This is a genomic window from Microcoleus sp. B3-D7, from assembly GCF_036705305.1.
Classification (GTDB): domain Bacteria; phylum Cyanobacteriota; class Cyanobacteriia; order Cyanobacteriales; family Microcoleaceae; genus Microcoleus.
Genome location: NZ_JAUBUE010000001.1, coordinates 1 through 57,671, shown reverse-complemented (window position 1 = coordinate 57,671; position 57,671 = coordinate 1). Strand labels below are relative to the sequence as shown.

Annotated in this window: 37 protein-coding genes (1 of these 37 running past the window's edge); 13 read left to right on the top strand and 24 right to left on the bottom strand. The window is 46.8% G+C overall.

Going from position 1 to position 57,671, the window contains the following annotated elements; genetic code table 11:
- Positions 1-5,492 carry the 3' portion of an AAA family ATPase gene (locus QUB25_RS00185; RefSeq protein ID WP_333181404.1) on the top strand. 217 nt of this gene lie to the left of the window's left edge, so the window shows 5,492 of its 5,709 coding nt (coding positions 218-5,709); the start codon falls outside the window, past its left edge; its stop codon occupies positions 5,490-5,492.
- 304 nt (positions 5,493-5,796) lie between these two features.
- Here the strand turns inward: QUB25_RS00185 and QUB25_RS00180 are convergent, their stop codons facing one another.
- The 7 genes from QUB25_RS00180 to QUB25_RS00150 form a co-directional block, all read right to left on the bottom strand.
- Entirely contained in the window at positions 5,797-6,384 is a 588-nt protein-coding gene (locus tag QUB25_RS00180) for a hypothetical protein (RefSeq protein WP_333181402.1), read from the bottom strand.
- A gap of 651 nt (positions 6,385-7,035) precedes the next feature.
- A complete protein-coding gene (locus QUB25_RS00175) occupies positions 7,036-7,515 on the bottom strand; it encodes a GNAT family N-acetyltransferase (protein ID WP_333181400.1) in 480 nt (159 codons plus the stop codon).
- A 196-nt stretch (positions 7,516-7,711) separates the two neighbouring features.
- Complete coding sequence (gene ndhD1 / locus QUB25_RS00170) at positions 7,712-9,298, bottom strand: photosynthetic/respiratory NAD(P)H-quinone oxidoreductase subunit D1 (protein ID WP_445251916.1); 1,587 nt, start codon at positions 9,296-9,298, stop codon at positions 7,712-7,714.
- Positions 9,299-9,858: 560 nt separating this feature from the next.
- On the bottom strand, positions 9,859-11,904 hold the full coding sequence (locus QUB25_RS00165) for an NAD(P)H-quinone oxidoreductase subunit 5 (RefSeq protein WP_333181398.1): 2,046 nt from the start codon (positions 11,902-11,904) through the stop codon (positions 9,859-9,861).
- 224 nt (positions 11,905-12,128) lie between these two features.
- Positions 12,129-13,577, bottom strand: coding sequence for a Tic22 family protein (locus QUB25_RS00160; RefSeq protein ID WP_333181397.1), 1,449 nt, complete (start codon positions 13,575-13,577; stop codon positions 12,129-12,131).
- 115 nt (positions 13,578-13,692) lie between these two features.
- Positions 13,693-14,070, bottom strand: coding sequence for a thioredoxin family protein (locus QUB25_RS00155; protein WP_333181395.1), 378 nt, complete (start codon positions 14,068-14,070; stop codon positions 13,693-13,695).
- A 45-nt stretch (positions 14,071-14,115) separates the two neighbouring features.
- A complete protein-coding gene (locus tag QUB25_RS00150) occupies positions 14,116-14,829 on the bottom strand; it encodes an NnrU family protein (protein WP_333181393.1) in 714 nt (237 codons plus the stop codon).
- 243 nt (positions 14,830-15,072) lie between these two features.
- On the opposite strand from QUB25_RS00150, the gene QUB25_RS00145 reads away from it, so the two are divergent.
- The 3 genes from QUB25_RS00145 (at position 15,073) to QUB25_RS00135 (ending at position 19,424) form a co-directional block, all read left to right on the top strand.
- Positions 15,073-16,077 carry a LysR family transcriptional regulator gene (locus QUB25_RS00145; protein ID WP_006635623.1) on the top strand — a complete coding sequence of 335 codons (1,005 nt, stop codon included), beginning with the start codon at positions 15,073-15,075 and terminating at the stop codon, positions 16,075-16,077.
- A 139-nt stretch (positions 16,078-16,216) separates the two neighbouring features.
- The gene (locus tag QUB25_RS00140) at positions 16,217-17,662 is read left to right on the top strand and encodes a serine/threonine-protein kinase (protein WP_333181390.1); all 1,446 of its coding nucleotides are present in this window, start codon (positions 16,217-16,219) and stop codon (positions 17,660-17,662) included.
- Between the two features lie 88 nt (positions 17,663-17,750).
- Complete coding sequence (locus tag QUB25_RS00135; RefSeq protein WP_333181388.1) at positions 17,751-19,424, top strand: asparagine synthase-related protein; 1,674 nt, start codon at positions 17,751-17,753, stop codon at positions 19,422-19,424.
- Positions 19,425-19,946: 522 nt separating this feature from the next.
- On the opposite strand, the gene QUB25_RS00130 is transcribed toward QUB25_RS00135, so the two are convergent.
- On the bottom strand, positions 19,947-20,951 hold the full coding sequence (locus QUB25_RS00130; protein ID WP_333181801.1) for a zinc-dependent alcohol dehydrogenase family protein: 1,005 nt from the start codon (positions 20,949-20,951) through the stop codon (positions 19,947-19,949).
- Positions 20,952-21,681: 730 nt separating this feature from the next.
- Here QUB25_RS00130 and QUB25_RS00125 point away from each other — a divergent pair.
- A complete protein-coding gene (locus QUB25_RS00125) occupies positions 21,682-22,128 on the top strand; it encodes a hypothetical protein (protein WP_333181386.1) in 447 nt (148 codons plus the stop codon).
- A 320-nt stretch (positions 22,129-22,448) separates the two neighbouring features.
- Positions 22,449-25,994, top strand: coding sequence for an EAL domain-containing protein (locus tag QUB25_RS00120; protein WP_333181384.1), 3,546 nt, complete (start codon positions 22,449-22,451; stop codon positions 25,992-25,994).
- A gap of 43 nt (positions 25,995-26,037) precedes the next feature.
- On the opposite strand, the gene QUB25_RS00115 is transcribed toward QUB25_RS00120, so the two are convergent.
- The 6 genes from QUB25_RS00115 to QUB25_RS00090 all read right to left on the bottom strand — a co-directional run bounded on the left by QUB25_RS00115 (position 26,038) and on the right by QUB25_RS00090 (position 29,267).
- A complete protein-coding gene (locus tag QUB25_RS00115) occupies positions 26,038-26,196 on the bottom strand; it encodes a four helix bundle protein (protein ID WP_333181382.1) in 159 nt (52 codons plus the stop codon).
- Positions 26,156-26,404: a four helix bundle protein gene (locus QUB25_RS00110; protein ID WP_333181380.1), complete on the bottom strand. Its 249-nt coding sequence runs from the start codon at positions 26,402-26,404 to the stop codon at positions 26,156-26,158. The genes QUB25_RS00115 and QUB25_RS00110 overlap by 41 nt, the downstream gene beginning before the upstream one ends.
- 111 nt (positions 26,405-26,515) lie before the next feature.
- Positions 26,516-27,034 (bottom strand): acetolactate synthase small subunit, encoded by a 519-nt coding sequence (ilvN, locus tag QUB25_RS00105; RefSeq protein ID WP_041622928.1) that lies wholly within the window; start codon positions 27,032-27,034, stop codon positions 26,516-26,518.
- A 438-nt stretch (positions 27,035-27,472) separates the two neighbouring features.
- Complete coding sequence (locus tag QUB25_RS00100) at positions 27,473-28,285, bottom strand: carbon-nitrogen hydrolase family protein (protein WP_333063453.1); 813 nt, start codon at positions 28,283-28,285, stop codon at positions 27,473-27,475.
- 247 nt (positions 28,286-28,532) lie between these two features.
- On the bottom strand, positions 28,533-28,661 hold the full coding sequence (psaJ, locus tag QUB25_RS00095; protein ID WP_333037175.1) for a photosystem I reaction center subunit IX: 129 nt from the start codon (positions 28,659-28,661) through the stop codon (positions 28,533-28,535).
- Positions 28,662-28,778: 117 nt separating this feature from the next.
- Positions 28,779-29,267 carry a Photosystem I reaction center subunit III gene (locus QUB25_RS00090; protein ID WP_333037176.1) on the bottom strand — a complete coding sequence of 163 codons (489 nt, stop codon included), beginning with the start codon at positions 29,265-29,267 and terminating at the stop codon, positions 28,779-28,781.
- A gap of 330 nt (positions 29,268-29,597) precedes the next feature.
- On the opposite strand from QUB25_RS00090, the gene tsaD reads away from it, so the two are divergent.
- Together tsaD and QUB25_RS00080 are read left to right on the top strand one after the other, a co-directional pair.
- The gene (tsaD, locus tag QUB25_RS00085; protein ID WP_333063452.1) at positions 29,598-30,671 is read left to right on the top strand and encodes a tRNA (adenosine(37)-N6)-threonylcarbamoyltransferase complex transferase subunit TsaD; all 1,074 of its coding nucleotides are present in this window, start codon (positions 29,598-29,600) and stop codon (positions 30,669-30,671) included.
- Positions 30,672-30,724: 53 nt separating this feature from the next.
- Positions 30,725-31,213 (top strand): N-acetyltransferase family protein, encoded by a 489-nt coding sequence (locus QUB25_RS00080; RefSeq protein ID WP_333181376.1) that lies wholly within the window; start codon positions 30,725-30,727, stop codon positions 31,211-31,213.
- A 348-nt stretch (positions 31,214-31,561) separates the two neighbouring features.
- On the opposite strand, the gene QUB25_RS00075 is transcribed toward QUB25_RS00080, so the two are convergent.
- From QUB25_RS00075 to QUB25_RS00035, 9 genes are all read right to left on the bottom strand, one after another.
- Positions 31,562-32,302 (bottom strand): HAD family hydrolase, encoded by a 741-nt coding sequence (locus QUB25_RS00075; protein WP_333181374.1) that lies wholly within the window; start codon positions 32,300-32,302, stop codon positions 31,562-31,564.
- Between the two features lie 241 nt (positions 32,303-32,543).
- Entirely contained in the window at positions 32,544-36,704 is a 4,161-nt protein-coding gene (locus QUB25_RS00070) for a chemotaxis protein CheB (RefSeq protein WP_333181371.1), read from the bottom strand.
- 405 nt (positions 36,705-37,109) lie between these two features.
- A complete protein-coding gene (locus QUB25_RS00065) occupies positions 37,110-41,330 on the bottom strand; it encodes a chemotaxis protein CheB (protein ID WP_333181369.1) in 4,221 nt (1,406 codons plus the stop codon).
- Positions 41,331-41,563: 233 nt separating this feature from the next.
- Positions 41,564-42,973 carry an adenylate/guanylate cyclase domain-containing protein gene (locus QUB25_RS00060; RefSeq protein WP_333181368.1) on the bottom strand — a complete coding sequence of 470 codons (1,410 nt, stop codon included), beginning with the start codon at positions 42,971-42,973 and terminating at the stop codon, positions 41,564-41,566.
- A gap of 528 nt (positions 42,974-43,501) precedes the next feature.
- Entirely contained in the window at positions 43,502-44,605 is a 1,104-nt protein-coding gene (locus QUB25_RS00055; RefSeq protein WP_333064823.1) for a 30S ribosomal protein S1, read from the bottom strand.
- 266 nt (positions 44,606-44,871) lie between these two features.
- Positions 44,872-45,429, bottom strand: a complete 558-nt coding sequence (nrdR, locus tag QUB25_RS00050) for a transcriptional regulator NrdR (protein WP_333064824.1) — start codon at positions 45,427-45,429, stop codon at positions 44,872-44,874.
- A 216-nt stretch (positions 45,430-45,645) separates the two neighbouring features.
- A complete protein-coding gene (locus QUB25_RS00045) occupies positions 45,646-45,741 on the bottom strand; it encodes a photosystem II reaction center protein T (protein ID WP_006635641.1) in 96 nt (31 codons plus the stop codon).
- A 143-nt stretch (positions 45,742-45,884) separates the two neighbouring features.
- Complete coding sequence (psbB, locus tag QUB25_RS00040) at positions 45,885-47,414, bottom strand: photosystem II chlorophyll-binding protein CP47 (protein ID WP_333064826.1); 1,530 nt, start codon at positions 47,412-47,414, stop codon at positions 45,885-45,887.
- Positions 47,415-47,612: 198 nt separating this feature from the next.
- A complete protein-coding gene (locus QUB25_RS00035; RefSeq protein WP_039887994.1) occupies positions 47,613-47,942 on the bottom strand; it encodes a hypothetical protein in 330 nt (109 codons plus the stop codon).
- 215 nt (positions 47,943-48,157) lie between these two features.
- On the opposite strand from QUB25_RS00035, the gene QUB25_RS00030 reads away from it, so the two are divergent.
- On the top strand, positions 48,158-48,511 hold the full coding sequence (locus tag QUB25_RS00030; protein WP_333181366.1) for an XRE family transcriptional regulator: 354 nt from the start codon (positions 48,158-48,160) through the stop codon (positions 48,509-48,511).
- Between the two features lie 76 nt (positions 48,512-48,587).
- Positions 48,588-50,504, top strand: coding sequence for a tRNA uridine-5-carboxymethylaminomethyl(34) synthesis enzyme MnmG (gene mnmG, locus QUB25_RS00025; RefSeq protein WP_333181364.1), 1,917 nt, complete (start codon positions 48,588-48,590; stop codon positions 50,502-50,504).
- A 680-nt stretch (positions 50,505-51,184) separates the two neighbouring features.
- On the opposite strand, the gene glgP is transcribed toward mnmG, so the two are convergent.
- Positions 51,185-53,743: an alpha-glucan family phosphorylase gene (glgP, locus tag QUB25_RS00020; RefSeq protein WP_333064828.1), complete on the bottom strand. Its 2,559-nt coding sequence runs from the start codon at positions 53,741-53,743 to the stop codon at positions 51,185-51,187.
- Positions 53,744-54,676: 933 nt separating this feature from the next.
- Here glgP and QUB25_RS00015 point away from each other — a divergent pair.
- The 3 genes from QUB25_RS00015 to QUB25_RS00005 all read left to right on the top strand — a co-directional run.
- Positions 54,677-55,792 (top strand): AraC family transcriptional regulator, encoded by a 1,116-nt coding sequence (locus QUB25_RS00015; RefSeq protein ID WP_333181363.1) that lies wholly within the window; start codon positions 54,677-54,679, stop codon positions 55,790-55,792.
- Positions 55,793-55,953: 161 nt separating this feature from the next.
- On the top strand, positions 55,954-57,438 hold the full coding sequence (locus QUB25_RS00010) for a TonB-dependent receptor plug domain-containing protein (protein WP_333181361.1): 1,485 nt from the start codon (positions 55,954-55,956) through the stop codon (positions 57,436-57,438).
- Positions 57,432-57,671: transposase family protein (locus QUB25_RS00005; protein ID WP_333181359.1), on the top strand; the 240-nt coding region annotated here is incomplete at its 3' end. The genes QUB25_RS00010 and QUB25_RS00005, both read left to right, overlap by 7 nt.

The following is a 57,671-nucleotide window of genomic DNA, read 5'->3' as shown; positions in this document are numbered from 1 at the left end:
CTTTACAAAAGCATAATAACGGTCTGGCGCTGATATTAGAAGATTTTGGGGGAAAATCTCTGAAAAACCTAATCGCAGCTAAACACCTTGAAATAAGCGAATTTCTAAGTCTGGCAATTCATTTGGCAGAGATCCTAGCTCAACTGCATGAAAATAACATTATCCATAAAGATATTAAACCGCAGAATATCATTATCAATTCCAAAACAGATAAAATTAAAATCATAGATTTTAGCATTTCCACGTACCTAGAGCGAGAAAATCAGAGCCTCAGCAATCCCAACTTGCTAGAAGGCACCCCCGCCTATATGTCTCCAGAGCAAACCGGGCGGATGAATCGCTCAATAGACTACCGCACCGACTTTTACTCATTAGGTGTCACCTTTTATGAAATTCTGACGGGAAAGCTGCCGCATCAAGCCACCGACCTCCTGGAATTAATTCACTGCCATATCGCTAAAAGACCAGTGCCACCCCATGAGCAAATCGGTGAGATTCCCGAAGCGATTTCTGACATCGTAATGAAATTATTAGCCAAAACCGCTGAAGACAGATACCAAAGCGCCCTGGGCCTAAAAGCTGACCTAGAAATGTGCCGTCATCAACTGCAAACGCATGGAAAAATTGGCAACTTTCCCATCGGTAAGAGGGATAAATTTGGACAATTTCTTATCCCGCAAAAACTCTATGGCCGCGAGCAAGAAGTAACCACTTTGATGGAAGCCTTTGAGCGAGTCTCCGGCGGAAACAGCGAACTGATGCTAGTGAGCGGTTACTCAGGAATTGGCAAATCTTCCTTAGTGAATGAAGTTCAAAAACCGATTGTCAGGCAGCGCGGGTATTTTATCTCCGGTAAATTTGACCAATTAAAGCGAAATATTCCTTATGCTTCTTTGATTCAAGCTTTCGCCGGCTTGATGCGGCATCTGTTAACAGAAAGTTCGGAAAAACTAGCGATTTGGAAACAGCAACTTTTAGAAGCCTTAGGCTCCAATGGCCAAGTCATAGTAGATGTCATTCCCGAAGTCGAACTGATTGTCGGGCCTCAAGGAGCGGTTCCCCAATTGGGATTATCTGAATCCGAGAATCGCTTTAATCGCGTGTTTAAAGAATTCATTCATGTATTTACTAAACCCTCACACCCGCTCGTCGTCTTTTTGGATGACTTACAGTGGGCAGATTCGGCATCGCTCAAGTTGATTCATCTGCTTATTTGTGACCCGGACAGCCAATATTTACTGCTGATGGGAGCCTATCGAGATAACGAAGTCAGTCCGACGCATCCGTTGATGCTGACGTTGGATGAGATTCAAAAGAATGGGGCGGTTGTAAATAATATCACCCTCCGTCCTTTGGATATTGGCAACGTCAGCTTGCTGGTAGCAGATACCCTGAATGAGTCTTCCGCTCTGAGAAACCGGGTTTCTGAATTGTCCGAGCTACTTTTCAATAAAACCCAGGGAAATCCTTTCTTCTTGGCTCAGATGTTCGCTACTATGCATCAAGAAAAGCTATTGACCTTTGATTTCAGTGCTGGGTGCTGGCATTGGTCATTGAACCAAATTCAAGCGGTAGGCATCACAGATTATAATGTCGTCGAACTGATTTCCAGAAATATTCAAAAACTCCCGGAAGAGACCCAGGATGTCTTAAAGTTAGCAGCCTGTATTGGAGACAAATTTAATTTAGACGTTCTGGCTATTGTCAATGAAAAATCTCAATCGGAAACGGCGGCTGATTTGTGGCAAGCACTTCAGGCTGGCTTGGTTTTGCCCCTGAGCGAAGCCTACAAAATCCCTCTCGTTTTTACCTCCGATGAAATGAGCATGGAAGTAAATGAGAGAATAGCTCCAGATTCTCCTCTGCTATCATCCTCACCTGCCCCTTTGCCTTACAGCTATCACGCGCCTATCGCTTACAAATTTCTCCATGATCGGGTGCAGCAAGCGGCGTATTCTCTTATTCCGGAATTTCAGAAACAACAGACCCATTTAAAAATTGGTGAACTGCTACTTGAGCATACTCCAGCAGACGAGATTGAAGAAAATATTTTTGAGATTGTCAATCAGTTAAATGTTGGGGCTGACTTCATCACCGATCAGCCCAAAAAAGATCGTCTAGCCCGATTAAATTTAATAGCTGGTCGAAAAGCCAAAGCAGCGTCAGCTTATGAAGCTGCTGTCACGCAACTAAGAGTAGGGTTAGAACTCTTGGCAGAAAACAGTTGGCAGAGTAACTACGATCTGACACTAGCACTCTATGTAGAAGCGGTGGAAGCAGAATATATTAATACCAATTACGAAAAGTCAGCAATTCTTGCTGAAGTTGTTCTGCAACAAGCTAGCACTCTGCTCGAAAAAGTGAAAGTATACGAGCTACAAATCCAGTATTATATGGCCCAAAATCAGATGTTAAAAGCCATTGATACTGGGCTGCAAGTGCTGGATATGCTGGGTGTTTCCTTGTCAAATGACGAGGGTAACGGGGATTTTCTGGTTGAGTTGCCAGATATCGCCGACTTAGACAATATCCCAGAGATGACAGACCCTTACAAAATAGCGGCTTTAAGTATACTGACTTCTCTTATTTCTCCTGTTGTTACTGCTAATCCCGCAATTTTGACCCCACTTGCAGTGACTTTGGTTAAAATCTGCATGGAGTATGGTCATTCGCCTTTTGCTGCTTTTGCGTATGCTTTTTATAGTGTAATACTGTGTTCGGTAATAGGGGATATAGATGCCGCATATCAGTCGGGTAACTTGGGATTAACGTTGTTGAATAAATTTAATGCTAACTCGCTTAAATGTAAAGTTAATCAATTATTTTATGGCTTGGTTATACACTGGAAAGAGCCAGCTCAAAAAGCTTTAGTCCCCTTACGGTCAGCGTTTCAAAGTGGAGTGGAAACTGGAGATATAGAATATGCCGGTTATTGTGTTACTGTCTATTGTGCGAGCATATTTTTAACGGGCGAACGATTAGACATTGTAGAAGAGGAACAAGAGCAATATCTTGATTTAGCGCTCAAACTAAAACAAGATTATTCTATCTATTACATCCAGATATTTCACCAATTGACGCTAAATCTTCAAAATGAATCTGAGACCCACTGTCTGTTGGCAGGCAAAAGTTTTAATGAAACACAAATGTTGCCTGTTTTTATTGAAACTAACAATAGAATTTTGCTGTTTATTACTTATCTAGCCAAGACAATTCTATTATATCTATTTAAAGAACCAAAGAATGCCGTTGCCAATGCCAGTTTAGCCGCCGAACACGCAGTCAGCGTGATTGGAATGGTAGTTTCTGCTCCTCACAACTTCTATTATTCCCTCGCTCTACTCGCTGTTTATCCTCAAGCTTCACACGCCGAACAACAGCAATACATCAGCTTAGTTGAAGCTAATCAAGAAAAAATGCAGAAATGGGCATTTCATGCCCCGTCTAACTTCCAGCATAAGTACGAATTAGTGGAGGCGGAGAAAGCGCGGGTATTGGGTAAAATTGGCAAAGCGATGGAGTATTATGACGCTAGCATTCAAGGAGCCAGAGAACAGGGATACATTCAGGAAGAAGCCCTAGCTAATGAACGGGCTGCCGAGTTTTATTTCTCTCGCGGTCGGGAGAAGATAGCGGAGATTTATTTGACGGATGCTTACTATGGCTATATTCGCTGGGGAGCAAAAGCAAAAGTGCAGGATTTATCAGAAGAATATCCTGAATTCTTCTCGCGAATACTGACTAAAGAAACCCCCAGCTTCGACGTATCACGGACGACGTGTTCGACGACTACGGGGAGTTTTGCAGCACTGGATTTCGCCTCTGTGATGAAATCTTCTCAAGCTATTTCTGGCGAAATTGTTCTGGAAAGTCTCCTTTCTAAGTTATTGAAAATTGCGATTGAGAATGCTGGGGCTGAAAAAAGCTACTTAATTTTAGAAAAAGATGGTCAACTGGTGGTAGAAGGGACGGCCAGCATAGGTAATAATGAGGTAGTGGTGCTGCAATCCACACCAATAGAAACGAGTCATAAATTGCCCTTTTCTCTCCTCAATTATGTGGCTAGAACTCAGAATAATGTGGTTTTAAATGATGCGAGTCAGGAGGGAATTTTTACCAGGGATAGCTATATAGTTAACGCCCAACCAAAGTCAGTTTTATGTATGCCGATCGTCCATAAAGGAAAGCTCATTGGTCTGCTTTACTTGGAAAATAATCTGACAAGGAGTGCGTTTACTCCCGATCGCCTAGAAGTTTTAACCGCGATCTGTTCTCAAGCGGCGATTTCCCTGGAAAATGCCCGACTCTATGCCAATTTGTCTGAGGCGACTGACAACCTGAAACAAGCCAACGAGCAATTAGAAGATTACAGCCGGACTTTAGAACATAAAGTGGAAAAGAGGACGCAGGAATTAAAGGAAAAAAATCTGCTCCTGAGCCAGGAAATTCGCGATCGCGTGCAGATAGAGCAAGCTCTGCGAATATCAGAAGCGCAATTAAAAAAACAAGCCGAACAACTAGAGCTTTCTTTCCAAGAACTCAAGCGCACCCAGACCCAGCTAATTCAGACTGAGAAAATGTCCTCGCTGGGACAGATGGTTGCCGGGGTGGCCCACGAAATCAATAACCCGATTAACTTCATATATGGCAACCTAACTCACGTCAGGACTTACTGTGAAGACATACTAGGACTGGTGAAACTCTATCAAGAACAATACCCCCATCCCACAGCAGCGATTGTTGAGGATATTGAGGCAATCGAATTAGATTTCTTGATGGAAGACTTACCCAAAGTGCTGGATTCGATGAAGGTGGGGGCAGACCGAATTCGCGAAATAGTCCTCTCCCTGCGAAACTTCTCGCGACTGGATGAAGCGGAAATGAAAGAGGTGGATATCCATGAGGGCCTCGATAACACCCTACTGATTTTGCAGCACCGACTGCAAGCCAAATTAGACCAGCCTGCTATTCAAATAATTAAAGAGTACGGCCCGCTGCCGCTGGTGGAGTGCTATGCGGGCCAACTGAACCAGGTGTTTGTAAATTTACTGGCGAATGCGATTGACACTCTTCATGACCAAAGGGGGGCGCGCACGATCGCAATTCGCACCTCAGTGGGGTATGGGGAAGAAGAAAAATCCCCGATTTCCAATCCCCCCCTTGCGAAAAGCTCTACATCTTCTTCGGCTGAGGTGGATTCCTCCAAGCTCGGCGCGACCCGCAAAGCTCCCCAATTTGTTGTGATTCGCATTTGCGACAATGGCCCCGGTATGACAGAGGAAGTGAACCGGCGGCTGTTCGACCCGTTCTTCACGACGAAACCTGTAGGGAAGGGCACCGGTCTGGGGCTGTCAATCAGCTACCAGATTGTGGTAGAAAAACATCGCGGACAGTTGAAGTGTGTTTCTCATCCCGGCCAGGGAGCAGAGTTCATTATTCAGATTCCTATTAAACAGGAGTATCAAAAATTGGCTTTGCAAAGCCAAACCTGATGAGTAGTTGTTATTGGTATTTCCATTCGTCTTTCTACAGGACTAAGTTGGAGGTATAGAATGCGATCGCCAAATTAGATTTCAAACTCTGAATCTAGCAGTCACACTTCACTCTCCAAGCATTGGCCGTACCTACAATCTGTAGAAGTTCCAATTAGAACCTCCTATGATTAGCCTTTTTTTGATTACAACCTGTAGCTTATATCGCATACTTAGCGGTCTAACGGCAAAATGCAGCGGCGGCAGATAATCTCGAACTAAAGACTAGGGGCTTTAGACCGTCCACTGCCATGCAGTGTTACGCTTAGGCGTTAGATTGGTTAGATTGTATACTTTGAAGAAAATCTGGTGATTTAGACAAATCCTTAAAGGCTTCCACACTCTCTCTTAGGAACACTATTATCCACCTCAGTTCTTCAAGTTGAGCTAATAGTCGGGGATTTTGTTCATCTAAAAGGGTAATTAAATTGTGGTAATCTTCTACAGAACTGGTATCAAGAAACGCTAGGTTTTGATGAATTAATTTGTTTCGCTCAGCTACCATGCTGGCAAGTTTGCGTTTTTCTACTTTTAAGAAATCTGGATTGTCATAAGTAACCTTAAATGATAGAGAAATCCCTGCATCAGAAAAGTCTGGTGTAGGCTCAGGTTCACTAGCATATTCCAAAATATTTTTATTAAATTCCTGAACTAACTTACCTAATGTTTGTTTTCGGAGTCTAGTTTCATTCCTACGTAACTGAGCTGAATTTGTTTTTCCAGTCCCCTCTAATTGCCTCACTGAAAGCAAGTATTTGAATGCTGCTTCGATTTTTGAAAAATTAACTATGTTTCTCCCCAGTTTTCTTAATGCTTCAGCTCTAATTGCTTCAATATCTACTGACTCATTCATAAGGCCTAATTAACAAATTAGCGGACACTTACAGAACTTACATATATTCTTGCAAAAACAACAGATTGGCGGATGCTTTCAGTTCTAATAAACTTTAGCTTAATTACCGTCACAACCATTAACTACTAGACAACTTATACCTTAATCAAAAGGGAATTAGATACTCCCAAGAAAAGGTTAGTAAGAACGGGTGGCAAGAACAGCCCTACAGAAGAGTGAAGCCTAACTATGTATTCAACGTTAGAGATGCTGCATAACACCCAAGATTTCCAAAATAATCCGTTAGATCTGCTGGATAACATCTCAATTTTAAGGGATTAAGCAGAAACCTTGCAGGTTAAGTCTGGGTTCTTGGGTGCTATCCGTCACCTTTGCTGGATACCAGGCCCTATATCGATCTTATCCAGCATTAACCTAATGTCCTAACCTACCGCTCTGATGTGCCTTGAGCGCTTAGTGGAGGCTCTGCCTTCGCGGAGTATGCCCGGGCGGAGTAGGAACGAGTACGATCGCCCCTCGCTGTAGGTTGGATTAAGCTTGTCACGTCCTTACTTGTGAATCAGGGTAACGTGAAACCAAACATGACTCGATTGAGCGATCGCGATTAACTAGCTATAGAACAAAGTAAACCTTGAGACTTAACATCTGCAGTTAGAGCTTCTTGAAGTATCTGGCGACTGGAAATAGCTCGAAGCCAACCTTTTCATAGGTGTGACGGGCTCTTTCATGACCAGGATCGCCCCCAGTCTCAACCATAGCAATAGACATCCCAGCATCTTTCATCCAACCCAGAGCGAATTCTATCAAAGCGGTGCCAATCCCTTGACCTTGAAAGTCTGGATCGACAGCAACCATGTAGATTTCACCCATGCTGTCCTCTGAGTGTAGTTTCACGGCTACAAAGCCCACAGTAGAACCGGCATCGATCGCAACCCATACATTCGTGTCTTCCGCAGCACAGACATCTTCCACAGCTTTTTGCTGGCTAACACGCCAATGATTGGGATAGAATGCTTGGTAAACATCAGCGTTCATCGCCTTCTGAATCGAATCAAAGACTGGGGTCCATGCCCGAAGCGAAAGACGAATAACAGCATCAAGGTGGCGAGGGTCGTAGGGTTCAATTTGCATTCCCACATGAACTCCTGTTAACTCAGAAAGCTGGCGTTGCTGAATAGAGGTATGAATTCAAGATTTCCCAATTGCTATAAGCCCGCTTGAGGGTGAGTTTTGTAACTTCAAGGGAAAAGGTGATTCATACCGTGAATCAGCAACGCCCGCTATTTTTACATTAGTTTGGGGGTTTTCTTCCTAAATCCAATTCAAATCACAACTTGCTCGGCTCGATCGCCGGAGCACGCAGAGACACAGTTTTATCCGCAGCAGCCTTAGCCACAAGCGACGGTACAGAATCGCGCAATCTTGCAGTCAACTTTACAGTAGTCGCATCGTAAACCTGAGTCAGCATCTTCGGATACAAACCAATGCCAATAATCGGCACTAACAGAGCCGCAATAATAAACACTTCTCGCGGTTCCGCATCCACCAACTCTTCGTGTTCCGACAATTCCTTATTTTCAGGGCCGTAGAAGATTTCACGCAGCATCGACAGCAGGTAAATCGGAGTCAAAATTACCCCGACAGCAGCTAGAAATACCACACAAACTTTAAACACAGGATTGTAAGCATCGCTGGTTGCAAAACCTACAAACACCATCAATTCTGCTACAAAACCGCTCATTCCCGGCAAAGCCAAAGAAGCCATAGAACAAGCAGTCCACATCGCGAAAACCTTACGCATTTTCTGCCCCACACCGCCCATTTCATCGAGCATGAGGGTGTGAGTACGATCGTAAGTGCATCCTACCATAAAGAACAAACTCGCCCCAATTAAACCGTGGGAAACCATTTGCAGCATTGCACCGCTAATTCCCAAATCGGTAAACGAAGCTATCCCAATCAGCACAAACCCCATGTGCGAAATCGAAGAATAAGCAATTTTCCGCTTCAAATTTCGCTGAGCAAAAGAAGTTAAGGCGGCGTAAACAATATTTACCACACCCAAAATTACTAAAATCGGTGCGAAGGTAGCGTGAGCATCCGGGAGCATTCCCGCATTCATCCGCAGTAAAGCGTAACCGCCCATTTTTAGCAGAATTCCTGCTAGCAACATATGGGCGGGTGCGGTTGCTTCCCCGTGAGCGTCAGGAAGCCAAGTGTGCAGCGGAAAAATTGGCAGTTTGACGCCGTAAGCTATTAAAAAACCTGTATACAGGATCAATTCTACATTGGGGGCATAATCTTTAGCTGCGATCGCCCGCATATCGAAAGTCACCGTATCGCCGTAAAACGCCATCGTCAGCCCGCCAAGCAAAATAAACAGCGAACCGCCTGCGGTGTACAGGATAAACTTAGTTGCTGCGTAGAGGCGCTTTTTGCCGCCCCAGATGGACAAAATCAGGTAAATCGGGACTAATTCCAGTTCCCAAACCAGGAAAAACAGCAACATATCCTGCACGGCAAAAACTGCGATTTGGCCGCCGTACATTGTCAGCATCAAAAAGTAAAAAAGCTTCGGTTTAAATGTGACAGGCCAAGCAGCTAAAGTAGCCAGCGTAGTAATAAAACCAGTCAGCAGAATCAGCGGCATTGATAAACCGTCAGCACCCACCGACCAATTCAAATCGAGTTGCTGCACCCAAGTATAGCTTTCTACCAGTTGCAAATCTGGATTGCTGAAGTCGTACTGAGTGTAAAAAGCGTAAACAAGTAGGGCAAAATCGATTAAACCCACAATTAGGGCATACCACCGCACCGTCTTGCCATCCTTATCGGGAATTAAAGGAATCAGCAAGGACGCAGCAATGGGAAACAGAATTGTTGTTGTTAACCAGGGAAAGTTAGCTGTATCCATTGCGTTTTAAAATGATCCATCAGTTATTAGGTTTAAACACATTTTGGCAATTTTGGCCTAAATTTTATACTTTCTTTAGACGGAACATTTTTTTTTGCTATTATTTGGACAATTTATGCGATCGCAACAGTTAAGTTTAATGAAAGATTTATTTCTATAGCAATCCTCGCATCATTTGTGAAATTTCTTACTCCCTCCCCTTGCCAAGGGGAGGGTTGGGGTGGGGTAAAAAATTTATGACTCCTGCAAGGATTGCTATATTTGCTAATTGTCAATTGTGATTTATTAACCTAATACCATTTTTTAAAATATCTCCTAGTGGGGATACGGTCATGCCCAAAGCGTGTTAAGTTAAGCCTAAAATCCTTGATAAATATTGCTTTTACCTGAGTCTAGATCCTCCTAAATCCCCCTTAAGAAGGGGGAATTTGAGAAGATTCCTGTCCCCCCCTTAAGAAGGGGGGCTAGGGGGAATAGAACCCTAATCGTCAGAGAGCAGACCCGTACTAGGTTTGACATGGTTGTTGACACCATTTGGACAAGGCCGTGTCCCTACAGATTTAACCGACTCCAGAAACGATCGCAAAACCCAGAACTGCGACAAACACAATCAGGGCATAAAATTGAGCGCGACCGCTCTCAAAGTATTTCAAACCTTCGCCGCTAACCAGGGTGATAAGCCCGGTTAAGTTGACGACACCATCGACGACTCGCAAATCCACTTCCATGACTTGCCGCGCTAAACGGCGGCTGCCTTTGACAAAAAGAAAATCGTTGATATCGTCGAGATACCACTTGTTGAGGGAGAACTCGTAAAGCGGTTTGATTTTTTGGGCGATCGCACTTGCGTCAATTTTACGGCTCAAATACATCAGAGAAGCCAAAGTAATGCCCAGCAAAGCAATACCTACAGAGCTTCCGCCCATAATCAAAAATTCCGTCAAATTGAACTCAGCAGCGTGTTCCAAAACTTCTTCGAGAGATTCCCCTGGCGCGCGAACAAACTGCTCGAAATAATTGGCAAACGGCGTACCGAGAAAACCGATAAACACAGAAGGTACTGCCAGCAACACTAACGGCAGAGCCATTGTCAGAGGAGATTCGTGAGGCAAATGGTCGTGCTCATCGTGACTGTCGCCAGTTGATGCCAATTCCTTAACGTTCATCGCTCCCGGACCAAAAACAACACCGGGTTGCAAGAGTTGCCGCTTGATAGCGCTGTCATTGCCCCGGAATTCGCCCTCAAAAGTGCTGAAATACATTCGGAACATATAAAACGCGGTCATCCCGGCCGTCAACCAGCTAACAGCCCACAGAGCCGGATTTGCTGCGAAGGCGCTGGCGAGAATTTCGTCTTTTGACCAAAAACCAGCAAACGGCGGAATTCCGCAGATTGCCAAATTTCCGATCAAAAAGCAAGCAGAGGTAATCGGCATATATTTCCGCAAGCCGCCCATGACTCGCATATCTTGAGCGAGTGCGGGGTTGTGGCCTACAACTGCTTCCATACCGTGAATCACTGAACCTGAACACAGGAACAGCATTGCTTTGAAGTAAGCGTGAGTCATCAAGTGGAAAAGTCCGGCACTGTAAGCGCCGATTCCCATTGCCATCACCATGTAGCCGAGTTGGGAGATGGTGGAGTAGGCGAGGCCTTTTTTGATGTCATTTTGGGTAATCGCGATCGAAGCGCCCATAAATGCCGTAAAACAGCCTGTACAGGCGATCAAATTCATGACTGCCGGCAACCCTTCAAACACCGGGTACATCCGAGCGATCAGGAATACGCCAGCGGCTACCATTGTCGCGGCGTGGATCAGAGCAGAAATCGGTGTCGGGCCTTCCATTGCGTCTGGCAGCCAGACGTGGAGGGGGAATTGAGCGGATTTGGCTGCTGGGCCCAAAAATATCAGGACGCCGAAGATTGTCGCCAGAGTCGCCGAAAGAGCACCGGATTCGACTAAGGAGTGCAGGCGTTCGCCCATGACGCTAAATTCAAAGCTGCCGGTGGCCCAGTAAATGCCGAGGATGCCCAGCAGCAGGCCGAAGTCGCCGACGCGGTTGGTGACAAAAGCTTTTTGGCAAGCGTCAGCAGCGGGTTTGCGATCGTACCAAAATCCGACTAGCAGGTACGAACACATACCTACCAGTTCCCAAAAAATGTAAATCTGAACGATGTTCGGGCTGATTACTAGACCCAACATCGACGCGCTGAAGATGCTCAGGTAGGCGTAAAAACGCACGTACCCGTCATCGTGAGCCATGTAGCCGTCGGTGTAAATCATCACCAAAAAGGCGACCGTAGTGACGATCGCCAGCATTACCGCCGTCAGGGGGTCGATGATATAGCCCATATTCAGCGAGAAGTCGCCTGCAGAAGCCCACTGAATACTGCGGGTGTAGGGTGCGTGGCCCTGTAGTTGACTCCACAGCAATGCGAAAGAAAGTACCATTGACCCTCCGAGTGCGGAGACGATTAATATCGCATTCGCTTGTCGGAGTTTGTTGGTTGCCTGGTTAAAGGTGATTAAGCCTAGACCTACTAGCATTGCGCCTGCCAGCGGCAGGACTGGAATCAGCCAAGCGTATTGATAAAGCAGTTCCATGACTGATAGGTAGTTTAAAGTTTCTACTAGATTGACAAAACTGTAAACAATTGTGACACAGGCTTGGACGACTGGGCATAAATGCTTGATATTTTTTGAAGTATGCTGAGTTGGCGGCCTTATGGATTTAGGTTGTTAGGAGTTAATGTGCCATAAATCTCACCCCGAACAGAGTCGGGATGAATGAATGCCCGTGAAACTGATATTGCGGAGGTCGATCGCGATTACCCCAAGTTTAGAATCGAATCTGTAGTGGATGCGATGAATGTGGAACTGCGAACAGTTGCCGGTGTTGCATTTAAAACATTCGCTAAAATGTCGCCATTAGCTAACAAGATTAGCGTGTTTGCACCCTCGGCAGTGAAATTGAGGTCATTAAGAGTGATACTGCCCGCGATCGCAATTCTATCCCCTTGATTTAAATCTGTAATTCGATCGGCAAAATTTGCATCCCGCACCCCTGCATCAACATCTATTTTGATAATAAAATTATCTATTTCGCCGCCGCCCGTAAGAATGTCAAAACCTGCATCGCCTAATAAAAAATCATTACCTTCGCCGCCGCTGAGAGTATCATTTTCTCTCCCTCCCCGCAAAAAATCACTGCCACTTCCGCCGTCTAGACTATCATTATCTTGACCGCCGGTGAGCAGATCGCTACCATCATCTCCGAAAATTAAATCGCTGCCTTTGCCACCCCGCAGCAAGTCGCTACCAGCGCCGCCGCGCAGCAGATCATTTTCAGCATTCCCATTAATTACATCATCATCTGATGAACCACTCACGGTATCGTTACCGTCTAAGGCTCGCACGCCGCCAGGAAATTGAGTCGCACTGTTTGGAGGTATTTGAAATAAATCATTGCCCAGAGTTAAGTCAAAAAAACCTCCGCTAGCGGATGCAGTCAATAACTTATTAAAAACGCTCAACTGCTCAAAGTCTGTGATACTTCCAGGAAGCTGGCGCACAAATTCCCGCGACTCCTGCGAGGGAATCAAAATCAATTGGTTGAAGAACGCGTCGTCCTCAGTACGCAAAGCTTCCAAAACGCTCTCCAAGTTCACCACCTCAATCTTAATTGTGGCAGTGAGATTCGGCTGCTGCTGCTGGAAGCGCTCCACCAGTTCCTGCAGTTCTTCCTTGTTAAAAAACAAGGGAATCACCTCTTGCTGGTTGCGCTGAATCGTCAAATAACCATTTTCCCGGCCACCTCTGGCCAAAAACAGAGGTACACCGTTGAACTCGTTAACCTGTTGACCAGTCTGCTGAAGTACAGTTTTAGCCAACTGCACCTGCTGCGGAGCCGGAACGTAAGAAAATTGGATCTCCTCCGGCTTGCCTTTATTTGCTTGAGAAAGCTGGTAAATTTCCCCTAGCGACACCGGCGTCACGCGCACGGAGGCCGCCAACTGAGGGTTTGTAGTTTTCAGTTGATCGATAAAAGCTTGAGCATCCTGCTGGCTGATAAAAATTCGTGCCACTGAATCATTGCCGGTTTGACCCTGACCTTGTTTGGGAACAGTAGAGATGAGGGGAGCACCCTGAGCATCTGTAATCACAAACACCGGCACCGAGCGCAGCTTTTCGTCAATTTCTGTATTAGACAGTGCTAATGTTGTGAGATTTCCCGCTTCCGAGGCAGGGAGCAAGTCAACATTAACTAAATTAGACATGGTGATATTAACACGTGTTAAATTCGTTAAATCTTGTACTTACCGGCACAATAGGTGTTATATCCCCGAATTTTTTAAGAAGTCGGGGGTCTAACAGCTATGGGACTTAAAAATGTTACCTGTTGGCTACTTCCTGAAGTTGCAGCCGTTGAGATGGGGAAGCTACGTGAGCTGCGAGCATCCAGGAATCCAGAGTTCGCCGCAGTTCCTCGCGTCCTTGGTAGTCTTCAAATCTAAATCGAACTTTATCGCCCTCAAACAAAATCAGCGTGGGCAGACTTGTCAGCCGATAAGTGTGGGCCAACTTGAAACATTGATCGGCATTCACCCCAACCAGCTTGATTTTTTCTGCCCACTCTGCCTCAAAAGTCTTAAGCGTGGGGTCGATCGCGCGGCACAAACCGCACCAAGGAGCCGAAAAGTGAACTAAAACGGGGGTAGAGGCTTGAAACACCTCTTGTGCAAAAGTGCGTTCGCTAACCGACAACACCATGAGCCCTCAAAATTTAATAATTTTTTTTCTATCCTAGGGATCATGCTACCAGTATATGTTCCTAGTGACACGCATCAAAAAAGGATGAATTTCCCACAGCAAACCAGTAAAAATGACTACACCTACGTAGGAAGGGCGGAGAAACTCAAGCAAATCAAGGGTTTGACGCTTTTGTAGGATTGCCAAAAAAGGCATGATTGAGGTTCGAGATTTGATGGTTTCAAAGGATTCTCCAAAACGAGCCTGAAGTCGCCTGTCGCCGTGCCACACTCCGAAGAGGTGGTGAAGTACCAAACCGATGGAAGTGACGAGGGTAAAGCTAGTGCCAATCCACAGGGTGTGGGCCACGCACCAAATCACCTGTCCCACCATTTGCGGGTGACGGGTGATGCGAATGATGCCAGTTTCGTAGAGGTGCACTTGGGGCTTTTGGACGGCGGCAATTTCTAGGAGGTTGAAAGTTGCTGGGTACAGAAACAGAAAGGAAATTGCCGAAAGTATCCAAACTGCAGGTTTAACTCCGGGTAATCCCTGTACTTGCCAAAGCTGCACGCCGTCGTAGCGGTGGTTGAAAAAGTAGACAATCAGAATGACGGCTAGCGGCAAACTGACAAGGGCAAACAAAACGCGGTAAAGTCTCGGCCCGATCAGCTTTTCACCTTTGGGCCGGAGGGCTGCTAAACCGCTGTGGGCGATCGCAAAAACCAGTAATAGACCCAGAATAACAAAGTGGGAGTCGAGCGCCAAGTCGATCGTCATTGCAAATATTAAGAAAAGTTATTGATTCTCGGCCAATTTGTGTCACAAAGTATCTATGGGAGCATTCAGCGGTTATCAGTCAGTTAACTGTTCACTGTTCGCTGTTGACTGTTGACTGTTCGCTGTTCGCTGTTGACTGTTCGCTGTTGACTGTTCGCTGTTTGCTGTTCGCTGCCTACAGTCAACCGTCAACCGTCAACTGACAACTGACAACTGACAACTGACAACTGACAATTTAGATATATGTCTGACCTTCCTTTCACTTTAGACCAGTTACGCATTCTCAAGGCGATCGCCTCTGAAGGAAGCTTCAAACGCGCCGCGGACAGCCTCTATGTATCCCAGCCAGCAGTTAGCTTGCAAGTGCAAAACTTAGAGAGACAATTGGACGTGCCGCTGTTTGACCGGGGGGGGCGGCGGGCGCAACTGACCGAAGCCGGACACCTGCTGCTGAGTTACGGCGAGAAAATTTTATCGCTTTGCCAGGAAACTTGTCGAGCTCTGGAAGACTTGCAAAACCTCCAAGGCGGTACTTTGATCGTCGGCGCATCTCAAACAACGGGAACCTATTTGCTGCCCCGGATGATCGGGATGTTTCGTCAAAAGTACCCGGATGTAGCAGTACAGCTTCACGTTCACTCTACCCGCCGCACGGCGTGGAGTGTGGCAAACGGGCAAATCGATTTGGCAATTGTTGGCGGAGAAATTCCTACCGAACTTGTAGAAGCTTTAGAAATTGTTCCTTACGCTGAGGACGAACTGGCTCTGATTCTTCCTCCGTCCCACCCGATGGTACAACAAGAAAGTATCCAAAAAGAAGACCTTTACAAATTGCAGTTTATATCCCTCGATTCGCAGTCTACGATCCGCAAAGTAATCGATCAGGTACTGACTCGCTGCGGTATAGATACGCGCCGCTTGAAAATAGAGATGGAACTAAATTCGATCGAAGCAATTAAAAATGCCGTTCAGTCGGGCCTGGGAGCTGCTTTTGTCTCGGTTTCGGCGATCGAAAAAGAGTTGCTCATGGGCGTCTTGCACAAATCTCAAATGGACGAAGTTTTGGTAACTCGCATTTTGTCGCTGATTTACAACCCCAACCGCTACCGTTCTAAAGCAGCAGAGGCTTTCAGCAATGAAATTTTGCCCCAGTTTGCTACTTATTCGACCATCCACGAGAAGAAAGAACCCCCCGCGCTCGATTTGGGATTCATAGAAATAGCAACTCCCAACTCAGCGGGAAGTTAATCTCTTAGGTCGCTGGCAGTTAGCAGTTCGCGGTTAGTTGAGAGATCGAAATCTGGTTTAACCATCACTTTTTCTTTCTTCTTCCCTTTTCCTTCTTCCCTTTTCCTTCTTCCCTCTTCCTTCTTCTTAGCAAACAAAAATGGAAGTTTACTGCACCCGCCCGGGCTGCCCGCGCCCTCAAAACTATTTTCCCGACCTCAATGACAGTTCGCTGCTGAAAACTGTGCAGCAAAAGTTTTGCACGGCTTGCGGGATGCCCCTGATTTTGAGCGGCCGCTATTTGCCCGTGAGGTTATTGGGCCAAGGCGGTTTTGGGGCGGCGTTTTTGGCCAGAGACCGCTATACTCCGGCGATGCGGCAGTGCGTTGCTAAACTTTTGCAGCCGTCGGTAAGTCTGACTCCGCCCCAGCTAAAAATCGCTCAAACTCTGTTTGAACGGGAAGCGGCAGTGCTGGAAGAACTGGGAAACGAACATTCCCAAATTCCGAGTTTGCTGGCTTTTTTTGAGCTGACTGTTACGAGTTTGCAGCCGGGAAAAAACGATCAGTTTTTCTATCTGGTTCAAGAATTTATTGACGGTAAAAACTTGGAGGATGAACTAGCTGTTAAAGGCAGGTTTTCGGAGGCGGAAACGGTGGAGGTGCTGCGGGAAATTTTGAAGGTTCTCGATTTTGTGCATTCTCGCGGTTCGATTCACCGGGATATTAAACCTGCTAATATTATGCGGGCTAAAAACGGTCGGCTTTATTTATTAGATTTTGGGGCTGTTAAACAAGTAACGCAAAGTGTTGGGGGTGCAAAAGCTTCGACTGGTATTTATTCTTTGGGTTACGCTCCGCCAGAACAGATGAGCGGGCAAGAAGTTTATCCGGCAACGGATTTGTATGCTTTGGCTGTGACTTGTATTACTTTGCTGAGTGGTTTGCAGCCGACGGAGTTGTTTGATAGTTACAGAAACGAGTGGAATTGGCAGTCACGGGTGCAGGTAAGTTCGCGTTTGGCTCACGTTCTCGATCAAATGTTATTATCAGCTCCCAGCCAGCGTTTTCAATCTGCGAGTGAGGTGGAAGCGGCTCTGATGTCTCGGCCTCAACAACATTCTCAACCACCTACAGTCGTGGTGGCGCCGCCTCCGATACCTCTTCAACCGACTCTGCCTCCTCCTGTACGGGTTCCTGCGACTCATCCAGGAGCGCTGCAATCTTCGCAGAGAGCGACTTTTTCGATTTGGGAGGTTTTGTCGGGGGCGGCGTTTACGGGTTTTGAGGCGGGGGTGCTGGCGATCGGCCTGACGAGTTTGCTGCCGTCTCCAGGCTTGAGTATCGGATTGTTGGGGATGATTGTGGCGGGTTTGATTTACGGCCAGTACCGCAGGGCGATCGAACAAACTGAGATGTTGATTATTGGCGCAGGCACTCTGGCTTTGCTGTGGTTTTTCCCAACTTTACAGACGGCGGCAGTTGCGATTTATCCGAATTCTCCGATCACTGGCGTTTTGTTTGTGGGATGGTTGGGTGCTTTGGGTGCGATCGCTGGAACAGCTATTTTTCGCTTGATTTATAAGTTACTTTCAAACGTTTTTTAATGTAATATTCATCGCAAGAATTGCCTGTTTTGAACAGGCTTTCCGGCCTGTTCCACAATAATTAATTATGGGAGATGTTTTATTTAAAATGCAGACTCAGAAGTCTATCTACCCTCATTGGGTGATTGCTTGGGGGCCAGAAGCCCGATCGCACCCTGCAACTTGGGAAACTTCCGGTTTTGCCATAATCGGAGCTGAACCCACCTTCAGCCCCAATCAGCGATTTGTGCTAGTAGGTGACTGCTGCTTCGATCGCACTCCAATGCTCAAACAACAGATTGACACAGATGGATTGACCGATTTGGCGATCGTCGGGCGGCTATGGGAACAGTCAGGCCCTCAAACTTTGAGCTTACTGGAAGGACAATTTGCCGTGGCTGTGTGGGATAGAGAGGAGCAAACCTTGTGTCTGGGGCGCGATCGCGTGGGAGCAAAAACCCTCTATTACACCCGTACAGGAACGACTCGCTGGATCGCGCCTCGACTGCGATCGCTCAATCCGTATCACGATCGAGAACTTGATTTAGTTGCTTTGCGCGACTACTTGTGCTGTGCGTTTGTACCTGGCGCACAAACGCTCTGGGAAGCCGTGCGAGAGTTGCGGCCCGGTAGCTACCTGTACTTACCGGATATTGAGGCGCAGAGATACTGGCAGCCACAGGAGCAAATTACTAACGCCGATCGCCCTTTGGAATGGCACAGTCAACAAGTGCGATCGCTTTTGGAACAACTGGTGCAGGAAGCGCTACCAGCGGGAGAACCAGTCGCAGCATATCTTTCGGGTGGTATTGATTCAAGTTGCGTCGCGGCGATCGCCACAAGGCTGCACGATCGTCCGGTGCACACTTTTTCGATGCACTTTGGCGCTCAATATCCTAGCGAGATTGAATTTGCCAACATCGTCGCAGCACATTGTGGCACTGAGCACCATATTTTAGAAGTTTCGCCAAAGCAAATTTGGGAGTTGCTACCGGAAACGCTGGCGGCGATGGATGATCCGGTGGGGGAAGGCTTGACGGTTCCCAATTTGCTGTTGGGGCGATCGGCAAAGCAATTCGCAGACGTGGTACTGAATGGCGAAGGTGGCGATCCGTGCTTTGGCGGGCCGAAAAATAAGCCGATGTTACTCAACAGTTTGTACGGTTCGATTCAGGGTAAACCAGATCCGATCGCAGCTTACTTGACTTCGTTTCAAAAATGCTATGTGGATTTGCCACGTTTGCTGAAGCCGGAGGTTTGGGAAAAGGTGCAGAATGCGCCTTCCGTCTTTGCTGAGGAATTGCAACAGACAGAAACGACGTTTTTGAATCGGCTGATGCGGCTCAACATTGAGTTTAAAGGAGCCGATTACATTTTGACTAAGGTGAATAATCTCACGGCTGCGGCGGGACTAAAAGCTCGATCGCCCCTATTCGATGCGCGGATGGTGGGGCTGAGTTTGCAAATTCCGCCAGAATATAAGCTTTCGGGCGCGCAGGAAAAAGCGGTTCTCAAGGCTGCTGTGGCGGATTTGCTGCCCGATGTCATTGTCAATCGTCCGAAAAGCGGGATGGTGATGTCGATGCAGCAGTGGTTTTTGAGGGATTGGCAGCGGCAAGCGCGATCGTTGCTACTGAATCGTCATTCGGCGATCGCGCCTTACCTGGATCGAACACTAATCCGCGAGTGGCTAAACTATCGTGGAGAAGTTTTTCCCCGCTATGGGCTGAAGCTGTGGCTGCTGGTGACGCTGGAAATTTGGTTACAAGTGAATCGCCGTTAGTTATCCAAAATTAGGACACGGCGCCGTGCCTTTCGTCGTGTCAACTTCAGCAGTTGACGCCCAAATTTCTCGATCGACAGCAGCATTTTTCCTATGCGGTTTTCGCTCTTGTTTATAGCACCCGGTTGACATCTTTTAGGCTGCCAGCCTTTTAATCATCAGCGTAATAATATGAATTCCGGTTGTATTGGAATGATGAAACCGCAGAGGGCGCAGAGGATACAGAGAAACGGAAGAGACAGATGGATCATTCCGATGCCAATGGATTTTATATAAAACAAAGATTTACCTTGGTCAAATTCGCCAGAACTCTCTCAAAATTATTAACGAGGATTTTGCACCTTTCTATCCAAGAATTTCATATCATGTCCGCTCAATTAACCATAATATCCCGGTCGGGGCGGGTTTTTGAGATTGTCAATTATTGGCAGGTATTCTTGGCTCACGGGCCCATACAAAAATCTCGGTCCCTCGACCGGACATGATATCAGTTGTGAATTTCTTATTTAACCAGGCGCATTTTTAGCCCCCAATTTCAAGCACTATTTTCCCAGTTACTGAGCCTGTTTCTAGCAGTTCGTGAGCGGCTTGCGCTTCTTCGAGAGGGAAAGTTTTGCTGACGTGAATTTTTAGCAAGTTGCGATCGCACAAACGAGCACACTTCTGCAAAATATGAGCCTGCTGTTCCTGTTCCTCCACCAAACCTTCCAGCATCGGTGTTAACATTAATTCCAGACTAATTCTCAGATTCCGCATTCTCGCTGTTTTCAAATTGCCCAAACCTGGATCGGGTTCCAAAATTGTTACCAAATCTCCATAAATCTTCACAGCCGGAATAGTTTGGTAAAAAGTTTCTCCCCCGACTGTATCGAAAGCCAAATCAACTCCTTGTCCTTGAGTCCAAGTCAAAACCTCATCGACAACATTGGTATTTTTGTATAAAATAACTGAATCTGCACCTAAGTTCTTGACAAAATTGGCTTTTTCCTCAGAACTAACAGTCGTGCAAACCTCTGCCCCCTGTAATTTCGCCAACTGTACCGCGACGTGGCCGACACCGCCGGCACCAGCTTGAATCAGCACTTTTTGGCCGGCTTGCAAGCGCCCTCGATCGTACAGCGATTCCCAAGCTGTAATTAAAACTAACGGTGCCGCCGCCGCCTCAGCAAAACTTAAAGCAGCAGGCTTGAGGGCGAGAAAGCGTTCGTCTACAACGGCAAACTCAGCATAAGTACCGATCGACCCGCCCAAACCGCCATTGCAGAAAAAAACCTCGTCTCCCACTTGGAAACTTTGCACACCAGCACCGACAGCCTCTACGACTCCAGCACCGTCGCACCCCAAAACGTGAGGAGCTTTATCGGGGTAAAACGTGCCGCGCGATCGCAACTTAGTATCTATCGGATTGATACCAGCCGCTCGCAACCGCACCAAAACTTCAGTTTCTGTTTGTATAGTAGGGGCGGGGATATCTTGCAGTTTCAATACGGACGGGCTTCCGGGGGTTTGAAAAACGATCGCTTTCATCATGGGTGTTACACTAGATCAGATAATCCCTAGACTTTATTGTATATTGCTTAGCAAAGCAACAAAAAAGTTTTCGTTTATCCCAAAATTTATGATTGTTGTTGAAAGGCCTTACATAGATCGTCAGCATCAGTTTTATAAACAGTTTGATGACTTATCATTTCTGTATAAAAATCTCAACGACCATGGTAAATATTTATGAGGAAACAGTTTTTCACTTCTGAACCTAAAGTTAGTGGCACTAAAATTATCAGACAGTTATTTGCCATCTTAAAACCTAGAGACGGCTCTCAATCATTCCCTGCTAAAATTAGCTATCAAGTTCTCAAACAAATTGTTCACGCTTGGGAGGATTGCCAAAAGTCAAGGATAGCTTATCACCGAGATATACCTACATTTTTATTCATCCCCAGCATCCCCCAATACCAACCTAAAATCTGTACAGGTAACTTGTTCAGTTCTGATAACCAATCCATAGAAAAAAGGGGGATAAACCCCAATAAGGGACTAATTTATTTATCTCAAAGTGACATAATAATTTCTACAAACTCCCAAAATGTCATAAAGGTAAGGGTAGTTCCTGCAAAAGCGCTATACTTTTTTGAGGTGGCTAATCTAAAGCCTGTAACGTTGGTGGATTTAAATTACCACCTCAGAGCAGGTATATGTTTAGGGATTGATAACCTCGTCGCTGTGACATCTAATAAGCCAACATTTACTCCAACTATTTATGATAAAAAACCTCTCAAATCAATTAATAAAGGTGTCAATCACCACCAAGCATTTTTACTCAAAATTTGGTCAGGGAAAATCTACCACGCGCCCAATCCAGCAAATCACCTTTAATCGAAACAAGCAATTAGAAAACTACCTTCATCAGATCAGCAGTTGGATTGTCAAGCGGTTGGGGGATGAGAAAATAATCCAGTTAATTATTGGCACAAATGTGAGGGGGAAACAAAATATAAAATTAGAAAAAAAACCTCACATTTTTGGAGTGATTTCTCATATCCCGCTCATAAGATTTATTACTTACAAAACTGAGTTAGTCGGTATCAAGGTAATAGTTACACAAGCATATTATACAAATAAGTGCAGATTTGGGGATTTAGAGCCTGTCGGTAAGCAAGAGTCTTGCCAGGATAAGAGCGGTAAACGCGGGTGGTTTCGGCCTTAAAATGAAAGTCGGATTAATGCTGATGTAAATGCAGCGTTAAATATGATTAGAGAAGTAAACGTAAACTTACCCCATTAGAGGAGTGCCACAACCGTATATATGTGTTTGCAATTTCACCTGCACGGGTTCAGCCTGTACGAAAAAAAACACAAAAAGTTCGGTAATGTCAAGTATTGCCAGGTTTTTTGTGAACTGTTAACTCTCTTGTCGCCTTCGCGGCGATCTGACCTTGTATTCGTTACCCATCCGTGACGATACTTAGTTATTTTTAAATAGATTGGCTTCAGATAACTACAACAATTGTCGAGCGGTGCTAATCGATGTTCGATCTAGATTTATTTTTTTACTTTGAGATTCTTGCATATCTTCTGGGATTATTGGCGACTTTAGCCGTGGTGTCCGCGATTTATATCAAGTGGCACCGAAGGCCTTCCAGTCTACCGCTAGCCCAAGAGCAACGGCAGTTGGTAGACTTAAAGCCCGACGATTTATCTGCAGGATTGAAAATGCGGAAAAACTTTTTGATTTTCCCCAACTCAAATCGGTGGCCGGCAACTGACAGCTTCTTGGGTAAAGTTTTAGGTATAAGCCGCGCTGTATTCTTTGCCAAGCAACAGCGCCTAACTGTGAATTCTTCGCCTATTGTGGGGCCTGGAACCAGCAAAACCCTAAGTCTGAGCATTTCGGGTTCGAGGGGGGAAAATCCCGATCGCCCGAATGCCGAGAATCCTCCCAAAGTTAATGCTTTCGCGCAATTAGAGGAAGATTTGCTGGGCGAAATCCTAGCAGGTACTGATTCGCCGGGGGGAGCAGAATTCTTTGATGCCTTAGTTTGCCACTTAGCCTCAGCACTCGGAGTTCGCACCGCCGTCGCTGCCAAATCGATTAAGTCGAAGGCACGCACCGATGCTGCTGCCGATAGATTGCAACTTATCAGTTTTTGGAGCGACGGACAGCAGCAGCCAAACTTTGAGTGCGACACGGCCAATACTCCCGAAGCGCTGGTGCTGGAGGCGGGAATGTATTCCTGTCCCGACAACCTCGGGGAAACCTTTCCAGAAGACCGCAGACCGGTAGTTACAGGTGCGCGCAGTTTCCTGGGAGTCTTGCTGAAAAACTCTTACGGCGAACCTTTAGGCATTATTTGTATTTTCCACGATCGACCCCTGGTGGAAGCACATCTTGCCAAATTCCGATTAATTCTCAGCATCTTTGCGGGACGGGCCGCCGCCGAATTAGAGCGGCAGCGCCTAGAAGCAGCACTGTCCACTGTAGAAGCGAAATACTGCGCCCTGGTAGAACAAATGCCCGCTGTCACCTACATTTCTCCCCTCAACCGCAAGGCTGCCAAACTTTACATCAGCCCGCAAATCGAGACTTTTCTCGGTTATTCTGTAGCTGAATGGAGAGCAGACCCTGACCTGTGGCTGAAACTCGTTCACCCAGAAGACCGTGATCGGGTGTTAGTTGAAAACGCCACACAGAAATTCAGCGATGGAGAAGATATTTTCTGCGAGGGGTCGCTGGTTTCAGAATACCGCGCGATCGCGCGCAACGGCCGAGTCGTCTGGTTCCGCGATCAAGCGACCGCAGTTCGCGATGAAGCAAGCAAGTCTGTCATCCTTCAAGGCGCAATGTTTGACATCACCGAGACGAAAGTAGCTGCCAGCGCGCTGCTAGAAAGCGAATACCGCTATTACACCTTGGCAAAAATACTACCTGTCGGGATTTTCCGCGCCGACGCTGCTGGAGATTGCTTGTACGTCAATGAGCGATTTTTGGAGATGGCGGGACTGACTGCGCCAAAGGCACTAGGCGAAGGTTGGGCGCAAAGTTTGCATCCCGAAGACCGCGACCGCGTTTTGAGCCAGTGGTATCGCGCTGTCACAGACAAGTTGCCCTGTAAGTTAGAGTACCGTTTTTGCAAGGGTGACTTCACAACCTGGGTCTTTTGGCAAGCAGTGCCAGAAATGACCAAAAGCGGTGAAGTTCTAGGCTATCTCGTCACGTTGACGGATATCACCGATCGCAAGCAGGCAGAATTCGCCCTGCAACAGGCGGAAGAGAAATACCGCAGTATCTTTGAAAATGCGATCGAAGGCATTTTCCAGACAACGACCGACGGACGCTACCTCAGCGCTAACCCTGCTTTGGCGAGAATTTACGGCTACGAGTCGGCCGCGGAATTGATCGCGAATATTCAAGACATAGACCGCCAACTTTACCTCGATCCCAACCGGCGCGTCGAGTTTTTGCGCGCGATCGAAAAACAAGGTTTTGTGTCTGAGTTCGAGTCCCAAGTTTATCGCGCTGATGGCACTACTATCTGGGTTTCCGAGAACGGCCGGGCAGTTCGCGATCCTGACGGAAATTTACTTTACTACGAAGGAACTGTCGAAGATATTACCCTCCGCAAAATAGCAGAAGATAAGTTAGTACACGATGCTTTGCACGATATGCTAACCGGTTTGCCCAACCGAGCTTTATTTATGGATCGCTTGGGGCACGCGATCAATCTTTCAAAACGCCGCCCCGAAATTTTGTTTGCGGTGCTGTTTATCGATCTCGATCGCTTTAAGGTTGTTAACGACAGTTTGGGGCATTTAGTGGGCGATCGATTGCTAATCGCGATCGCGCAGCGTCTGGGAATCTGTTTGCGCGGTGGAGATACCGTTGCCCGTCTCGGCGGCGACGAATTCGCTATTTTGCTGGAAAATATCAAAAGCACCGAGGATGCGATCCTGATTGCCGAACGAGTGCAAGCGGAACTGGCAGAGCCTTTTTACCTTAACGAATATCAAGTTTTTACCAGTGCTAGCATTGGGATTGTTTGTTCTGGTTTGCCTCCGTATCCAAGGGAAACCAGCACATTGTCGAGTCCCGAGAATCTGGGAAATATCGATCGGGAAACTTCTTTGTCTTGCTTATCTTCCGACTCTCCTGTTCCCAATGCCCCGTTCCCCATGTTGTACGATCGGCCTGAAGAACTGCTCCGAGATGCAGATGCTGCCATGTATCATGCTAAGGGATTGGGCAAAGCTCGCCACGAAGTTTTTGACTTAAGTATGCACACTCGCGCCGTCGCCCTTTTGCAACTGGAAAACGACCTGCGACGCGCTTTAGACTCTCAGGAATTTCAGCTTTACTATCAGCCTATCGTCTCTCTAGTTACTGGTAGAATCAGCGGTTTTGAAGCGCTGCTGCGGTGGTATCACCCGGAGCGCGGTGTCGTATCTCCTGGCGAGTTTATTTTAGTAGCGGAAGAAACTAGATTGATTATACCTATGGGCTGGTGGATGATGCGATCGGCTTGTCATCAGATCCACGAGTGGCACCAAAAATTCCCAGCAAATCCGCCGCTGACTGTCAGCGTCAACCTTTCTAACCAACAATTTAAACAACCGGATTTAATCGATCGCATTAGCGAAATTTTACAAGAAACTCAGCTTGACCCTCGCACTTTAAAGGTAGAAATTACTGAAGGCGTTATCATGGAGAATGCCGAATCTGCAGTCGCTATCCTCGCGGAATTGAAAAATTTAGAAATTCAATTATATATTGACGATTTCGGCACTGGCTATTCTTCTTTGAGCCGCCTGCACACTTTTCCAACTGATGCTTTAAAAATCGATCAAGCTTTTGTCAGCCGCATGACTGAAGATGAAGGCAACGAAGCGATTGTACAGACTATTTTAATTTTAGCCAGTCATTTAGGAATGGATGTAATTGCTGAAGGAATCGAAACCATCGAACAGCTTAATTTACTTAGAGCGCTGCAATGCGAATACGGACAAGGATACTTTTTCTCAAAGCCGATAGACAGCATCGCAGCCACACTTTTGATAGAAAGTGAACCTAAATGGTAATTTGACTGTTGACTGTTGACTGTTGACTGTTGACTGTTGACTGTTAACCTTTGGCTTTTTGTTTGAGTGAATTAAGATAGGCATTGAGTTTTGGTGAAAGTTCATTTAATAAGGGATGCAGGCGATCGATCTGTTCTTGAGTTAAAAGATTTCGAGCTCCGTCAAGTCTTAACCAGTGTCTTGTTTCGTTTAAGGAACCCAAGAGCAATTTTCACAAAACGCTGATTATCTTGGCAGCTATAGCGTCCATGTCCTTCTGCAAGATTAGCACCAACACTATCCGCCGATCGCACTATTTGTTTGCCCATCGTATCCTTCGTAAACTCGTCCCATTTTTTAACAATAAACCATATTTCGTTTGATATTTTTTCAGCTAATTGATAAACTTGTAGCTGTTGAAAGCTTTCCATATTAGCTTGTTTAAATAATTAATAGCAAACAATTAATTAATGACCAATACAAGTTAACCGTCAACCGTCAACCCTCAACAGTCAACAGTCAACAGTCAACAGTCAACTAACTTAAACTTTCGCTTCCAAAGATTTGAGAAACTCAGTATTTACCCCCGACTCCCGCGTCAGGGCAATTTTCCCAGTACGAGCAATTTCCTTAATCCCAAATCTATTCAGAACTTGGACGATCGCCACCATTTTACCGGGATCTCCGACAACTTCCAATGTCAGCGTATCATCACCAATATCCACCACTCGCGCTCTAAAAATTTGAGCTAACTCAATGATCTCCGATCGCGTCCCGCTAGCAGCATTAACTTTCAGCAACATCAACTCCCGTTCCACACAGGGAATTTCCGTTATATCCTGAACTTTAAGCACGTTAATCAACTTGTACAGTTGCTTTGTCAACTGTTCGATAATTTGGTCATCTCCGGGTACAACCATCGTAATCCGAGAAACTCCCCCTTGTTCCGCCGGGCCAACGGCCAGACTTTCAATATTAAAACCTCGACGGGCAAACAAACCAGCAATTCGAGTGAGGACACCCGCTTCATCTTCAACTAAAACCGAAAGAGTGTGTTTCATTTCTCCAAAAAGACGCATTTCGTGCAATTCTACTTTCGCCAATTCGCCTTTTAGCAGAATTGCACGGTCATTGAACCTGTATTAAACAATATATAGCAGTTGACAGTTGACAGTTACATATAGCAGTTCGATCGCTTTGTGAGGTACGCCCGCTGTGCCCTATATCCCAGAACACCTGATGTTACTGAGAAAGACTCTAGTATCCGACTCAAACCGTTGACGAAGCAAGGGTTCGCGGGATCTATTCATGACGTTATTTATGTCAAGACCGATGTAGCGGTTACTATATTATCTTGTACCAGCAGGTATGGGGTCGATTCTTCAATTCTAAAATTGCTTTCGCATTGTTCCCGATCGCCCTGCAACCTCTAAAATCTAAAATCTAAAATCGATTGACGGGAACTGAAATTTTGAGACCCATTGGGTCTCAAAATTCCTTCAAAGAAAAACCCGGTGTTGCAGAGATGGCATCTGGCGGCGGACTTGTTCTAGTCTATCGGGATTAATTTCTGCAATCGCCACACCCGGTTCCTCTCCAGCATCCGCCAACACAACACCCCAAGGGTCTATAATCATCGCGTGACCGTGAGTTTGACGGCGACCGTAGTGGCGGCCAGTTTGTGCTGGGGCAATCATATAACAAGTATTCTCGATCGCCCTAGCTTGCAACAAAACCTTCCAGTGATCCTTGCCAGTGTAAGCGGTAAACGCCGCCGGCACGAACAAAATATCAGCCCCCTTGTACGACAAATGCCTGTACACTTCCGGGAACCGCACGTCATAGCACACGGAAAGTCCCAGCGTCCCCAACTCCGGCGACACATAAAGCGATGGCAAATCTTCACCAGCTTTCACAGTGTTCGATTCCCTGTAAGTAATGCCGTCGGGAACATCCACATCGAACAAATGTACTTTTCTGTACCTTGCCACTTCAGTGCCGTTTGGGTCTACCAGCAAACAAGTATTGTATACCTTGCCCCCTGGAGTCGGCACGGGAAATCCGCCGCCCAGAATCGTTACCTGGAACCGTTGTGCCATCGTTTTGAGGAATTTTTCGCTTTGGAGTCCGATCGCCTCTGCTAAAGCAATCTTTTCCTCCTCTTCGCCCATAAACGAGAAATTTTCTGGTAAGGAAACTAACTCCGCACCCCGACGCACTGCCAGGTCGATTAATTCCTCTGCCTGAACCAAATTTTTTTGCAGGTCAGGCAAGCTAGTCATTTGAATTGCTGCGGCGAGATAAGACTTCATCGATTCACAATATTAGTCAATAGTCATTAGTCAATAGTCATTAGTCATTAGTCATTAGTCATTTGTAACTAATTTGATAACTAAATAGTTGATAGCCTTGAATTTTACCCATTTATGCGCTGTATAGCACGAACTGGTAGGTTTGAGAGTTTTGATATTTGAGTTTTAAATTAACCTGTAACTCATAATTCAAAAATCAAAACTCTCAACTTTTACCTAGGTTTTGCAACCTAATTTCCCTCAAATCTTAAGGCATTGGATGGAAAAGCAGGTCGGGGAAAAAGCGGTTAAATTCAATTAAAGCCGCAGCTTGAATAGATATCCAAAGGATAGCCAATACTGGTGCTGTCGAAAGAAACTTGACAAAGTATTGCATGAATTCTGCTCCTGAAAATTCGAGACAGTTGGTAATTGCCGATCAGTCTAGCGCTAATTGCTAATTTCTAGTTAATGAATTAACTGTTAGCTATTAGCTCTTCTCCATTTCCCAATTTTAGCGGGGGGAAACAGTAATTTCGTCGTCCTTCGCAAACATTTCACCGCTGGTGATTGATGTGAGAGCTGCCAGAGGCCATAAAACGCCGCTCAGCATACATTTGATTGCCAAAGGAACGTCGATAATAATCTCTTTTTCCTCTGGGGTTGCTGATTTTTTGGTAACTTGCAGATAAGAACGGCCGACCCAACCAATCCAACCTGCGATATACAAGAACAGTATGCTAGGAATCAAAAAGTCCCCTGCTTTGCTCAAGTTGCCGTCTACGATTAAGTGGGGGTATCCTTCCGGGCCGCACATAGCTTGAGAATAGCGATCGAATCTTGCTTTCGCAGATGCCGGGTCGCCATTGGTAGAACGTGCATTTTTAGCCAGTTCCTTGAATTCGGGAGAGTCTTTGCACGGCACTAAATTGTAAGCCGAAGCAACTGGAGCAAAACTGATCCAGACACTCAACACTAAAATTGCAGCAAACAATCGTCGCATGGAATTGTTTCCTTTTGTTACAAAACAATAAGTTTTTGTACAAGCATTTCAACTTGCCGATCTCGAATCCAGATGATCGTGTTTGTTGACAGTGTAAAGTATCCATCATTGATGCGGCAAAGCCCAATAGAATGAGGGATTGCCGTTTTCATAGGTCAATGCTGAGCTAGCAATACCGCGAGGATATTCCTTCATTGCATCAGATGATGACCTTACCTGTCGATCGGGCAAAAATCCCTTAACAATAACCTGAGTACAGGTAGAGCGGGGGACTTGCGCCGAATTAGTTAAGCTAGCAATAACTAACCTATCAAATAAAATTACCAGTTAATGGCAACCATTTTCGCAATCGAAACAAGTTGTGACGAAACAGCAGCAGCAATTGTTAAGAATCGTCAAGTTTGCAGCAATGTTGTAGCATCGCAAATTAAAATCCACGAGCAGTTTGGTGGGGTTGTGCCGGAAGTGGCTTCGCGGAGTCACCTAGAAATGCTCAATCAGGTAATTGCCCAGTGTCTCGGTGAAGCAAACCTCAGTTGGTCAGAAATTGACGGCATTGCGGCAACTTGTGCCCCCGGTTTAGTAGGTGCATTGTTAGTCGGGCTGACAGCGGCGAAAAGCTTGGCAATAGTCCATCAAAAACCTTTTTTAGGAGTCCACCACCTCGAAGGGCACATCTACGCTTCTTACCTTACCGAACCCGACTTGCAGCCACCGTTTTTGTGTTTGTTAGTTTCCGGGGGACACACTAGCTTTATTTACGTCAAAGATTGCGGCGTTTATGAAACTGTAGGACACACGCGCGACGACGCTGCCGGCGAAGCTTTTGATAAAGTCGCAAGACTCTTGCAGCTAGGATATCCCGGCGGGCCGCTGATTGACAAATTGGCCGCCCTTGGCAATCCCCAAGCATACCCTCTACCAGAAGGCAGAATTTCTTTGCCTGGTGGCGGCTACCATCCTTACGACAGCAGTTTTAGCGGCTTGAAAACCGCAGTTTTGCAATTAGTACAGAAACTCAAGAAACAAAATAACAATGTGGGTGCGGAAGGCATCTTGCCTGCCTCTACAATTAATGATATTGCGGCCAGCTTTCAGGAAACTGTAGCTAAGGGTTTAACAAAAAGAGCGATCGACTGCGCCGTAAATTTCGGGCTTACCACTATTGTAGTCGGCGGGGGAGTTGCAGCAAACAGCGGACTGCGAAAAAATTTACAAGCAGCAGCAGCAAAACACAACTTGCGAGTATTGTTTCCGCCATTAAAATATTGTACAGACAACGCAGCAATGATCGGCTGTGCGGCTGCAGAACACTTGCAGCGAGGACACACATCGCCGCTGACTTTGGGACCAAATTCGCGGATGGCTGTCAGCGATATTATGGAACTGTACAAGAGTCATTAGTTAACAGTCAACAGTCAACATTCAACAGTTAACCGTCAACCGTCAACCAAACGATGAAAATTCGCGACGCAGAAGAAAGCGATTTGCCAGCAATTGTCCAAATATATAATGCAGCAATACCGGGCAGAATGGCCACAGCAGATTTAAAACCAGTCTCAGTCGAAAGCCGCCTCCCCTGGTACAGAGAACACTCCCCCAATTCCTGGCCGATTTTGGTAATGGAATCAGAACAAAATATTGTTGGCTGGCTGAGTTTTCAGCTTTTCTACGGACGCGCCGCCTATCAGCATACAGCAGAAGTTAGCATCTACGTCGCACCCGATCGCCAACGCTGCGGAATCGGACAAAATTTATTGCAATCGGCAATTGTGCGGAGTCCAGAATTGAAGCTTAAAACTCTCATAGGAATAATTTTTGCTCACAATCAGCCGAGTGTAAAATTGTTTGAGAAATTTGGCTTTCAGCGGTGGGCATATCTGCCACAAGTTGCCGAACTTGACGGCGTTGAAAGAGATGTCGTAATTCTGGGTTTGCGTTGTTAGCTGTAGGGAAACGGCAATGCCAATTGGTGTCAACTTAAAGTGTCAGTCCGCCCAATCCTTCCGTCCGCCCGTCAGTCCGCCAGGGAATGAATTCCCTGTCTAATAGCGAAAGTCCTCTTAAGAGGACTAATGAATCTTAAATTTTTCTTCTCAGTCCTCTTAAGAGGACTTTAGCTTTGAGGCAGGGGTTTCAACCCCTGCCGGACTATCGGTTGTACGTTAAGTTGTCACCAATGAGCTCTTGGAGTGTCCTAATTTGAAGGAAACGACAACACCGTGTCTTGATTTGTAGGGAAACGGCAATGCCGTGTCCTAATTTGGAGGAAACGGCATTGCCGTTCGTCTACCTCAATCTGCTAAAATTGTAATTTCATCCAAAGATGCGATCGCCACATCAGCATTTTCCAAATGGCGAACCTCCGCCTTCCCCCAACAAATCCCGATACACCCGGCCGCGCCCGCATTTTTACCCATCTGAATATCGCCCGCTGAATCTCCCACCATCAAAGTTGCTGCAGGATTTACTCCGAGTTTCTCACAAGCTTCCAAAAACAATTTCGGATCGGGTTTGTGAACCGTTGAATCCACTCCCATTTCTAACTGAATGTAGTCACCTAATGCGTGGTGTTTCACAAATTTCTGCACAACCTCCGTCGTAGCCGCCGAAAGAATTCCCAGTTTTAAACCCGCTTCCGAAAGATATTTCAGTACCTCCAAACTGCCGACAAATAAAGGAGAAACAGCACTATTTTTAAACATTTCGTCAGCTTCGTCAAAAGCGCGGCGCGCAATAGTTAAAGATTCCAGCCATCCCCTGCCGGTTTCCGCGATGTATCCCGCTGCAACAATCTCATTTTCCCTGCGACTACCGACTGCTAGCAAGCCCGTGGGGTCGATGCTGCCGCTTTCGATGCCGAAAGCCATTTGTAAAGGCTCTCCAACCCCCGGAATTTGAGCGTCTGCGAGGCGCGATCGCTTCATCCCCAACAGTCTCAAAAATTCTTGAGAATCCTCTAGAGTGCCGTCTTTGTCAAAGATTACGGCTTCGATATTTGAGAAGGTAATGCCCCGACATTTAATATTTACCAAGAATCTGAACTCCGTAATTTTTATATTTTTTTATATTTTCCCATATTGCGCTATTTTTGGCAATTATTAATTGCCCGCGATCCTTGTGTTCCTACAAAATCATGAGACAACATTAGACATCTCCAATAATTATTGTGGAACAGGCATCTTGCCTGTTCAAAACAGGCTTTGCTGGAGATGACTCTTGTTGTGTCCCTACAAAATTAGGACACAACATTGTTGTGTCTCTACAATCAAGAAATTAATATCTTCCCGCTAAATTGGCAACTATTAATGCTATTTGATCGGGCTCGACAGGTTTGGCAATATGTATTTGAAATCCAGCTTCGATCGCCCTTTCGCGTTCTTTATCGCTCGCATAAGCAGTCAGCGCAACGGCTGGGATTTCTCCTCCGACTTCAGCAGCAAGAGCTCGCACTTCTCGAATTAAGAAATACCCATCATCCTCTGGCATTCCGATATCCGAGATTAGCAAGTCATATCTGCCGGGGTTTTCCTTCATAGCAACGATCGCACTTCGGGCAGATTCCACCGTCGAAACCTCCGCCCCGTAGCTTTTGAGCACAAATTCTAAGAGTTCCCTGGTATCGATCCGATCGTCTACAGCTAAAACGTGCAAGCCTTCCAGAGAGGGGACGACATGATTTGAGGGGTTTAAAGGCCCTACCAAAACAGTTGACTTCAAATTGATTGCCGAAGTCAACTCTTGAGGCAACAATCGCAACGGCAATCTCACAGTCAGTGTAGTTCCTTGTCCCTCACCCGGACTTTCGGCTTGCACCGTTCCTCCGTGCAATTCTACCAGATGGCGCACGATCGCCAAACCCAATCCTAGCCCTTGATTCCGCTTAGTGCTGCTGGAATCGACTTGATGGAAACGATCGAAAATATACGGCAAAAAGTCTGCCCGAATGCCTTTTCCCGTGTCGCTGATTTGAAGTTGAGCCTGATTCTCGATCGCCGACAGCGTGACTTCTACTCGCCCCCCCGCAGGAGTAAACTTAATGGCATTAGACAGAAGATTCCACACAACTTGCTGCAAGCGAGCAGCATCACCTAAAACAGTCGCATCACTCAACTGCGAAACAATTTCAATGTTTTTTGCTGCGGCTGATAATTGAACCACATCGAGCGCAGCTTGCACCACCACCACCAGATCGATCCAATTGATATTAAGAGCCAGCTTCCCATTGGTAATCCTGGCAAAATCCAGGATATCTTCGATTAACTGAGATTGCGTCTGCGCGCTGCGCTCGATCACCTCTAGAGCGCGATCCGCAGCAGCTTCCTTAAGCTGGCCGGTACGCAGGATGTTTGCCCACCCCAGGATCGGAGTCAGGGGATTGCGGAGTTCGTGGGAGAGATTCGCGAGAAATTCATCTTTAGCACGGTTAGCACTTTCTGCTTGTTGGCGGGCCAACTGTTCCTGCTCCAATAACTGCGATCTTAGTATCTCCAACTGCTTGCGCTCGGTGATATCCTCGATCGACAACAGAATCATTAAAGCTTGGTCTTCTTGTTGAAGTTTATAAGCATTAAGCAGCATAGTTTTCTGCCCTATCTGCTCAAAAACGTGATCCAACTCAAAGTTTTTAAGCTGAACATCGCTAACGAGAATATCTTCCAATATCCATCGTAATTGGGGGATATTCCACTGCCCGTTTCCTAGCTCAAACAGCGAATATTGCGCTATTTCTGAGGATGAAACCTGAAACGTTTTATAGAAGGCTCGATTTGCTTTATTCACTAGCAAATCAGCATCAAGCGCGACTAAAGGCGTTTGCACAGTTTCCACGATCGTTTCAGCGTAGTTTCGGGCCTCCTCCAAGGTTGTGGCACTGCGTTTAAGAGCATCAATATCGAGCAAAACTATTACCACACCGTCAATCCTGTTTTCCGCTGTGCGGTAAGGACGAATGCGGAGGTTGTACCAATACCCCGATAAAGTTTTAACTTCTTGTTCTTTCGTCTGGAGAGTACGAATCACCTCCAAAATCATCCCTGACAAATCAGGAACATCAAGAGCCGAACGAATATCGTTAAAAGGCCGTCCAATATCTGTCGGAATCAGATTAAAAACTTCCTGAGCCGTTGGCGTAAATCGTCGAATCTGTAAATCGTTTGCCAGCATTAAGACAGGGATATTGATACTGGAAAGCAAATTTTTCAGATCGTTATTGAGCTGCTGCTGTTCAAAATTTCGATTGCGAAGTTCATCGTTAATAGTGGTGAGTTCCTCGTTAGTGGCTTGAATCTCTTCTTGGGCAGTTTCTAGCTCCTCGTTGGTGCTTTGCAACTCCTCGTTGCTCGATAGGATTTCTTCGTTCGCAATTGTGAGGTCTTGGTTGAGAATTTCCTGCTCCAGGAGCAGCGCTTGCAGATGCGCTTGAGCCGCCATTTTTTCTTCGTTAGCGCTGGCAAGTGCCTGCCTCAGCAGTTTAATTTCAGGATCTAAATCACCTCGATCGGAGCTTTCAGAAGAGAGCGTGCCGAAGTTGAGTGCTCCGGGTAAAGCGTCTTCAAATAGCACCAAAAAATAGCGTGCTGCGGCGGGGTGTGACGGGAACGGTATCACCTCAATATTGACGATATTATATCGTCCCCCCGCTGCCACCGATACCCTTTCTTTCCTAACAGTAACGTTTTGCATTTGTGCCTGAGAAATCGCAGTCCGCAGCTCAACAATCAAGCCTTCTCTTGCCATAGTCAGCAAGTTTAAGTCCGGCGTTCCGGCTGCCACTCTCAAGTAAGGATCGATGTCTCCCCGCACTTGCATGATTTTCATCTGCTCGTTGACAACCACACTTGGTGGGGAATAGCGATTCACAATCAGTTGGTCAGTTGCTCGCTGCAAGTCAAAGCTATTTATCAACTTTTCTTCATTCGCTCCCTGCTGTTGAGCAGCTTTAGCCACGGGATAGGAATTCCGCGTAAACGCAAAAGAGGGGCGACTCGCAGTCAACTTTTTCGCATAAACTTTACACTTTTTATCCACTGAAGTAAACAAGTCTGAAAATTTTCCGGTGCTCTCAGAAGTGCCTAACAGGAGAAAGCCCGTTGGGTTAAGACTGTAATGAAAAGTCGGCATCACTCTTTTTTGCAATGGCTCTGCCAAGTAGATCATTACATTGCGACAGCTAACTAAATCGACATTGGAAAAAGGCGGGTCGCTGCCTAAGTCTTGTCGGGCAAATACACACCGTTCGCGGACTGCCTTGCAGATTCTATAACCGTCTGCTTGTTCGGCGCGAACAAAGAAGCGAGTACGCCGTTCTGGTGAAACGTCTACCATCTGGTTTTCTAAGTAGAAACCAGACCTCGCTTTGGCGATCGCGTTTTCGCTAATGTCCGTGGCAAAAATCTGGATCGGCGGCTGGGTGATTCGATCGCTCAAAAACTCTAACAAGCACATGGCGATCGAATAAACTTCTTCACCTGTGGAACATCCCGCCACCCAGATCCGAATCGGATCGTTTGCCGATTTATTTTGGGTAATTGTGGGAAAAACCAGCTCTTTTAACTTTTCAAATACTTCGGGATCGCGGAAGAAACTGGTAACGTGGATCAGGATTTCTTCATATAAAGCTTTGACTTCAGCCGAATTTTGTCGGAGGTGTTGGGCGTAATCTTCCAAGCTTTCCAGCTTGTACAACACCATCCGCCGCTGGATGCGCCGAGCGATCGTCGTGGGTTTATAGTGTCTAAAATCAACGCCTGCGGTCGATTTGATCAGCGCAAAAATAGTTGCCAGGGCATCTGCGTATTGGGGCGATTTCTCAAGTTTTTTCAGGAAAATCGTGGAAGAGAGAAGGCGACTGCGACGACTGTAGTTTGCCAGTTCCTCGGCAATTTTTTCCGGTGGCAGAATGAAATCGACATTGCCTGTGGCCACAGCGGTATTCGGCATACTATCGAATTTTGCCGTGTCTTCACATTGAGCAAAAGTAATGCCTCCGGCTGCTTTGATTGCCCTCAGCCCCTGTGAACCGTCTCCGTCTCCCCCGGATAATACTACGCCGATCGCTTTGTGTCCGCGATCGGCTGCCAATGACGTAAAAAACGCATCTCCCGGCATAAATCTGCCATAAACCTTCTCGCGGGGTGATAGTTGCAGCAGGCCTTTAGATAGCACCATCTTGGTGTTGGGCGTAATGACGTAGACTTGATTCGGCTCTACAGCCATGCCGTCTTCTGCCTCATTAACAGGCATTTCCGTGACTCTCCCGAGAATCTCGGCGAGCAGGCTCTTGTGATCGGGCGCTAAATGCTGAATCAGCACAAACGCCATACCCGTATCTGCAGGTAAATTGCTCAGTAACCCCCTGAATGCTTCCAACCCTCCTGCTGAGGCGGCAATCCCAACTATGGGAAAGGGGGCATCGGTTTTTGCTGATGGTTCCATGTCGATGGTAGCTGGCGCGATCGATTATCGTGTATTTTGTGGAGATAAGTTCATAAGATCCACTTAAACCGCAGTTATTCGCAGCCAACAAATCTCGTTAGCCTCGAAGTATGTCATGCGGACTACTCTAATTGCACCTTGAGTTGCTCGCATAGCGCAACCGTCTTAAGGATTAGGCGCAGTGTGAAGCGATTATACGATTTATGTATAAATACGGAATAAATCGGTTTTTTTATATTTTTGTGCCGACGATTTTTTTTGTAGAAAAACCAGGTTTCTACGTAATACCAATTTTTTATGAGGCCCCGTAGAATCCGATCCCCCCTAGCCCCCCTTAATAAGGGGGGACAAGATTTTAACTGCCTAATTTAATCTCAAACATCATCAATCAAAACTCCTAATCAATTAAGATCTTCCCGCTAAATTGGCAACTATTAATGCTATTTGATCGGGCGGGACAGGTTTGGAAATATGCATTTGAAAACCGGCTTGGATCGCTCTAGAGCGTTCTTTATCACTCGCATAAGCAGTCAGCGCAACGGCTGGGATTTCTCCTCCGGCTTCAGCAGCAAGAGCTCGCACTTCTCGAATTAAGAAATACCCATCATCCTTTGGCATTCCGATATCCGAGATTAGCACGTCATATCTGGCGGGGTTTTCCTTCATAGCAACGATCGCACTTCTGGCAGATTCCATCGTCGAAACCTCCGCCCCGTAGCTTTCGAGTACAAATTCTAAGAGTTCCCGCGTATCGATCTGATCGTCTACAACTAAAACGTGCAAGCCTTCGAGAGAGGGGACGACATGATTTGAGGGGTTTAAAGGCCCTACCAAAACAGTTGACTTTAAATCGATCGCCGATGTCAACTCTGGAGGCAACAATCGCAGCGGCAATCTCAGAGTCATTGTAGTTCCTTGTTCCTCACCCGGACTTTCGGCTTGTACAGTTCCCCCGTGCAATTCTACCAGGTGACGCACGATCGACAAACCCAATCCTAACCCTTGATTCCGCTTAGTGATGCTGGAATCGACTTGACGGAAACGATCGAAAATATACGGCAAACAGTCTGCCCGAATGCCTTTTCCCGTGTCGCTGATTTGAAGTTGAGCCTGATTTTCGATCGCCGACAGCGTGACTTCTACTCGTCCCCCCGCAGGAGTAAACTTAATGGCATTAGACAGAAGATTCCACACAACTTGTTGCAATCTATCAGCATCGCCTAAAACAGTTGCACCACTCAACTGGGAAACAACTTGAATATTTTTTGCCTCCGCTGATAATTGAACCCCATCCAGCGCAGCTTGCACCACCACAACCAGATCCATCAAACTGCTATTAAGAGCGAGCTTGCCGCTGGTAATCCTGGCAATATCCAGGATATCTTCGATTAACTGAGATTGCGTCCTAGCGCAGCGCTCGATCACTTCTAGAGCGCGATTAGCCGCTGCTTCGTTAAGCTGGCCGGAGCGCAGGATTTTTGCCCATCCCAGGATCGGAGTCAGGGGATTGCGGAGTTCGTGGGAGAGATTCGCGAGAAATTCATCTTTAGCACGGTTAGCACTTTCTGCTTGTTGGCGGGCCAACTGTTCCTGCTCCAATAACTGCGATCTTAGTATCTCCAACTGCTTGCGCTCGGTGATATCCTCGATCGACAACAGAATCATTAAAGCTTGGTCTTCTTGTTGAAGTTTATAAGCATTAAGCAGCATAGTTTTCTGCCCTATCTGCTCAAAAACGTGATCCAACTCAAAGTTTTTAAGCTGAACATCGCTAACGAGAATATCTTCCAATATCCATCGTAATTGGGGGATATTCCACTGCCCGTTTCCTAGCTCAAACAGCGAATATTGCGCTATTTCTGAGGATGAAACATGAAACGTTTTATAGAAGGCTCGATTTGCTTTATTCACTCGGAAATTAGCATCTAGCGTGACTAAAGGCGTTTGCACAGTTTCCACGATCGCCTCAGCATAATTTCGTGCTGCCTCTAAGGTTTTGGTACTGCGTTTGAGCGCGTCAATATCTATCAAAACCATGACCACACCGTCAATCTGGTTTTCCGTTGTCCGGTAAGGACGAATGCGGAGGTTGTACCAATATCCCGATAAAGTTTGAACTTCTTGTTCTTTCGTCTGGAGAGTATCAATCACCTCCAAAATCATCTGTTCCAAGTCGGGAGCGTTCAGAGTCGATCGGATGTCGCTAAAGGGTCGTCCCACATCTGTGGGAATCAGACTAAAAATTTGCGGTGCCGTTGGCGTAAAACGTCGAATCTGTAAATCGTTTGTCAGCATTAAGATAGGGATATTGATACTGGAAAGCAAATTTATCAGATCGTTATTGACGAGGCTTTGTTCAATATTTCGGCTGCGAAGTTCCTCGTTAGTAGTAGTAAGTTCCTCATTAGTGGCTTGAATCTCTTCTTTGGCAGTTTCTAACTCCTCATTGGTGCTTTGCAACTCCTCGTTGCTCGATAGGATTTCTTCGTTCGCAACTTTGAGGTCTTGGTTGAGACTTTCCTGAGCCTGGATTACCGCTTGCAGTTGGGCTTGAGCGGCATTTTTTTCTTGGTTAGCGACTGCAAGTTGCTGCCTCTGCAGCTCAATTTCGCGCACTAAATCAGCTTGCTCGAAGCTTTTAGAAGGGAGGGTGCTGAAGTTAAGCACCGGCGGTAAACCCTCTTCAAATACCACCAAAAAGTAGCGTCCTTCGACTGCCTGTGGCGGGAAGGGCATCACCTCAAAATTGACGAGACTCGATCGTCCGCCCGATTCAAGCAATACCCCTTCTTTCCTAATGGTTACGTTCTGCGTTTGTGCCTGATAAATCGCGGTGCGAAGCTCAACCAGCAAGCCTGCCCTTGCCATAGCCAGCAAGTTTAAGTCGAGCGTTTCGGCTACCACTCTCAAGTAAGGATCGATGTCTCCCCGCAGTTGGATGATTTTCATCTGCTCGTTGACTACCACACTTGGTGGGGAATAGCGATTCAAAATCAGTTGGTCAGTTGCTCGCTGTAAGTCAAAGCTATTCATTAATTTTTCTTCATTCGCTCCCTGCTGTTGAGCAGCTTTAGCGACGGGATAGGAACTCGGCGTAAACGAAAAAGTGGGACGACTCGCAGTCAAATTTTTCGCATAAACTTTACACTTTTTATCCACTGAAGTAAACAAGTAGGAAAATTCTCCGGTACTCTCAGAAGTGCCTAACAGGAGAAAGCCCGTTGGGTTAAGACTGTAATGGAAAATCGGCATCACTTTTTTTTGTAATGACTCTCCCAAGTAGATCAGCACATTGCGACAGCTAACTAAATCGAGATTGGAAAAAGGCGGGTCGCTGCCTAAGTCTTGTCGGGCAAATATACAGAGTTCGCGGACTGCCTTGCTGATTCTATAGCTACCTTCCTCTTGGGCAATAAAGAAGCGAGTACGTCGCTCTGGTGAAACATCTACCATCTGGTTTTCTGAGTAGAGGCCAGACCTCGCTTTGCCGATCGCCTGTTCGCCAATGTCCGTGGCAAAAATCTGGATCGGTGGCTGGATAGCTCGATCGCCCAAAAACTCTAACAAGCAAATGGCGATCGAATAAACTTCTTCACCTGTCGAACATCCCGCCACCCAAATCCGAATCGGAGTTTCGGCCGATTTATTTTGGCTGATCGTGGGGAAAACTAGCTCTTTTAACTTTTCAAAGGCTTCCGGGTCACGGAAGAAACTGGTAACGTGGATCAAGATTTCTTCATATAAAGCTTTGACTTCAGCCGAATTGTGTCGGAGGTGTTGGGCGTAATCATCCAAGCTATCGAGCTTGTACAACACCATCCGCCGCTGGATGCGTCGAGCGAGCGTCGTGGGTTTGTAGTGGCTGAAATCTACGCCGGTGGTCGATTTTAGCAGCGCAAAAATACTTGCCAAGGCCTCTCCCTCTTCGGGCGATTCCTCAACTTTTCTTAGGTGAAGCGAACCAGTGAGAAGGGGATTGCGACTATAGTTTGCCAATTCCTCGGCAATTTTTTCCGGTGGCAGAACGAAATCGACATTGCCTGTGGCAACAGCGGTAATCGGCATACTATCGAATTTTGCCGTGCCTTGACATTGAGCAAAAGTCATGCCTCCTGCTGCTTTGATGGCGTTGAGCCCGAGTGAACCGTCTCCGTCTCCCCCGGATAATACTACGGCGATTGCTTTGTGTCCGCGATCGACTGCTAATGAGGTAAAAAACGCATCTCCCGGCATATATTTGCCATAAATCTTCTCGCGGGGTGATAGTTTCAGCGCGCCGTTAGATAGCACCATCTTGGTGTTGGGCGGAATAACGTAGACTTGATTTGGCTCTACAGCTATGCCGTCTTTTACCTCATTAACAGGCATTTGCGTCGTTCTCGCGAGAATCTCGCTCAGCAGACTTTTGTGATCGGGGGCTAAATGCTGAATCAGCACAAACGCCATACCCGTATCGCTCGGTAAATGGCTCAGTAACTGGGTGAATGCTTCCAACCCTCCTGCTGAGGCGGCAATCCCAACTATGGGAAAGGGGGCATCGGTTTTTGCTGCTGATTGTTCGATGTCGAGGGCGGGTGGTGCGATCGATTCGGGTGTATTTTCTGGAGATAATTGAGGAGAAGTCATGATGTGAAGTCCTCGACTTCAGTTATTGAGCCGCCAACATATCTGGTAAGCGTGCGGCTGATTAATTCAGACTATTTTTATCAGAGCTTAGGTTGCCATTATAACGGCAGTCGCTTCAGGATGAGCTAAACTTTTGCAGCCATGCTCTGAGGGCGATCGAAGCACTCTATCTGCTGGCGGGACGATCGCAACGAGAGGCTGGCAATAACTAAGTAGTATATCTGCTTACCTACTTAGCTTCTTTCACCGACCACTGTAGCCGACAGCGCGATTACTGATTCCGTATTAATTCTAGCAGTATAAGCGACTTGCGCCCCTTGTATCCCTTTTAAATCTTCAACTCGTTTGTGAATTTCGGACACTCCAGCAGCTTTTAATGCTGTCAAAAATGCTTGGTCGCTGTAAACATCTTCGGAAAACGAAACTTCGTCACTTTTAGAAAGATTTTGAAGGCGGGCGGCTTTGTTGACTGTGGAGCCAAAATAGTCGATCGAATTATTGAGATTTACGAGCAAAGCCGTACCTCGGTGAATGCCAATTCTGACTTGAACCCACTCTGCTTGCGGGCGAGTTAAATTGTACTCTCTGAAACAAGCCACAGCACCGACTGCTGCCTGAATTGCTTGTTCGTTGCTGATAAAGGAAGCCATGACGGCATCGCCGATTGTTTTAATGACTTTACCGCCAAATTTCTCGATCGAGTCAAAGAAAATTTCAAAATGGTCGCGCACAATATTGTAAGCTTTAGTATCTCCCAGTGTTTCGTACATTCTGGTAGAACCGGTAATATCAGTAAACATAATAGTAATCGCCCGAATCTTGACTCGCTCTCTTTCCGATATTACTTGATCGCCGAACAAACGCTTATAATCCGGGTGATGAAGCAGTTGCATTCCTGACAGCCGCAGGGGCAGTTGTTCTACTGTAAATTCATCGGGCAATTCATCTGAATGCAAAATCAAACCGGACAAATTGTGTTCGGTATTAGTCAATTCGAGCTTAACTTTTCCCGGACGCACGGCCAGCTCTTTTTTGTCAAAATCTGGGCCGGCTAACTGCTTGAGTTTAATTTCTTGTATGGCTTCTGTTTCTTCGCCTTCAACCTTTAAAATCCCTTTAGCTAAAGTCAGGGGACAACAGTAGCGGTATCTACCTTCTTCTAAGGTGACAATCTCGGATTCAGTGCAGTATAAAGGCGTTACCAGTTGCAGTTTGCTCTGGAGTACGGGAGGGGGAGCGCAGACGGGCCGCAGTTGCGGGTCTTCGATTTCTTTGTTTAGGGAAAAAGTAACTTCGACGCGATCGAGCAAATCAATTTTAAACTCGCGCTCGCACATCGGGCAAAAAGACATTTCTGATGTGTCTGCCAAGTCTTTAAATTCTTCTGTAATCATGTTGCAGTGGGGACAGTGAATATCCCAGTGCAAGTCGAAGGCGCCGGCTTTTACTCCGTGCAGAAATTCCGAAGTAATTCTTTTAATATTCTTGACTGTATCCCCTGCGACGTAGTAGGGGTTAATTCTCAATCTCTGCAAAATGTGGGAACCGATTAACCATTTTTCTATTTGGTCGATCGTTCCTTTGCTAGCATTGGGACGTTTTTTGAGCTGTTCTAATTTTTCTTTTAATAGTGCGATGTTCATGATCCACTTGCCTTTGAGCGTCAGGGCAAGAAATTTATAATAATTTGGTTGTCTACTTTTCTCGTCTGCTTGGTTCTGGCGTGAGAATTCTGATGAGTTTGCACCTGTGCGGATATCTCTTGCCTTTATAAATCTTAACAAATTAGCACCATGAAGGCCATGCCTATTTAGGCAGATCGATCGCGCTGTCACTTCTTTTAATTCAAAGTGCGATCGGTGCATCGGTCTACAGTAATATCTTAAATCTCGGTAATTAAGAATCGGCAATTGGCAATTGGGAATTGGGAATTGGGAATTGTCAACCACCCAGCAGCTACTAATGACTAATGACTAATGACGAATATCAATTCCCGCTGCCTCGGAATGATATCAAATCCGCGCTTCATCGTAGGGCGTAAAGTCGTATCAAGCTGCCCACAAATAATTCGCGCAATTTTCATTTTTTTGACTCACAGTCAACAGTCACAGAGCGATATAAATAAAAAAAAAGAGGGAATTTTCCCTCTTTTAATCACACTAACTGTGATGTTATTCTTCCGTCGCAGGAGGGATTTCTTCCTCTACATCTAATACTGCTTCGGGTGCTGCTTCGGGTGCTGCTTCAGGTGCTGCTTCCAGTGCTACTTCCGGCAGATCCTCTTCCATTGCTGAGGGTACATCTTCGAGTATTTCGTCGGAGAGGTCATCACCATCGATGGAGTCTACAGGAATGTCTATGCCTGCTTTAGCTTGCTTTTGAGCCAGCATTTTCTCGCGGAACTTAGCTGCCATTTCCTCAGCTTTTTCGTATACCAATTCGCGATTTTTGACCATCGCGCCCGGTTCCGGTTCCAACTGCTTGGTGGAGAGAGAAATCCGGCCCCTCTCGGCATCCAAGTCAATGATCATCACTTTCACTTCGTCGTTGACATTGAAGACGCTATGAGGCGTATCGATGTGATCGTGTGAAATTTCCGAGATGTGCAGCAAGCCGCTGACGCCGCCGATGTCGATAAAGGCACCGTAAGGCTTGATACCGCGTACTGTACCGATGACGACTTCCCCGACTTCGAGGCGGTTCATCTTGCGCTCAACTAAGGCGCGACGATGACTCAACACTAGGCGGTTGCGGTCTTCGTCTACCTCTAAGAATTTTAATGGTAATTCTTCGGCGACTAATTCTTCCTTCGGTTTGCGGGTACTGATGTGAGAACCGGGAATAAAGCCTCGCAAGCCTTCTATTCTCACGAGTGCGCCGCCGCGGTTGGTGGCAAATACTTGCGATCGTACTGTGGCATCTTCTGCTTGCAGTTGTCGCACTCTTTCCCACGCCCGCATATACTCGATGCGCCGAATGGACAGGGTTAATTGTCCGTCTTCATTTTCATCGGTTAGAATGAAAAATTCTCTGGTTTCGTTTGATTGCAATACCTCTTCTGGGCTTTCGACTCGATTGATCGACATTTCCTGAATGGGAATGTACGCTGCTGTTTTAGCACCGATATCAATCAGAGCGCCCCTCGGTTCTATACTAAAAACTGTACCCGCTACTACATCGCCCGGGCTAAAGTGATAGTCATATTTATCAAGTAGGGCTGCAAAATCTTCGTGAGTAAAGCCGATGTCTTTGACTGTGGTTTTGAGATTGACCATGCGAATAGTTTCCTAGGATTTCTCTCCTTCATGTTTTTCGTTTGTGCCGGCAGATATTCGAGATTTTGGTGAAAAAGCGATTAACTTTTTTCAAAATCTTTTACTAAAGTCAGTTTTTGCTAACTTTTGCCAGGTGCAACTGCACACCAGCGCTTGCCATTACTGTTACTCCATACTCTGTGTTAAAACGTTTAATCTTAACATTCCGAGTCAAGTAGACTATTATAACTTACACGCATACTGGTTTAAAATTAATTTAAGCGAGCTTAGCTGGGAGTAGCGCAGGATGCTGGGCTTTCTCGATCGACTGCTTCGGCATCCGGCAAATCTGCGTCAAAATTTGTCCCCGTTTCTGTAACTTCAGCTTCGTTGAGGGGATTCTGAAGGTGATTTAGAGTATCTACAAAATCTCGGATGCCTCGAAATTGCCGATATACGGAGGCAAAACGGACATAAGCAACTTCACTGAGCGGGCGCAGGTGCAACAGCACCAGTTCCCCTATTTCTGAACTGGCGATTTCTCGGAGCGATCGACCTTGGAGTTGCGCCTCAATTTCTTCTGCCAGAGTTTCTAGATGCCCGGAAGACAAACCTGTTTTTTCGCAGGCCCGAATCAATCCCCTAACTAATTTTGACCTATCAAAAGATTCGCGCTTGCCGTCCCGCTTGATCACCGTAATCGGCACAAATTCTATGCGTTCGTAAGTTGTGAAGCGGTGCTGGCAGCTCAAACACTCACGCCGCCGACGGATGCTTTGACCTGATTCGGCTGAACGCGATTCTAGAACGCGACTATTTGTGTGTTGGCAGGAGGAACAGCGCATGATTGCTGAGTTTAACAGACATTGCCAGCAAATTGCCATTCATCTAACCGCCTGGGGTCTGATGAATGGCTGGACTAGAAAAATAACTTAGCAAACAGCGGTAAAATCGTCCCGCACCAAATTCGTTAGCGCAGCCCTCGAAGAGGATCACTTATGATGCGGGCTAACCGCAGTCCGGTTCAGGATATTTTGGACTTGCCGCAGGCGTATAGCTAATTATTTGCCAATCCGGGGAGGTTCCCGAAAGGCGATCGCAAAAAATAGTACGCCTATGGCTAAAGCCAGAATCAAAATGTAAGCAACACTTTCCATGTTAAATTTTCCCTATCTTCCCTTGCCGTATTATTTTATCTTAATTGTTGGTTTTATTATTAACTAAAAAAACCCGGTTTCTTCAAGAAACCGGGTTTTTGTGTAGCGGGGAAGTTTCCCCTCTACCCAGAGGCTGGCGAAATTTAGAGAGGTTCTTGTCTTCTGGTGGTCACGTCGCCCAGTTTTTGGAACAGGCCCCACTCGACTTGTTCTTCCAGGTCAGCCTCAACTCCAGCAAACACGTCGCGGAAGATTGTCCGAGAACCGTGCCAGATATGGCCGAAGAAGAATAGCAAAGCAAAGCAAACGTGTCCGAAAGTGAACCAACCGCGAGTCGAAGTGCGGAACACCCCGTCAGAGTTCAAGGTTTCGCGATCGAATTCAAATACTTCACCTTTTTGAGCAGCGCGAGCAAACTGCTTAACATCTAGAGGATTATTAAAGGTTTGACCGTTAAGTTCGCCGCCGTAGAAGCTGACGGTAACTCCGCTTTGTTCAAAGCTGTATTTTGATTCAGCACGGCGGAAGGGGATGTCAGCACGAACGACCCCATCTTTGTCCGTCAAAATTACTGGGAAAGTTTCAAAGAAGTTGGGGAGACGGCGAACCGACAATACCCGACCTTCGCTGTCAGTAAATACTGGATGGCCCAGCCAAGATTTAGCAATACCGTCGCCATTGACCATCGCGCCGGCCCGGAACAAACCGCCTTTAGCAGGAGAGTTGCCCACGTAGTCGTAGAAAGCCAGTTTTTCGGGAATTTGTTCGTAAGCTTCTTGGAAGCTTTGGCCACCGGCCAAGCTAGCTTGAGCTCTGCGATCGATTTCTTGTTGGAAATAGCCACTGTCCCACTGATAGCGAGTCGGGCCAAAAAGTTCGATCGGAGTTGCAGCAGAACCGTACCACATCGTACCCGCAACCACAAAGGCTGCAAAGAACACGGCAGCGATACTGCTAGAAAGTACAGTTTCGATATTCCCCATCCGCAGGGCTTTGTAAAGACGTTCCGGCGGCCGCACTGTCAAGTGGAACAAACCGGCAATTACGCCGACTACGCCCGCTGCAATGTGGTGAGCCACGATGCCGCCCGGATTGAACGGATCGAAGCCTTCAGGGCCCCAAGAAGGCGCCACTGGCTGGACGTGACCGGTCAAGCCGTAAGGGTCGGACACCCACATTCCCGGGCCAAAAAGTCCCGAAAGGTGAAATGCGCCGAAGCCGAAGCAGAGCAAGCCGGAGAGGAACAGGTGAATGCCAAACATTTTTGGCAAGTCGAGGGCTGGTTCACCGGTGCGAGGGTCTCTGAAAAGTTCTAAGTCCCAGAATACCCAGTGCCAAACTGCTGCTAAGAACAGCAGGCCCGAGAGGACGATGTGAGCGACGGCGACGCCTTCAAAGGACCAGAAGCCCGGATCGACGTTACCTTCGCCAGTGATGCTCCAACCGCCCCAAGAACCCGTAACTCCCAAGCGAGTCATGAAGGGCAACACGAACATCCCTTGACGCCACATCGGGTTCAGAACTGGGTCTGTGGGATCAAAAACTGCTAGTTCATAAAGGGCCATTGAGCCGGCCCAACCTGCCACGAGGGCTGTGTGCATTAAGTGTACAGAAATCAATCGGCCTGGGTCATTTAAGACGACTGTGTGTACGCGATACCAGGGTAGTCCCATTGACTGCGGTTCTCCAAGGTGTAAGTGATGATGTCTATTTTTACGGAAAAATCAGATTCTGAATCCCCAGCAGTTACCTGCTGGGTTTAAACTCTGCCTTTTGCCGACTGCCATCTACCTTCAAAGGTGGAGGCATAAAAATGAAAGTTATTTAAAGAAGTGTATCGAGTGTTAGAACCGATTGCAATATGTTGAGCATTACATTAGTTGCGGGTTGCCCATTTCGCAGCGGGCGGCGATCGTCCCGAGGCGTTCGAGGACTTGCTCGGCATCGATCAGTCTGGTGAGGGTAACGTTGCCGATATTTTTGGCAGGATCGGCGGGATCGGGACGGACTGCTGGTTGGACTTCTACCATAAGTACGGCGTCTTCTACCCGGTAGAGCCACATTTTTTCGTTGCGATCGGAAAGACAGAGGTTGAGCTGTTGGATGTCCGGCGCCCGCCTCCAGGCGGCGTGACTCCACTCGCCACCTACCCCCCAGACGCGCCCTACTTTCCAGCCGTCAGATAAGAAGAAGTATTTCACTTGTGTACGCTTGTTGAGATTTTTTTGTCTAACATAGCGCAAAACTGCAATTGTACGGAATGATTGAACTGCGAAGACGCGAAGGGTGCAGATAAATATTGTTATTCGATCGACTATTGCCTATAATATGCTATGTAAGGCATAATTTACTCAAATTAAGATAGCAGATAGTAGATTTACCGGTCATTTGAATAAATTAATGGGGCCAGAAACAGATGACAATTAGCCTGAAGACTATTATGGAGAATTTGCCTCCCGAACAACGAGCAATAGTCGAAAAGCGATCGGTTGAATTAATGGCTGAAGAAATGACATTGCAAGACTTACGAAAAGCAAGGAAATTGACTCAGATTCGCATGGCAGAATTATTAAATATGCGTCAAGAAAATGTCTCGCGGCTCGAACGCCGTGCGGATTTGTTGGTATCTACTTTGCAAAGTTATATCGCGGCAATGGGTGGGGAGTTGTCATTTGTCGTAGAATTCAAAGATCGACCCCCCGTAAAAATTACTGGATTAACATCGATGTTTGAAGAAAACAGCTACACTAAGGGAGAGGAAGAGTTTTAATTAAGGAAACTAAAACCTAATTTTGCCAGATGTCTATTATTCAATCTAAAATCTAAAATCTAAAATCTAAAATCGAATGACCGCACAAACTCCAGTACAATTCCAAGACAGTTTCGACATCATCGTAGTAGGTGGCGGACACTCCGGCTGCGAAGCCGCCCTCGCCACTTCTCGCCTCGGCTGTCGCACCCTTCTCCTCACCCTCAACCTCGACAAAATTGCGTGGCAACCTTGCAATCCTGCTGTCGGCGGCCCGGCTAAAACCCAACTTACTAACGAAGTTGATGCGTTAGGCGGGGAAATTGGCAAAATGGCCGATCGCACCTATTTACAAAAGCGCGTCCTTAACGCTTCGAGAGGCCCCGCAGTGTGGGCCCTGCGAGCACAAACTGACAAGCGGGAATACGCCGCTGTAATGAATAATATTGTCGAAAATCAAGAAAATTTAACCATCCGGGAAGCGATGGTAACAGACTTAGTTTTGGGCAAAAACGAAGAAGTAATCGGAGTAGAAACATACTTCGGCGTCGCTTTTGAATGCAAAGCAGTAATTCTGACTACAGGCACTTTTTTAGGTGGCACGATTTGGGTGGGCAATAAGTCGATGCCCGCCGGACGTGCGGGAGAATTTGCCGCCGTTGGCTTGACGGAAACTCTCAATCGTTTGGGCTTTGAAACAGGCAGGTTAAAAACAGGAACTCCGGCAAGAGTTGACAAGCGTACTCTGGATTATACCAACCTAGAACCGCAGCCGGGAGATGCAGAGGTTCGCTGGTTTAGTTTCGATCCAGAAGTTTGGATCGAACGGGAACAAATGCCTTGTTATTTGACTCGAACTACGCCAGCTACTCATCAGTTAATTAGAGACAACTTGCATCTTTCTCCAGTCTACGGCGGCTGGGTTGATGCTAAGGGACCGCGCTATTGTCCGAGTATTGAAGATAAGATTGTACGGTTTGCCGATAAGGAAAGTCACCAGATTTTTATTGAACCGGAAGGTAGAGATATTCCTGAACTTTATATCCAAGGTTTTTCTACTGGTTTACCAGAAAATTTGCAATTGCAAATGCTGCGGACTCTTCCGGGTTTGGAAAAGTGCGAGATGATGCGCCCTGCTTATGCTGTGGAGTACGATTATTTGCCGGCTACTCAGTGCTTTCCAACGCTGATGACTAAGAAGATTGAAGGGCTGTTTTGCGCGGGTCAGGTGAACGGTACAACTGGATATGAGGAGGCGGCTGCACAGGGGCTCGTAGCGGGGATTAATGCAGCCAGGTTTGCGAAAAATCAGGAGATGATTGTGTTTCCTCGCGAGCAAAGTTATATCGGCACTTTGATCGATGATTTGTGTACGAAGGATTTGCGGGAACCTTACCGGATGTTGACTTCGCGATCGGAATATCGGCTATTATTGCGATCGGACAATGCTGACCAACGCTTGACGCCGCTAGGACGGGAAATTGGTTTGATTGACGATCGCCGGTGGGAGTTGTTCGATCGCAAACAAGCTAATATTGTGGCAGAGAAGGAACGCTTGTACTCGACGCGGGTGAAAGAGCACGAGGAAGTAGGCAAGGCAATTTTTGCAGACACTCAACAAGCGATTAAAGGTTCAATTACTCTGGCTGATTTGTTGCGTCGTCCTGGCTTTCATTATGTGGATTTGGAACGCTACAACTTAGGCAATTCTAGTCTGAAGTTGGCTGAGAAAGATGGTGCAGAAATTGACATCAAATATTCCGGCTACCTGCAAAGACAGCAAAATCAAATCGATGACATTGCCAAACACGAACGCCGACAATTGCCCGCAGATTTAGATTACATGGCAATTACAACTCTCTCCAAAGAATCGCGGGAAAAGTTGGCTAAGGTGAAACCGCTGACTATTGGCCAAGCTGCCCGAATTGGTGGGGTAAATCCGGCTGATGTTAATGCTTTGTTGATTTTTCTGGAAGTGCGAAACCGTCAGCAGCCAGCGGGTGTTGCTAAATAACCTCAACTAGAGGTGTATCAAGGCTTCCTTCAATTTTATGAAATCGCAGTGTGAAAAAGTGTGACTCTTGTGGAACCACTATTTTGTTCGGCGGATTTCATATTGAGGGATATAGATTCTGGGCTTTGCTGAGTCACGGTATGAATCAACTTTTCGCTTGATGTTACAAAACTCACCCGGCTGGGCTTATAAAAATTCCGAAATTTTGAATTTATACCTGTATTCAGCAAAGCCACAAAAAAGGAAAACGGGCAGAATCTCAACTCTAATTAATGAAATTTTGCCCGTATATTGTAGATATTGATCAATCCTCGAACCAAGTCGGAATTTCGCAAACATCCTGCATAAAAATCAGCGTTCATCCGTGGTTCAAACCTCCCCGAAATTTCCACCAGTTTTGCCACCCTCAAAGCCTTAGAAGACCAGCGAGATTCCTTGCTGTACGCTTATATACGCGGTCACTGGTGGTACTAGGAAATAGAGCGGAGTTTGGTATTGGGCGATCATTGCACAACCGGCTACATAGTCATCCCCCAAGGAAGATAAGCAGAGAGGGAGTGGGAGAGTGGGAGAGTGGGAGAGGGGGAGAATAGGTAAAATCTTCCTGATTCCTGATTCCCTCTTCCTTCCATCCGTTACATCCGTTACATCCGTCGAGCGAATCCGTTGCCGAACTTCCTTTAATGTGCCCAGAGAATCACGCCAGCTTCATAAGGACTGCTGAGATTATCGTGCTTCGGCAAAACCCGCAACGACAAACCTTGCAAACCACTAGAAGTATAAGTAATGTCAGCCGTATAAAGGCTAGCATTGTTAGAATCTTCTCCCAAATACTCCATCACCACCGGCACGCCACCAATGATATCGCCGTTAGCATCAACGGAGCCTTGATAAAGTTCAACTTGCACGTCCGCAGGCGTCAATCCCATCAGATTAATCCGAGATTTAACAGAGATCGACTGATTGACCTTAACTTCCTTATCCTGGGAAATATCAACAGCCTCAATCTTAATATCCTTCCACTTCGCGAGAACGTGCTTCTTCCAGTGAGACAACTCCTTGGCGGGAGCGCAATTATCCGAAGTCATGGTATGGTAGCGATCGCTCACTGGGAAATATGCCCGCCGCGCGTAATCCTTCACCATCCGAGCAGTATTGAACAAAGGACAATTCAAGCGAATCGAATCCTTCATTTTCTCCGTCCAACCGCGGGGAATTCCATCAGCATCCCGGTTGTAAAACAGCGGTACAACTTCTTTTTCCATCAAGTCGTACAAAGCATTCGCCTCGACCTCATCCTGATACTTAGTATCTTCGTAAAACTCCCCATGTCCGATCGGCCAACCGGTACGAACATAATCAGCCTCATCCCACCATCCGTCAAGAATGCTCAGATTCGGCAAACCATTCATCGAAGCTTTCATCCCGGAAGTACCGGAAGCTTCACGCGGGCGGCGTGGCGTATTCAGCCACACATCACATCCAGAAACCATCATCCGAGCAACGTTAATGTCGTAGTTCGGTAAAAACACCATCGAGCTCATCGTCTCGTGCTCGCGGATGAAGTGAACGATATCCCGAATCAATTCTTTACCCGGAATATCCATCGGGTGAGCCTTCCCAGCAATCACAAACTGCACCGGGCGATTTTGATCGCGCATGATCCGCATAATTCGATCGACATCGCGCAAAAATAGCGTCGCCCGCTTGTAAGTAGCAAAGCGACGGGCAAACCCGATCGTCAGCACCTTCGGATTGAGAGCTTCCCGCGCGTGTTCGATTTCCGTTTGGGCAGCACCGCGCTCGCGCAAAGTCTTTTGCAGCCACTCCCGCGCGAACACCACCAACTCCGATCGACAGCGTTCGTGATTGCGCCACAGTTCCTCATCAGGAATCGACGAAAGCCTGTCCCAGAGACGATCGTCCTTACCTGTCATTTCCCAGTCCGGGCCAAGGTATCGATCGTACAACTCCTGAGTAGACTTCGCCACACAACTGCGAGCGTGCACCCCGTTGGTAATTGAAGTAATCGGTACTTCTTCCTGCGGCAAACCCGGCCACAAACCCTGAAACATCGGGCGCGACACCACACCGTGCAAAGCCGCCACCCCGTTGACAAAACTCGACATTTTAATTGCCAAAATTGCCATATTCAGAGGTGCGGACAAATCCGCAGTATTCTCCCTGCCCAATCCTAAAAACTCATCTTGCGACAAGCCAAACATCTTGGGATACTGACTCAGATAGTGCATCACCATATCCGGCTCGAACAAGTCAAACCCAGCAGGTACCGGCGTGTGAGTCGTAAACATACTGCTCGAAACCACCACCTGTTCCGCTTCTACGAAACTCAGGTGATATTCCTCCATCAGCATCCGAATGCGTTCCAAAGCCATGAAAGCCGCGTGGCCTTCATTCATGTGATAAGCAGTAACTGTCAGCCCCAATGCCTTGAGCATTTTCACGCCGCCGATGCCCAGCATGATTTCTTGGTGCATCCGCAGAGTTTTATCACCGCCATACAGTTGGTCGCTAATATCTTGGTCGTAGCGGCTGTTAGGTTCAATATTTGTATCCATTAGGTACAAAGGAACCGTTCCCACTTGTACTCGCCAAATCCGGGCGTACACCTTGCGGCCGGGATAGTCTACCTCAATCCGCAATTCCGAACCGTCGGGATTGCGTTCTGGGTGCAGCGGCATATTGTAGAAATCGTTGAGCGGATAGCGTTCTTGCTGCCAGCCGTCGGCGTTGAGATACTGCGAAAAATAACCTTCTTGGTATAGCAAGCCGACACCGACTAAGGGCAAGCCCAAATCGCTAGCTGATTTGAGGTGGTCGCCTGCGAGCACGCCCAAACCGCCGGAATAGATGGGTAGGGCTTTAACTAAGCCGAATTCCATCGAAAAGTAAGCGTAGCATTCTTGCTGCTCGGTGCCGCGCTGTTTGCGGTACCAGGCGCGGTTTTTGAGATAATCGTCTAACTGCTGGGCTGCTCGGTTCATTTGGGCAATGAAGCCTTCGTCTTCTGCCATTTCTTGCAGTCGCTCTTGAGATATGGTTCCGAGCATCAGCACCGGGTTTTGGTTGCTGGAGTCCCAGAGGTCTCGATCGAGGCGGCGGAAGAGGTCTTTGGTATCGACGTTCCAGTCCCAGTGCAAGTTGTAGGCAAGCTTGCGTAGGGGTTCGAGAATTGTCGGTAGCGACGGGGAAACGTTAAATGTGCGAATTGGCTGCATAGACAAAGCCTTTATGTTGGGGTAGCGATATTTTCGTCTGTCTTTAGGTACAAGTCCGTTATTCTGCACACTATTTTAAGTTTTAACAAAACCGCCGGGAAGTCCCCACCTATAGGAATGTTAGGTGGGGACTTCCCGGCGAGTCAGGTCCAGCGGGGTTCGAGCGCTCGATCGATGTTCCTCCTCAAAAAGTTTTTCTCGCTTCAGTCGCCAGAGCTTATTAATATTAGTTCTTGATTAGATCGAGCCGACGACGAGATGTCAACTTAAGCCGAAAGGCTGTTCCAAGACTTAAGTCCGAAGCTTATAGCTCAAGTCCTCGCTACTTACAGCAGATTCCACGTTTATGAAGTAGACCCCGCCTATCGTTCGATCCTCGTAGGGACACGGCCGGACCCGTGTCCCTACTGCACTTCATAAACCTGGAATAGGCTGTATGAACAAACAAGTTGCATATTTACTTGACATTGGCAGCAGAGTTATTTTATTGTGAGCTAGTTACTGCAAAATATTCGCAATAAACTGCTGGCTTGTTGACCGCGACCCTTACTAATTGCGTAGCAGGCCAAAAATATTACCGGTGTGTGGTGTATCGGGCTGCAGCGTAATTATTAATAATGATGTATTTCATCCAGGCGATCGGGGCAAACTGAGTTCACCAATTAGTTTATTTTCTCTAATCTACTACGTGACTTGTGGCGGACGCATTTGGCCTCCGCCAACGATTTTAGAATGGTTGACCCAAATTGGGTTTACCAACCTTCGTAGCTCGAAGCAACTATTAGGTCTTTTAGTGACAGCAGAAAAACCGTAATCCTGGAATAAATTTCATGATTTCTATTCAAATTGATTTAGTGGTGTGTGAGGTTTAATTATGAAACGTTTTCATATAGCCTCTAGCCTTATAGCTTAGTAGGTAAAGGTTCTAAAGCGATGGCAGTTCTGTCTCCCCGGCACATGGGTGAATTCTTCGAGCGCAGCACCTCAGCAGGGCTGCAACTGTTTCATGCTGACTCCTCAGACATTATCTGGAGAATGCGGGACAGTGATGGGGATGGGTATGTGCAGGAAATTGAGTTGGGGGATGGACTCTGGCTGGTGATCGTTGACCATGAATTTAAACGCAACCTCCCCCTCAACAGTCAGATATACTGTACGTCTCTGGAGTTTGAATTCAATCTGACTGGAATGGATGCTGGCAGCAATTGTATCAAGCTGCACTTGGGCAATAGCGGCACCAATCGGGTAGAAGCCGGACCCCGGTGTTGTTTGGTCGAGGTGTTCATTACGCCACCCCGCTTAGATCGCTACTTCCAATGTTTCCTGGGACAAATGCCTCCACCCTTGCAACAACTATCACAGAGATTCTTTGAGCAGATTTATCTTTACACCTTTGGTCACGTTCCTCCTACTCCACAACTAGCAATAAGTGAGGTGTTGAGCCATACAACGATGCCATCAATGTTGCCAGCCGCATACAAAGCGAGAACGCAGGTGCTTTCCCCAGAGGCGCTTCATGAGTTGGGGCAGGTACTCGTAAGTCTGACCACTCCTGCGATGCAGAGGGTGTTAGGCCAAATTTTGGAGTGTTCCTATCAGGGTACCCTGCGGCAAATTTATTTAGAAGGCAAAGCATTGGAACTGGTGGCGCTGCGCTTGGAGCAAGTTGCCCTGGTGAGTCAACTGTCGGCTCGGGTGAATGTATTGCGATCGCCTGAGATTGAGAAAATTTGTGAGGCAAAGGATATTTTACTGCGTCGTCTCGATCGACCTCCTTCGCTGATTGAACTGGCACACCAGGTTGGAATGAATGACTGCACACTGAAGCGGGGCTTTCGTCAGGTGTTCGGCATGACAGCTATGAGCTGTTTGCATCATTACCGGATGGAACTGGCACAGCAATTGCTCACAATCGGTGAGATGAACGTGAATCAGGTGGCAAAAGCGATCGGCTATGCCAGCCGCAGTTCATTTTACACAGCGTTTCGGAAACAGTTTGGCGTCAGTCCTCATCAATATTTGACCCAAAACCGAAAAAGTTCCGTTTGAAGAACAAACAATTCCGTTTCGAGAACATTTGCCCTTCCAAAGCTGATGTAGTTTCCAGTAATCTAATTGAAAATTATTAGCAGTTAGCTGATTCTAAGAGGATCGCTCCCAATATGAGGTCTGCAAAATCTCTGGCTGTTTTAGAGTGAGGATTCGGTGGGATGAGTGCAACAAATAAGTGGTATCGATTGATTGGTGGTTTGGGGTTGGCAGGGCTGCTATGCCTGATGGCGACGCAGCCAGGGCAGGCAGGGGAGGAGTTGGAAGTCAAGCACGATACAGAAAACCTAGATCAAAAACCTAATTCTGACTTGACTGTTGCTCCAGAGTACGACCGCGATCGCCCCGATCGCCCTACTCCTAATATTGAACCGACAGCAGCACAGCCATTAGTGCCAACAGCCGAAATACCAAAAGTGGGCGAAATAGAACAACCCAGCACCAGCGCCCAAGGGCTATTGCGTCCGTCGGTACGGAGTTTTACAAGTTTGGACGAGACTGTGCAAATCTCTCAATCAGTCGTACAAGTAACAGGTGTGCGATTGAACACAATTGCAAGCGGTTTAGAGGTAATTCTAGAGACACCCGAAGGACAAGTGCTGCAAGCTACAACCAGAATCGAGGGGAAAAGCGCGATCGCGGACATCGAAAATGCCCAACTAGCACTACCGGAGGGTGGGGAATTTCGCGCCTCTAATCCCGATGAAGGAATTGAAGAGGTAACAGTAACTCAGTTGGATGGTAATCGCATCCGGGTGAGTGTAACAGGAATAAAAGCAGCACCGGAGGCTTCGGTAGTAAATAGCGATCGGGGTTTAGTTTTGGGCGTGACTCCCAGCGCAAAAGAAGACATTCAAATCATAGTAACAGCCAGACGAGCAACTCCCTATCGCATCCCCAATGCCTCCTCCGCCACCCGCACCGATACGCCAATTCGAGATATTCCTCAATCGATTCAAGTAGTACCTCAACAAGTGATCGAAGATCAACAAGTCACCCGCTTAGATGAAGCACTCCGCAACGTTAGCGGTGTCGCATTGGGATCAGATTTGACAGGCCGCGGCACCACATTCGGGCTTCGGGGTTTTGACAATGCCCCTGTCTTGCGAGATGGTTTCAGGCGATATGGTAATTATCAGTCTTTTCCAGAAGTCGCCAACCTCGATCGCGTTGAAGTTCTGAAAGGGCCAGCTTCAATTTTGTACGGCGAGATTCAACCAGGGGGTTTAATTAACTTAGTATCAAAACAACCGCTGTCAGAACCTTTATACGAAGCAGAACTGCAACTGGGAAACCGGAGTTTTGTCCGGCCCCGGTTTGACATCTCCGGCCCCTTAACCTCAGATCGAAGCCTGCTTTACCGCGTCAACGGATTGTACCAAACAAGTGATAGTTATCGGGGCTTTAACCAAGACAATCAGCGGTTCTTTATTGCACCGACGCTGACCTGGAAAATTAGCAATCGCGCCGACTTGACAGTTTCTCTGGAATACACCAACGATCGGGGTGCTGCTGATAATGGATTGCCTGCAATTGGCAATCGAGTGGTTGACGTTCCGCCCGATCGCGTTGGTGGCGAACCCGAGGATAGAACGGCTCTTCTGGGTTGGCGGTGGAAACTGTATAATATAGGAACTTTATGCTAGAGGCTAAGCTCATGGATTTCCATCTTGACGGATTACTCAATTTGCCACACATTACGATAGAAAGATGTATTAAAAATGATAGAAAAACAATTTTAAAAGTGGGTTTTTTGACGGATTATGCTACTTGTCCTCACTGTCAAAAGTCCACAGATGAAGTCCATCAGATTCGGACAATCTTGATTCGAGATTTACCGATTTCAGGTCAGTTAATCGAATTGGAAATTCCTCGTCGC

Coding starts and splice junctions, on each gene's coding strand:
- QUB25_RS00090 (WP_333037176.1), bottom strand. CDS start 29,267: ATGCGACGATTGTTTGCTGCAATTTTAGTGTTGAGTGTCTGGATCAGT.
- ndhD1 (WP_445251916.1), bottom strand. CDS start 9,298: ATGGATACAGCTAACTTTCCCTGGTTAACAACAACAATTCTGTTTCCC.
- tsaD (WP_333063452.1), top strand. CDS start 29,598: ATGGCAACCATTTTCGCAATCGAAACAAGTTGTGACGAAACAGCAGCA.
- glgP (WP_333064828.1), bottom strand. CDS start 53,743: ATGCAGCCAATTCGCACATTTAACGTTTCCCCGTCGCTACCGACAATT.
- QUB25_RS00160 (WP_333181397.1), bottom strand. CDS start 13,577: ATGTCTAATTTAGTTAATGTTGACTTGCTCCCTGCCTCGGAAGCGGGA.
- QUB25_RS00045 (WP_006635641.1), bottom strand. CDS start 45,741: ATGGAAAGTGTTGCTTACATTTTGATTCTGGCTTTAGCCATAGGCGTA.
- QUB25_RS00155 (WP_333181395.1), bottom strand. CDS start 14,070: ATGGTGTTGTCGGTTAGCGAACGCACTTTTGCACAAGAGGTGTTTCAA.
- psbB (WP_333064826.1), bottom strand. CDS start 47,414: ATGGGACTACCCTGGTATCGCGTACACACAGTCGTCTTAAATGACCCA.
- QUB25_RS00010 (WP_333181361.1), top strand. CDS start 55,954: ATGAGTGCAACAAATAAGTGGTATCGATTGATTGGTGGTTTGGGGTTG.
- ilvN (WP_041622928.1), bottom strand. CDS start 27,034: ATGAAACACACTCTTTCGGTTTTAGTTGAAGATGAAGCGGGTGTCCTC.
- QUB25_RS00080 (WP_333181376.1), top strand. CDS start 30,725: ATGAAAATTCGCGACGCAGAAGAAAGCGATTTGCCAGCAATTGTCCAA.
- QUB25_RS00150 (WP_333181393.1), bottom strand. CDS start 14,829: ATGACGATCGACTTGGCGCTCGACTCCCACTTTGTTATTCTGGGTCTA.
- QUB25_RS00175 (WP_333181400.1), bottom strand. CDS start 7,515: ATGCAAATTGAACCCTACGACCCTCGCCACCTTGATGCTGTTATTCGT.
- QUB25_RS00145 (WP_006635623.1), top strand. CDS start 15,073: ATGTCTGACCTTCCTTTCACTTTAGACCAGTTACGCATTCTCAAGGCG.
- QUB25_RS00110 (WP_333181380.1), bottom strand. CDS start 26,404: ATGGAAAGCTTTCAACAGCTACAAGTTTATCAATTAGCTGAAAAAATA.
- nrdR (WP_333064824.1), bottom strand. CDS start 45,429: ATGCGCTGTTCCTCCTGCCAACACACAAATAGTCGCGTTCTAGAATCG.
- QUB25_RS00180 (WP_333181402.1), bottom strand. CDS start 6,384: ATGAATGAGTCAGTAGATATTGAAGCAATTAGAGCTGAAGCATTAAGA.
- QUB25_RS00055 (WP_333064823.1), bottom strand. CDS start 44,605: ATGGTCAATCTCAAAACCACAGTCAAAGACATCGGCTTTACTCACGAA.
- psaJ (WP_333037175.1), bottom strand. CDS start 28,661: ATGCAATACTTTGTCAAGTTTCTTTCGACAGCACCAGTATTGGCTATC.
- QUB25_RS00130 (WP_333181801.1), bottom strand. CDS start 20,951: ATGAAAGCGATCGTTTTTCAAACCCCCGGAAGCCCGTCCGTATTGAAA.
- QUB25_RS00140 (WP_333181390.1), top strand. CDS start 16,217: ATGGAAGTTTACTGCACCCGCCCGGGCTGCCCGCGCCCTCAAAACTAT.
- QUB25_RS00065 (WP_333181369.1), bottom strand. CDS start 41,330: ATGACTTCTCCTCAATTATCTCCAGAAAATACACCCGAATCGATCGCA.
- QUB25_RS00100 (WP_333063453.1), bottom strand. CDS start 28,285: ATGAAGTCTTATCTCGCCGCAGCAATTCAAATGACTAGCTTGCCTGAC.
- QUB25_RS00060 (WP_333181368.1), bottom strand. CDS start 42,973: ATGAACATCGCACTATTAAAAGAAAAATTAGAACAGCTCAAAAAACGT.
- QUB25_RS00120 (WP_333181384.1), top strand. CDS start 22,449: ATGTTCGATCTAGATTTATTTTTTTACTTTGAGATTCTTGCATATCTT.
- QUB25_RS00015 (WP_333181363.1), top strand. CDS start 54,677: ATGGCAGTTCTGTCTCCCCGGCACATGGGTGAATTCTTCGAGCGCAGC.
- mnmG (WP_333181364.1), top strand. CDS start 48,588: ATGACCGCACAAACTCCAGTACAATTCCAAGACAGTTTCGACATCATC.
- QUB25_RS00165 (WP_333181398.1), bottom strand. CDS start 11,904: ATGGAACTGCTTTATCAATACGCTTGGCTGATTCCAGTCCTGCCGCTG.
- QUB25_RS00030 (WP_333181366.1), top strand. CDS start 48,158: ATGACAATTAGCCTGAAGACTATTATGGAGAATTTGCCTCCCGAACAA.
- QUB25_RS00070 (WP_333181371.1), bottom strand. CDS start 36,704: ATGGAACCATCAGCAAAAACCGATGCCCCCTTTCCCATAGTTGGGATT.
- QUB25_RS00125 (WP_333181386.1), top strand. CDS start 21,682: ATGATAAAAAACCTCTCAAATCAATTAATAAAGGTGTCAATCACCACC.
- QUB25_RS00135 (WP_333181388.1), top strand. CDS start 17,751: ATGCAGACTCAGAAGTCTATCTACCCTCATTGGGTGATTGCTTGGGGG.